Annotated in this window: 51 protein-coding genes (1 of these 51 cut by a window edge); 11 read left to right on the forward strand and 40 right to left on the reverse strand. The window is 36.7% G+C overall.

Going from position 1 to position 57,671, the window contains the following annotated elements; translation table 11 throughout:
• Positions 1 to 36 precede the first annotated feature (36 nt).
• Positions 37 to 699 (forward strand): ABC transporter ATP-binding protein, encoded by a 663-nt coding sequence (locus tag ACO052_RS15520; RefSeq protein WP_422104703.1) that lies wholly within the window; start codon positions 37 to 39, stop codon positions 697 to 699.
• A gap of 72 nt (positions 700 to 771) precedes the next feature.
• Here ACO052_RS15520 and ACO052_RS15525 read toward each other — a convergent pair whose 3' ends face one another.
• The 15 genes from ACO052_RS15525 to ACO052_RS15595 all read right to left on the reverse strand — a co-directional run bounded on the left by ACO052_RS15525 (position 772) and on the right by ACO052_RS15595 (position 16,133).
• Complete coding sequence (locus tag ACO052_RS15525; protein ID WP_422104704.1) at positions 772 to 1,455, reverse strand: HupE/UreJ family protein; 684 nt, start codon at positions 1,453 to 1,455, stop codon at positions 772 to 774.
• Positions 1,456 to 1,457: 2 nt separating this feature from the next.
• Positions 1,458 to 2,753 (reverse strand): DUF4198 domain-containing protein, encoded by a 1,296-nt coding sequence (locus tag ACO052_RS15530; RefSeq protein WP_422104705.1) that lies wholly within the window; start codon positions 2,751 to 2,753, stop codon positions 1,458 to 1,460.
• 176 nt (positions 2,754 to 2,929) lie between these two features.
• Positions 2,930 to 3,985 (reverse strand): LuxR C-terminal-related transcriptional regulator, encoded by a 1,056-nt coding sequence (locus ACO052_RS15535; protein ID WP_422104706.1) that lies wholly within the window; start codon positions 3,983 to 3,985, stop codon positions 2,930 to 2,932.
• A 175-nt stretch (positions 3,986 to 4,160) separates the two neighbouring features.
• Positions 4,161 to 4,946 carry a hypothetical protein gene (locus tag ACO052_RS15540; RefSeq protein WP_422104707.1) on the reverse strand — a complete coding sequence of 262 codons (786 nt, stop codon included), beginning with the start codon at positions 4,944 to 4,946 and terminating at the stop codon, positions 4,161 to 4,163.
• A 58-nt stretch (positions 4,947 to 5,004) separates the two neighbouring features.
• Complete coding sequence (locus ACO052_RS15545; protein WP_422104708.1) at positions 5,005 to 6,708, reverse strand: alpha/beta hydrolase-fold protein; 1,704 nt, start codon at positions 6,706 to 6,708, stop codon at positions 5,005 to 5,007.
• 290 nt (positions 6,709 to 6,998) lie between these two features.
• Complete coding sequence (locus ACO052_RS15550) at positions 6,999 to 7,526, reverse strand: DUF4303 domain-containing protein (protein ID WP_422104709.1); 528 nt, start codon at positions 7,524 to 7,526, stop codon at positions 6,999 to 7,001.
• Between the two features lie 182 nt (positions 7,527 to 7,708).
• Positions 7,709 to 8,632: an SMI1/KNR4 family protein gene (locus tag ACO052_RS15555; RefSeq protein WP_422104710.1), complete on the reverse strand. Its 924-nt coding sequence runs from the start codon at positions 8,630 to 8,632 to the stop codon at positions 7,709 to 7,711.
• A 197-nt stretch (positions 8,633 to 8,829) separates the two neighbouring features.
• Entirely contained in the window at positions 8,830 to 9,558 is a 729-nt protein-coding gene (locus ACO052_RS15560) for a hypothetical protein (protein ID WP_422104711.1), read from the reverse strand.
• Between the two features lie 139 nt (positions 9,559 to 9,697).
• A complete protein-coding gene (locus ACO052_RS15565; protein WP_422104712.1) occupies positions 9,698 to 10,606 on the reverse strand; it encodes a hypothetical protein in 909 nt (302 codons plus the stop codon).
• A 108-nt stretch (positions 10,607 to 10,714) separates the two neighbouring features.
• Positions 10,715 to 11,359, reverse strand: coding sequence for a hypothetical protein (locus tag ACO052_RS15570; RefSeq protein WP_422104713.1), 645 nt, complete (start codon positions 11,357 to 11,359; stop codon positions 10,715 to 10,717).
• Between the two features lie 143 nt (positions 11,360 to 11,502).
• Entirely contained in the window at positions 11,503 to 12,027 is a 525-nt protein-coding gene (locus ACO052_RS15575) for a hypothetical protein (RefSeq protein WP_422104714.1), read from the reverse strand.
• 291 nt (positions 12,028 to 12,318) lie between these two features.
• On the reverse strand, positions 12,319 to 13,155 hold the full coding sequence (locus tag ACO052_RS15580; protein ID WP_422104715.1) for a hypothetical protein: 837 nt from the start codon (positions 13,153 to 13,155) through the stop codon (positions 12,319 to 12,321).
• 226 nt (positions 13,156 to 13,381) lie between these two features.
• Positions 13,382 to 14,092, reverse strand: a complete 711-nt coding sequence (locus tag ACO052_RS15585; RefSeq protein WP_422104716.1) for a DUF7019 family protein — start codon at positions 14,090 to 14,092, stop codon at positions 13,382 to 13,384.
• A gap of 141 nt (positions 14,093 to 14,233) precedes the next feature.
• On the reverse strand, positions 14,234 to 14,995 hold the full coding sequence (locus ACO052_RS15590; RefSeq protein ID WP_422104717.1) for a hypothetical protein: 762 nt from the start codon (positions 14,993 to 14,995) through the stop codon (positions 14,234 to 14,236).
• Positions 14,996 to 15,173: 178 nt separating this feature from the next.
• On the reverse strand, positions 15,174 to 16,133 hold the full coding sequence (locus ACO052_RS15595; RefSeq protein WP_422104718.1) for a DUF4062 domain-containing protein: 960 nt from the start codon (positions 16,131 to 16,133) through the stop codon (positions 15,174 to 15,176).
• Positions 16,134 to 16,503: 370 nt separating this feature from the next.
• Between ACO052_RS15595 and fumC the strand changes: the two genes are divergently transcribed.
• Both fumC and hutI read left to right on the forward strand, forming a co-directional pair.
• Entirely contained in the window at positions 16,504 to 17,901 is a 1,398-nt protein-coding gene (gene fumC / locus ACO052_RS15600; protein ID WP_422104719.1) for a class II fumarate hydratase, read from the forward strand.
• 529 nt (positions 17,902 to 18,430) lie between these two features.
• On the forward strand, positions 18,431 to 19,699 hold the full coding sequence (gene hutI / locus ACO052_RS15605; protein WP_422104720.1) for an imidazolonepropionase: 1,269 nt from the start codon (positions 18,431 to 18,433) through the stop codon (positions 19,697 to 19,699).
• A 27-nt stretch (positions 19,700 to 19,726) separates the two neighbouring features.
• Here the strand turns inward: hutI and ACO052_RS15610 are convergent, their stop codons facing one another.
• A complete protein-coding gene (locus ACO052_RS15610; protein ID WP_422104721.1) occupies positions 19,727 to 20,614 on the reverse strand; it encodes a chromosome partitioning protein ParA in 888 nt (295 codons plus the stop codon).
• Positions 20,615 to 20,723: 109 nt separating this feature from the next.
• Between ACO052_RS15610 and ACO052_RS15615 the strand changes: the two genes are divergently transcribed.
• Both ACO052_RS15615 and ACO052_RS15620 read left to right on the forward strand, forming a co-directional pair.
• Positions 20,724 to 21,737, forward strand: coding sequence for a formimidoylglutamase (locus ACO052_RS15615; protein WP_422104722.1), 1,014 nt, complete (start codon positions 20,724 to 20,726; stop codon positions 21,735 to 21,737).
• Between the two features lie 72 nt (positions 21,738 to 21,809).
• Positions 21,810 to 22,760 (forward strand): bifunctional helix-turn-helix transcriptional regulator/GNAT family N-acetyltransferase, encoded by a 951-nt coding sequence (locus ACO052_RS15620; protein ID WP_422104723.1) that lies wholly within the window; start codon positions 21,810 to 21,812, stop codon positions 22,758 to 22,760.
• Between the two features lie 18 nt (positions 22,761 to 22,778).
• On the opposite strand, the gene ACO052_RS15625 is transcribed toward ACO052_RS15620, so the two are convergent.
• The 11 genes from ACO052_RS15625 to ACO052_RS15675 all read right to left on the reverse strand — a co-directional run bounded on the left by ACO052_RS15625 (position 22,779) and on the right by ACO052_RS15675 (position 36,289).
• On the reverse strand, positions 22,779 to 24,185 hold the full coding sequence (locus ACO052_RS15625; RefSeq protein ID WP_422104724.1) for a Kelch repeat-containing protein: 1,407 nt from the start codon (positions 24,183 to 24,185) through the stop codon (positions 22,779 to 22,781).
• A gap of 74 nt (positions 24,186 to 24,259) precedes the next feature.
• Positions 24,260 to 25,915, reverse strand: coding sequence for a SulP family inorganic anion transporter (locus ACO052_RS15630; RefSeq protein ID WP_422104725.1), 1,656 nt, complete (start codon positions 25,913 to 25,915; stop codon positions 24,260 to 24,262).
• Between the two features lie 60 nt (positions 25,916 to 25,975).
• On the reverse strand, positions 25,976 to 26,716 hold the full coding sequence (locus ACO052_RS15635) for a hypothetical protein (protein WP_422104726.1): 741 nt from the start codon (positions 26,714 to 26,716) through the stop codon (positions 25,976 to 25,978).
• A gap of 57 nt (positions 26,717 to 26,773) precedes the next feature.
• Positions 26,774 to 27,271: a lipocalin family protein gene (locus ACO052_RS15640; RefSeq protein WP_422104727.1), complete on the reverse strand. Its 498-nt coding sequence runs from the start codon at positions 27,269 to 27,271 to the stop codon at positions 26,774 to 26,776.
• A gap of 1 nt (position 27,272) precedes the next feature.
• Entirely contained in the window at positions 27,273 to 28,967 is a 1,695-nt protein-coding gene (locus ACO052_RS15645; RefSeq protein ID WP_422104728.1) for a hypothetical protein, read from the reverse strand.
• Between the two features lie 166 nt (positions 28,968 to 29,133).
• The gene (locus tag ACO052_RS15650; protein WP_422104729.1) at positions 29,134 to 29,682 is read right to left on the reverse strand and encodes a hypothetical protein; all 549 of its coding nucleotides are present in this window, start codon (positions 29,680 to 29,682) and stop codon (positions 29,134 to 29,136) included.
• 41 nt (positions 29,683 to 29,723) lie between these two features.
• Positions 29,724 to 30,959 (reverse strand): DUF6638 family protein, encoded by a 1,236-nt coding sequence (locus tag ACO052_RS15655; RefSeq protein WP_422104730.1) that lies wholly within the window; start codon positions 30,957 to 30,959, stop codon positions 29,724 to 29,726.
• A gap of 144 nt (positions 30,960 to 31,103) precedes the next feature.
• Entirely contained in the window at positions 31,104 to 31,685 is a 582-nt protein-coding gene (locus tag ACO052_RS15660) for an NUDIX domain-containing protein (protein ID WP_422104731.1), read from the reverse strand.
• Positions 31,686 to 31,754: 69 nt separating this feature from the next.
• The gene (locus ACO052_RS15665) at positions 31,755 to 33,716 is read right to left on the reverse strand and encodes an AAA family ATPase (RefSeq protein WP_422104732.1); all 1,962 of its coding nucleotides are present in this window, start codon (positions 33,714 to 33,716) and stop codon (positions 31,755 to 31,757) included.
• A 79-nt stretch (positions 33,717 to 33,795) separates the two neighbouring features.
• Positions 33,796 to 34,842, reverse strand: a complete 1,047-nt coding sequence (locus ACO052_RS15670; RefSeq protein ID WP_422104733.1) for a hypothetical protein — start codon at positions 34,840 to 34,842, stop codon at positions 33,796 to 33,798.
• 106 nt (positions 34,843 to 34,948) lie between these two features.
• Entirely contained in the window at positions 34,949 to 36,289 is a 1,341-nt protein-coding gene (locus ACO052_RS15675; RefSeq protein ID WP_422104734.1) for a microtubule-binding protein, read from the reverse strand.
• A 547-nt stretch (positions 36,290 to 36,836) separates the two neighbouring features.
• On the opposite strand from ACO052_RS15675, the gene ACO052_RS15680 reads away from it, so the two are divergent.
• Positions 36,837 to 37,058, forward strand: coding sequence for a hypothetical protein (locus ACO052_RS15680; RefSeq protein ID WP_422104735.1), 222 nt, complete (start codon positions 36,837 to 36,839; stop codon positions 37,056 to 37,058).
• Between the two features lie 69 nt (positions 37,059 to 37,127).
• Here the strand turns inward: ACO052_RS15680 and ettA are convergent, their stop codons facing one another.
• From ettA to ACO052_RS15715, 7 genes are all read right to left on the reverse strand, one after another.
• Entirely contained in the window at positions 37,128 to 38,819 is a 1,692-nt protein-coding gene (gene ettA, locus ACO052_RS15685) for an energy-dependent translational throttle protein EttA (protein ID WP_422104736.1), read from the reverse strand.
• 2 nt (positions 38,820 to 38,821) lie between these two features.
• A complete protein-coding gene (locus ACO052_RS15690) occupies positions 38,822 to 39,004 on the reverse strand; it encodes a CAL67264 family membrane protein (RefSeq protein ID WP_422104737.1) in 183 nt (60 codons plus the stop codon).
• Between the two features lie 115 nt (positions 39,005 to 39,119).
• A complete protein-coding gene (locus ACO052_RS15695; RefSeq protein WP_422104738.1) occupies positions 39,120 to 39,836 on the reverse strand; it encodes a pirin family protein in 717 nt (238 codons plus the stop codon).
• A 37-nt stretch (positions 39,837 to 39,873) separates the two neighbouring features.
• Positions 39,874 to 40,746 (reverse strand): pirin family protein, encoded by an 873-nt coding sequence (locus tag ACO052_RS15700; protein ID WP_422104739.1) that lies wholly within the window; start codon positions 40,744 to 40,746, stop codon positions 39,874 to 39,876.
• Between the two features lie 56 nt (positions 40,747 to 40,802).
• The gene (locus tag ACO052_RS15705; RefSeq protein WP_422108072.1) at positions 40,803 to 41,240 is read right to left on the reverse strand and encodes a MarR family winged helix-turn-helix transcriptional regulator; all 438 of its coding nucleotides are present in this window, start codon (positions 41,238 to 41,240) and stop codon (positions 40,803 to 40,805) included.
• Between the two features lies 1 nt (position 41,241).
• A complete protein-coding gene (locus ACO052_RS15710; protein WP_422104740.1) occupies positions 41,242 to 41,523 on the reverse strand; it encodes a GNAT family N-acetyltransferase in 282 nt (93 codons plus the stop codon).
• 2 nt (positions 41,524 to 41,525) lie between these two features.
• Positions 41,526 to 42,056 carry an NADPH-dependent FMN reductase gene (locus ACO052_RS15715; RefSeq protein ID WP_422104741.1) on the reverse strand — a complete coding sequence of 177 codons (531 nt, stop codon included), beginning with the start codon at positions 42,054 to 42,056 and terminating at the stop codon, positions 41,526 to 41,528.
• Between the two features lie 163 nt (positions 42,057 to 42,219).
• Between ACO052_RS15715 and ACO052_RS15720 the strand changes: the two genes are divergently transcribed.
• The 4 genes from ACO052_RS15720 to ACO052_RS15735 all read left to right on the forward strand — a co-directional run bounded on the left by ACO052_RS15720 (position 42,220) and on the right by ACO052_RS15735 (position 49,118).
• On the forward strand, positions 42,220 to 43,863 hold the full coding sequence (locus tag ACO052_RS15720; RefSeq protein WP_422104742.1) for an acyl-CoA carboxylase subunit beta: 1,644 nt from the start codon (positions 42,220 to 42,222) through the stop codon (positions 43,861 to 43,863).
• A gap of 1 nt (position 43,864) precedes the next feature.
• Entirely contained in the window at positions 43,865 to 45,139 is a 1,275-nt protein-coding gene (locus tag ACO052_RS15725; RefSeq protein WP_422104743.1) for an MFS transporter, read from the forward strand.
• Positions 45,140 to 45,261: 122 nt separating this feature from the next.
• Positions 45,262 to 47,178, forward strand: coding sequence for a DUF3857 domain-containing protein (locus ACO052_RS15730; RefSeq protein ID WP_422104744.1), 1,917 nt, complete (start codon positions 45,262 to 45,264; stop codon positions 47,176 to 47,178).
• Positions 47,175 to 49,118, forward strand: coding sequence for a DUF3857 domain-containing protein (locus tag ACO052_RS15735; RefSeq protein ID WP_422104745.1), 1,944 nt, complete (start codon positions 47,175 to 47,177; stop codon positions 49,116 to 49,118). Before ACO052_RS15730 ends, ACO052_RS15735 begins: the two co-directional genes overlap by 4 nt.
• A gap of 48 nt (positions 49,119 to 49,166) precedes the next feature.
• On the opposite strand, the gene ACO052_RS15740 is transcribed toward ACO052_RS15735, so the two are convergent.
• The 6 genes from ACO052_RS15740 to ACO052_RS15765 form a co-directional block, all read right to left on the reverse strand.
• The gene (locus ACO052_RS15740; RefSeq protein WP_422104746.1) at positions 49,167 to 49,346 is read right to left on the reverse strand and encodes a hypothetical protein; all 180 of its coding nucleotides are present in this window, start codon (positions 49,344 to 49,346) and stop codon (positions 49,167 to 49,169) included.
• 98 nt (positions 49,347 to 49,444) lie between these two features.
• Positions 49,445 to 49,807, reverse strand: a complete 363-nt coding sequence (locus ACO052_RS15745; protein ID WP_422104747.1) for a methylglyoxal synthase — start codon at positions 49,805 to 49,807, stop codon at positions 49,445 to 49,447.
• A complete protein-coding gene (locus ACO052_RS15750) occupies positions 49,808 to 50,671 on the reverse strand; it encodes an N-acetylglucosamine kinase (RefSeq protein WP_422104748.1) in 864 nt (287 codons plus the stop codon). It lies immediately after the preceding gene.
• Between the two features lie 88 nt (positions 50,672 to 50,759).
• Complete coding sequence (gap, locus tag ACO052_RS15755; RefSeq protein ID WP_422104749.1) at positions 50,760 to 51,761, reverse strand: type I glyceraldehyde-3-phosphate dehydrogenase; 1,002 nt, start codon at positions 51,759 to 51,761, stop codon at positions 50,760 to 50,762.
• 19 nt (positions 51,762 to 51,780) lie between these two features.
• A complete protein-coding gene (gene pfkA, locus ACO052_RS15760) occupies positions 51,781 to 52,767 on the reverse strand; it encodes a 6-phosphofructokinase (RefSeq protein WP_422104750.1) in 987 nt (328 codons plus the stop codon).
• Between the two features lie 135 nt (positions 52,768 to 52,902).
• Positions 52,903 to 57,297 carry a translocation/assembly module TamB domain-containing protein gene (locus ACO052_RS15765; protein ID WP_422104751.1) on the reverse strand — a complete coding sequence of 1,465 codons (4,395 nt, stop codon included), beginning with the start codon at positions 57,295 to 57,297 and terminating at the stop codon, positions 52,903 to 52,905.
• A 181-nt stretch (positions 57,298 to 57,478) separates the two neighbouring features.
• Here ACO052_RS15765 and tsaD point away from each other — a divergent pair, with 181 nt between their 5' ends.
• A protein-coding gene (gene tsaD / locus ACO052_RS15770) for a tRNA (adenosine(37)-N6)-threonylcarbamoyltransferase complex transferase subunit TsaD (protein ID WP_422104752.1) crosses the window boundary here: on the forward strand, positions 57,479 to 57,671 show its start. Its footprint extends 830 nt past the window's final position; 193 of the gene's 1,023 nt are visible here — the first part of the coding sequence; the start codon lies at positions 57,479 to 57,481; the stop codon falls past the right edge of the window.

A 57,671-nucleotide genomic window follows, 5' to 3' on the forward strand; every position in this document is an offset into this window, starting at 1 on the left:
CTTATATACAAATTAAAATAGTATTTTCGCTGTTGTATGATTAAAGCCTCCAATATCCATAAATCGTTTAAGGATCTGCACGTTTTAAAAGGTGTAGACCTTCATATTTCCGAAAGCGAAATCATCTCTATCGTTGGGGCTTCTGGTGCCGGAAAAACTACCTTGCTTCAGATTCTGGGGACTTTAGATAAACCTGATTATAAAACGGATACCGAATTGATAATTAATGGGCAGTCCATTAAAGCCCTTAACGACAAAGCCCTTGCGAGATTTAGGAACCAACATATTGGCTTTATCTTTCAGTTTCATCAGTTGTTACCTGAATTTACCGCTCTAGAAAATGTCTGTATCCCAGCATTTATCAATAACACTCCTAAAGCTGAAGCTGAAAAACGGGCGAAAGAACTTCTAGACTATTTAGGACTAAGCGAGCGTATCCATCATAAACCCAATAGTATGTCTGGTGGTGAGCAACAACGCGTCGCTGTGGCAAGGGCTTTAATTAACCAACCCAACATAATTTTTGCGGATGAGCCCTCTGGGAATTTGGATAGCGAATCAGCAGAGCAATTACACCACTTGTTCTTTAAATTGAGAGACGAATTTAAGCAGACCTTTGTTATTGTGACGCATAATCAGGACTTAGCTAATATGGCCGACCGAAAACTCAGGATGGTAGACGGTAAGATAGTGAGTTAACACGAGCTATGGCAGTTTAAAGCTCTTTAAACGTGCATGCACTATTTCTTAAGAAAACCTGCTTTCATAACCTCAATGAGGCCCATTAAAGTAGCCGTATAATTGGTAGACTAACAAACCTACGCCGGCCAATACTAAGTACCAATTGACCGCTTTATAAAATGCCGGAAACTGTTTGTGCTTTCGTGAAAGCGTAATTACAAAAACAATAGGAATTAATGCCAGCACCTGCCCAACTTCCACGCCTAGATTGAAGCACAGAATTTTTGCTAGAAATTGTTCTTGTCCCATATCAAAGGACTGCAAGCGGGTCGAAAGGCCAAAGCCGTGAATCAATCCAAAAAGCCCTACCATAAGCAGTAAATTAGGTGATTTCACCTTCAACTTTTCAAAGCCACCTAAATTCTCAAACCCTTTGTATAAGACACTTAAGGCGATAACTGCATCTACTAAGTGTTCATTAGCCGTGATTCCTGCGTAGGTTGCTCCTATTAAGGTGATACAATGTCCTATGGTAAAAACAGTGATAAACTTTAAGATGTCTATAAAGCTGTTTAAATAGAATATAACCCCAGTTAGAAACAGCAAGTGGTCATAACCTGTTAGCATGTGGGTCGCTCCTACCCGAATATAAGCCCACAAACCACCATGGCGTAAAAGCTCTTGATCGGCACTGGTGACATCATGTGCAAATCCTAAAAATGGAAGGGCTACCAATAACAGAAATAAGGCCTGTTTTAAATGTTGATGCTTCATTACTACTTTTTTCTAAAGACTAAGAATAGCAAACCTATTATGAGTAAGCTACTTACAATAAATACCCAGTTAGGAATCCCGTCCTCGTGCTCATGATCATGTGTATGTGCCTCATCATCATGCTCATGCGTGACCTCAAAAGTCAAAGTCGCCCACTTCGATTGATGGGTTAATTCATCACTGTCCGTAACACGAACCATGTGAATGGTACGAAGGTAATAGATGCCATCTTCTGGTAGATCTATGGTGACTATACCTTGATCATTAGTACGTAATTGTTGACCGCTGGTATGCGTATGCTTTTTAGCATCGTGGTCATCACCGTGTTCACCATCATCGTGTTCATGGTCATGATCGTGTTCATCATCGTCATGCTTGTGCTCATGTGCATGTTTTTTCCCATCATGGTCATGCTTATGCTTAGCATCATTGTGTTTATGCTCATCCGAATGCTTTTTGCCATCATGTTCGTGATTATGACTGTGCTTATCACCATCATGATTGTGCTTGTGGTGCTTTTTGCCGTCGTGGTCATGGTCTTGCTTACCCTCATCATGCTTATGCTCGTGCCCGTGTTTTTTCTCATCATGCTCATGATGTCCATGATCGTGGTGTCTATGCACGTGTGTCCCTTCAACATGGTTTGCAAAAACCAGTTGGTTGGATAAAGGTTGACCATCTAGCAATAACTGTACCTCTAAGGTTTCACTCGTATATGTTTCATAAGGATTTGCTAGCGGCACAAATTCTATGGGATAGCCTAATGGGGTTTGCCAATCGTCGGTCTTATCATCGCCAACCTGATACATCGCTTTGACATGTTTTTCATAACGTTCTACGGCATCTTGATTTAATAAGTCGTTATCCCTGCGGTATTCAAGCATATCCAAAACACCGTCATGTTCGAGGTAGTTGTTAAACTTATCAGCGGTAAGTTCTATGTTTCTGGCTTTAGTAGAGACCCCAGCTACATAAGTTCCTGTTTCAATAGGTGTAAATTTAAATTGTGTAATGGTGCTGTCTTTATCCGTCCATTGACTTGCATCTATATTTAAGCGCTGTCCCTGAAACAAAAGAGAGGCATCTAGCATACGGTCTCGGGTTATGGTATTTTCGCTAGTTTCAAAAGTTCCATTATACAAACTCAGCGTCGCCTCTTGGCCAGGTTCTAAGAAATAGGCGTCCAGTTTTATATACAAATCATGACTGCATAATAGGATTACAGCGAGTAACAAGTATAAGGGTCTAAAAACTCTATTTTTTAGAGTTTTTCCAATATTTTTTCGATTAAACTTCATATGTTTTAAGTTGATAATTTTCTGAATAAACTAGGTACAGACTGGCTTTATCCGTCTATTGCGAAGTTAATCTTTTCGTCTTAAGAAATCAATATATAATACTACGGAATTTACAATACTGTTACTTTAAGTTTCGTATGTCAAAACTGCAGAAAGGTACTAGGATAAATTAGGGACTAGTCCCTAGAATGATGTTTTAGTTTGTCTACAAACTCTTGTCTATTGCTCACCTCTAACTTCGCATAAAGATTTCGGATATGGGTTTTTACGGTACTCAGTGAAATAAAGAGCTCGTTGGCGATTTCTTTATTGGTTTTTTCCTGAATAATCAACTCTGCCACACGCTCTTCTTGATTGGTTAAATTGATAGTATCTTGTTGTACCCCTCCTTTTTTTGATTGCCTAAGTTTTATAAATAATAGGATAACACCTGTCAACAATATAAAACAGATAACACCCAAGACATAGGTCGATCGCCTATAAAATGCCAAATTTGTCTGGGTTTCGGCTTTTGACAAATCGATAATGAGGTCTTCAAATTGCAGGGCATAGCTGCTATTATCGTAATAAGCATTAAGACTATCCTGAAGTGCCTCATAAAATGGAGTATCGTTTTTAAAATCTTCTTCAATAATAGTCTCTCTAACACCAGAGAGTAAAACCAAAGTTACTAAGGGATGAACTTTCTGAGTGTTGGCGTAAGCTTTCAATTCCGATAGCATCTGTGAAGACGGTTGATTTTTTTGATTAAAGTCCGTTAAAGCATAGAGTTCTGTATTTAATTGAGTGACATACTTACTGAATTCTTGCCATTCGTTGTCGATAGGATTGGTATTGGTATTATTAGAAAACCAAAATTTGCTGTTTTTTTCAAAAATGATGGTATCCTGATTAGAAAACACAAAATTGTGCAAATTCTTTATATCCTCATTATTTGCCATTTGTAAGGCACCGTCCTCCTCTACTACTCTAGAATGAATGCGGTATAAGGCATGCTTATCTGAAAGTAGTTTGCCTGTGAAAGAAAAATAGCCTAAGCTATCCGTTAAAGTTGACATCAAAATTTGGTCAGTAGCAATAGTATTTTCCTCATTATATTTCAGCAAGCTTAGGTATACCCTTTTGTTTTTCTCTGGCGTATCTAAATAACCTGATATTGAATATTGCGCATAAGAGCATTGACTTAATGCTGTAAAAAAGAAAAACCCAAGTAAAAAGACGATTTGTTTCATGTTAGGTTTCCAAAATTAAAGAATTTCAATGATTGATAAAATCAAAAAAATCTTTAATCCCCTAAACAAATACATCTTTTCGCGTTCTGACTTATGGAAAATTGTGTAGGATCAAAACTTGGTATCTAGATGTGATTCATGTGTTCGTATATGTTAAGCGTGTTTTGTATGTCCTTTAAATGTTATCCGGTTTAGTGAAGAATTCGATCACTCTTTTGTCATTAGACATTACCTTTTCAAGGTATTCGTCCATTTCTTTTGAAGACATTATTGGCGAATTCATCTGTAACGAACGTAAAGTCCCATCTTTTTGTGGTGCAATTAATACTAGTCGTCCAATTCTCAAATCAAACAGCCGCATATTCACAATGGCATATGCATTTCTATCGGCTGTAATAAAAGATATGAAATCGACCTTGTTTGTTTTAGTTTTGACGAATCCTTGTCCGGCATAATGCGGATGGTTCCGAGATGTCACACTAACATCGGTATGGGTATAGCCTTTTAGATCTATACTATCCGTCAATACAGCAATGGTAAAGAATACCGCATTGGGTTTGTCATTGATGAACGTTTTGTTAACGGCATTTCTAGTAACGTATAACGAATGGTGAATTATTTTTTTGCCTTTTACCTCAAAGCCTTTCCAGTTGCCTGAATTTCCTAAACCGTCGAAAGTAGGATCTGTAAGTTCATATTTAGGTACGGGATAAACACCATCGGTTATGGGTTGTCCTCGCAATGCCACATTTTGGGTATCAGCCTTCCACGTTTTTAAACTCCATGTTGTCGAATCATTCCTGTTCTGGTTATGCGCTTTTTCTTTTTTGAGATTCCATTCAAATTCACTTGTTCTTTCTTTTGCTTTGCAACCTAAAGCAAGTATTAAAAGCATATAGATGATTGCTCTATTCATAAGATTCTTGTTTAAATTGTACCCAACGACTGTTTTAGTAGTCATAGTTTTGCTCTAGACTCCTATAAAACTTCTAAGCATATTAGGGAATAACGTTAGAGAATTATTTCAGCGCCTTAAGGTCCTCTAAGGTGAAATAGCTATTCTTATTAAAGTTGTCCTTACAATACTTCAGAGCTTTTTTGCCTTCTTTTCTATTGATGTTTTGTGCATTTGAGAGCTTAGCAATTTCAAAATTCAGAGCTAAAAGCACTGCGTTTTGACTCCTTCGCAAAAACTGGGGGTTATTGTAGAGTACGTCCTTGCTTTTAATTAAGAGTTCCATTAATTCTTTGTGCTGACCTATCTTATTAAAACTCTCCACAATTTTATCATGGTTATAATAGTACACTGCTGGTTCTACTGTAATTTCAAGTTGTTCTAAGGCGATTGCATACTGTTCTGCACTCTTCTCATAGGCTTCTATCACAAAATAATTATTTCCTTTGTTCATCGCATCGAGCCCTCCAGGTTCTTTCATATAATGGTTTTGCCAGAGTTTGTATTCCTCAACAAAATCAAAGTAATCACCGAGTTCCTTTTCTTTTTTATTATCGAAAATAGCACTTATAAAATGGTCCATGTCGCTCAGATTATAAGTCACCTCTAAACCATAGATGGCTTTCATATCGTTTAAGTAATTAGTTCTATATGCATAAAATGTGGGGTAATTCTTTTGATTTTTAAAATCTTTAAATACAAATCGTAAGCCTTCAAAGAGCGATGCTGGTACCATAGAATTATGGCCGCCTTCAAATAGTTGTTTCTGAAAAGAAATTCTATCATTTTTATTAGCATTATAAATCTTTTCATAATCATCACCCGCCTCTATTCTATCTGGTGAATCAAACTCGCTATTGGCCACGAAATAGTACATGGGTTTCCCTTCATAGTTTTTCATAAATTCACTCATTTCTTTACGAACATCCTTACTGTAAAAGTTGGTTGATATGGATATGAATCCTCGAAACGGATTGTCTGGTTCTAGTAATAAATGATGGCTATATTCAGCCCCATTAGAATGACCGATCATGACGTTAAAACCAGACGTACTATAGGTCTTATTCATATGAGGGATTAATTCTTTGAATAAAAAATTCTTGAATTTTTTGCCTGACTCGTTGTAATACACATCAAGATCCTTGTTTCTGTTGCTCACATTATCCGTCGCACCATGAACGATCCCAACGAGTATAGTTTCGGGCACAATGTCATAAGGATCTCCCGCAAGACTTTCCAAGTAGTTTTTGGCCACCTCAAAGTTTCGCCATTCTCCATCAGTAATGTAACACACCGGGTATTTTTTCAGAGGGTTGTAATTTTTTGGAAGTACCACTTTTATTTGTCGTCCATCATCCACATATTTTGAAGTGAAAAACATAGTGTTATACTCTAAGCCTAAAGCATCACCATTGGTGTCATCAGACCAGCCTTTCAACATAAAAATACCTTTTGAATCTTTGTTTTCTAATCTTAAATTGGGATTATCATGAAGTGTTTTTACGATACCTTCTGAGTTCCAATCCCCCTTTGTAAACTTAAATTCTGCTGGATAATTAAGGTCAAGGGTTACGGTTCTCTCATAGTCTGAAACTTTCTCCATTTTAATATGATTTGGATTCCAGTTTCCTAAGGACTCTTGATTGCCTGTAATAAATACCTCATCAGTCTTATTAGGCACAATGACTTTAATGGTTCTTTGGCCTTGTGGAAATAAACGTCCCAAAAAAAGAAGTGCTAGCCAAAATACAACGATTTTTCGATTCATGATTTTAAACATTTTGTTAAGGCAAATGTATTCTGAAGAACGCGTAATTTTTGTGTAACGCTGGGCTGAAATTGGGACTAGTCCCTAGGATGATTTTTAATTAGACCGGCTCATTTAAATGCATGTATGGCGTGCATACTGACTGTTGTCTAGGATACAAAGGTTTGTGTATGATTAGTCATGGAAAAAGCTGAATCACTTTTTAACCGTAAATAAAAGGAATTCATAAGATTGAATTTCAGAGAGGAAAGTCAGCACAATTAATTATGCTCGTTGTTGCCACTGGGTGATTAATATCCTAACCAGTATTTATTAAATCTCAAATACTCATTCCATTGCGATTCGGTCAGTATTTTTGATAAATCATTTTTATCGGTTTCAGAATCAAAATTGTCGGATTCTTGCACCAGACGTACAAAACTATCATCTAATTTGATGAAGTCTGAGTCATTTAGGTTCTCTAATATTTCACAATAGGTTTTAAAAAGCGTTCTCTTGTAATCATAAAATTCTAATTGACTTGAAATTTTTTGAGTGATGGCAATGATGCGATTCTGACCACTAGAATCCTCTGATTCCCAATACCATTCTGGCAACCACCACTTATTTGTCAATTGTTCATCTTGAGTATCCGCATCTGAATTGCGTTCATTCAAGTGGCTTTTGGTGTTTATATAAATAACAAAAGATGACATATCGGAATCCGTAAAAATTCCTATTCCATTGATATCATTTTCTGAAGTAAATTCATTCAGACACTGAATTAAGTAAACTTCAAATTCATTTTTTAGTTCTTGAATTAGCTTTGTTAACTTCACTTAGTTTTTGTTTTTAATTACCATCAATGTTAGGTTTTCTGTCTAAAGCAACGTGTTAAGGAAAAATCGACAAGGCCTTCCCTCATATTTGAAAGATAATGAATTGCAATGAATTGGTCTCTGGCCTCACAATAGCAATCGGAACCAAATGCAATACACTATTAAAGTTTTTGACAACAGTTTTATTCTAGTAATTCATGCGGTGCTCCTACTAGATGTTTGAAAATTTCGTGAATATGATTTTCGGTCAGAAGTATATCCGGATTTGTATCTATGTAATGTAAAATAAATTCAAGAAATGCGTCTAAATTTTCTGAGATTACAGCTAGTACCCTTTCATCTCTGCCATATATTATTATCTGTCCTTTTTTTCCGTTCTCATCAGGATCTAAGTCCATACCGATAAAATTGCCAGAGCCATCGGTAAAAATAGGTAACCACTTATAGTGAAAGTATTTTAATCGGACAGATTTATTCGGGAATGATTCAAAATCCATAATCTCATCCCAATTTGTTTCTATTCTTTTCATATCGAATTGACCTGAAGGATATATAACAAATTCCAATTTATCCCAATTTATAATATCCTTTTCCAATTGATGAAGTTCCTTACAAAGTTCAAAAGCTATATCACTATCCTCTAAAAATTTTAATATGATTCGTTCTTCATTTTTCTCTAAGTATAAATATGGTCCACCCAATGAAATGGGCGAGCACTCTAATTCTAACCGCTTCCAATTTTTATCTTTAGGTACTACAAATAAAAAGTAGTTAACGATCTTTGAAATGATGTTTCTTGTTGTTTCACTTTCTTCCAGTTTTTTACCCTTGGGTTTTATCATTCTTCTTGAAAACTCCAAGTCAGAAATGACGCTTTTTAAATCCATAAACTGCAATCCAAGAAGACTTCCTGTACCATCTCCTTCTTCTTCACCATTAAATTGTGAATACAACTCGATAAACTCTTTCGGAATGTCTTCTTCAAGAAGATTCCCAATTGTGCCAAAAAGATCTGTCTCGACATTCTTGCTTACTTTTTCGCTATCAAGTATGTAGTTGTTAAAAGTCCAGTCACTGATTTTCTCTAATTTTTCTGGAATAGTCATTTATGATATGGATTATATGGTTTATAAATATATTACTACCAAAGGTATATGTATGGTTAATTGCAGAAAGATAGTAAATTGCCATGATATGTTTGAAGCAAACAGATGTAAGTAATTTCAATCAACGACTTCACCCCTACTCGAATGTAAACAGGCACCATGAGCGAAACGTATTGTTAAGAACTGTGAGGTTATATTTATGTCGCAGAAAGTCTCCACATCCCAAAGGGGTTTTCGAATAATTCATAGCCTTTATTGGGTTGATTATTCTCCTCTGATATCCTGTAAATTGTGGCATTCTTACTTAAACTAAAGGTCTGGTTTGCGATTATTTCAGGTTTTTCCAACAATTGATATAAGTTAAAAGCTCTTATCAATTCTTGTCCTTTTTCCGAATCCATATCATCAACGATAGTGTCTTTAAGACCTAAATTGTGCATGCCGCAAGAGTATAATCCCGATAGTATTGAACTTATTGAATCACAGACAAACATGCTGTACAGATCATTTAAGGTTCTGTTTTTCTGCAAAGAAAGCCATTGATTCGTTGAAAATGCCATTCCAGCAGATTCAATTTTAACGCCACAACCATCAGATTGAAGAATCATGCTCGCAATATCAGCCAGTTCTTCTAAATGACCAATAGACCTGATTTTCTTAGATAGGTAAATGACCTTATTGTGCTCTTTTATGTCATCAATATCACTTTTTTGAATGCCATTCACTTTTCCTGCAAAAGCAAACGACATTGGCATTCTATCATCCTTTTCACATATTTCTAATTCAAAGTCTTCTTGAGTCGAGATGTTCATAAGGATTTGTCCAGCAAAAACATATTTATGATGGCTTAGCCTTGGTATCATTTGAACAATTGCTGTTCTCGATTCCCATTTCCCAGGAATACATATTACGGAGGTTGCATCCATTATTAAATGTTATATATGATGTGTAAAGTGTTTATGAGCATGTAGCTAATGGGCTTGTGTATAGCTCTTTGCCGAAAGATAGTGAATTGAGATGAACTCTTAGTGGGAATTTAGTCCTGTCTAGTGACATACACTTTATTTATGTATCATATTTAATTCTTTCTATAAGTTCTTTTTCAAAATCGGAGCTTAATTCATCTAGTAATCCAGAATAATGGCAGTAGTACATTGTTCCAGTTTGCTCACCTTCTTTAATTGCCATAATTCCATCGTCAAATTCTGCCAAATGGTAGTAGTTACCATCATCAAGTCCAGTCGCATAGATTTCTGAAACCCCTAAGATTCTGTATTGCTCAAAGTCTAGTCCTTCTGTCTGCTCGATTAATTCCAAATATCCGTCTGGAAGTTTTGAGTCAATGCGTTTTGTATATTTTCCGAGAAACTTTGGACCGATTGGATACCAGGATGCCTTGATGTTATCCATCTTAGTCAGTTTAGTCAGCCAACCTGTAAAGGCTGGAGCCGATTTTAGTTTTTCCTTTTTAAAATTAGGGTGAGCGAATGAGCTTGGGTCGGTATGTATCTTCTTGCTCGCGATTTGAACAGCATCTACTTTCATTATCGATTTAGGGTTAGGTCTTATTTTCCAACCCCAAAGTCGACCATCATAGTTGTCAAATTCGATAGCATACTTTTCGTCATTCACCTTAAATCTAATTATGGCGAGCTTACTCTCGTCTCTTCTGTTATATCGTAATTCTTCTGATAGAGGATTGTCATTGTCACCGTAAAGTTCTACCGACATACTCTTTTCCCAGTACTGTCGCCATTTTCGTTTAGGTTCGAAATATTCAAGTTGTTTTTTAAGCTTGTTAGACAAATCTGGTTCAAAGAGGTCGAAAAGTTCCATTAAGAGTTTTTTTTCGAGTAGCGTAAATCCTTTGTTATTAAATTTTGGTCGTCTTCTATTGGCGGCAATAATGAGACCTAGAAAAATCAGTCCTATGATTCCTGCAATTACTGCAAATATGACTAGAAGAGTTTTCATTTTATTTATGTACTATGACGGTATGGGCTAAGAGTAGTTGCGTGTCCCGATAGCTATCGGAATTAGTTTAAAATTGTTTGTTTTTTAACTTGGTTCTGTTGTGCATCGTTAATTCTTGGATTTATATAATGCTCCATAATATACAACTCCATTTGGGCTTGTAGATCTATATACATAGCCATTGTCACCGATAAGTTTAATAATCTCTACTTTGATTTTCTCCCCAATTAAATATTTTAATTTATCATTTGTCAATCTATGGTATATTAAATCGTATGTTGAATCGGAAGTCCAAACAATCTTGTAGATTTGATTTCCCCTATAGCTTTTTTCCTTCTGAATCCTTCTTCCTCTTTTAACTTTTGTGGACTTGTGGTTTATATGATGATATTCATATTTACCTTTTCTGAATTTTAAACATTGCTTTTTTTCGCTATCCGTTAATTCAATATTTTCAAATTCTGGATTAATGAGTGAGAACGTTAAAACTCCACATCTACCAACCAAGGGTCCGTCTTTAGGGTAATCAAAATTTTTCAAAAAATCAATCATTAGATCAATGTTCGCTTGAATCTTATGATTAGTTTTTTCTTTAACTAGCTCGACTTGATTAATCCCAGAAATACTATCGGCGCATAATTCAAAGGTGATGTAATCAACTATTTCAACTCCCTTAATAAAATGTCTTGTAGAAATTTGTGAATAGGAATAGTTGGAAATTATTAGTATTGTAAAAAATAGAACTTTCTTCATCGTCAAGTAGTTTTAGTTATGCACAAGAGTTTAGTATGAACCTTGTAAAGGGTTTTACGCAAAAAGTTTCAGTTTACAAATTATTTCTTAAAGAATAAAATTACCTTTAGTTTAACCTATAGCCATTATTGCGTTATGCTTTGTTACCAATCAAGTTGCAAAGCTTCCTCAGAACCTGGCTCTACTTTCAATTCCTCTTTACAGTATTGAATGGTTTTGGCTATTATTTTTTTTATTTCTTCAAAACTTTCAATTTGTTTTCTGTCAAATGTCGGTGTCACATCGAGGTTTGATTTTATCGAATTGAATGTGTTTTCAAAAAGTTTAGCCGTTTTTTGTTCATTCCTTAACACCACATAAGAAAGCCGAATGGCATCAAAAGGTCCGTTGTCATGATAAACTTCTTCTCCTTTTATAATAGGAAATAGCCAAAGTTTAACGTCATCTCCAATATCCGTATCATTTTTGATTCCGAAATAGTCATCGGTCTGTTCAAATCCCAATCCAGCAAGTTTTTCAAATTCTCTGCTGTTAGGAAGAAAATCAGGGTTTTCAAAACCAACTATTAAAAACAAATCTCCAAATGTTGGATTATCCGAATTGAAATGAAAATCTATGTTTATACCTTCAAAAGCTAGAGTTTCTAAATCTGCCATTTGTAATTTCATTTTTTCCTTTTTTTGATCTTCGCTTTTACAACTTAACAGTCCAAAAATCAATATTATTATGGTTATTCGTTTCATTTTCTCTGCTTGCTCATAATGGTCTGAGTTATGAGTAGTTGCGTGTCCCGACCGCTATCGGGATAGCACTTAACTTTGCAAGTGAACACCAAGTTGAAAATCCGAGAGGGTTTTCAGAAGCGATGGCCTGAGCATCTCGACAAGCTCGATACAGGCCCTGTCGAAGGTTAGGCGAGAATAAGTAATTACTTATAGCCATTGATAGGTGCAGTTTTCTTAATTTTTGTTTTTACTATATATTATTTTAGATATTCTTTCAATTGGGATTTCCTCAATGTCATTATTCGTTGGATTTTTTAAGGTTAAAGTATTGTTTGTCTTAATTAATAAGTATCCGTCTAATTCGTCTGCGGTGTTGTCTGCCTTCCTATACTCTATTGAAATTGGTAATTCACCTCCGTATTTTATTGTTCTCAAAAATGTTTGGTAAACTTTTTGGTTAAATAATGAAATAGTTAAAATTCCAATACCTAACAAAACAACAGATAGGGTGAAAATTTTCCTGCCAGATTCATTTTTTGCCAACAAATAGCCAATAAGAATTATAATAAGTACAATTCCTAAAACTAGGACGAAGTTTGAAGGAATATTTATTTCCGATGTCCTTATTTTAAAAAAGTCAAGAATATTTACAAACATTTCTGAAACCCCGGCAAATGAAGCGACGATTCCAATGATTGTTTGCAAGATTATAGCTCTTTCCTTAAATGTCTTTCCTTTCTCAGATTTAGTCGATTTTACAAAAATTTTGGTAAATATAGTGGCCATAAAATTGAGTAAACCATAAATCAAGATTGTTCCTAATATTGATGTTATTATAAAAGCAAAAGATAACAGAGAAATGGCAAGATTTATATATTCAACTCCTTCAATTGGTAGCCTGAAACCTTGTTTCAGAGCGTGATAATAAAGAGCATATTTATTAAAAAATCCTATAACAGAAGAGCCCCCAATTGCACCAATTAGGGAACTTAAAATCGCACGTTTCCAAATTGGTAATGCCCAAAACCAATTCTTGATAAATTCATATGCTTTTTTAATTTTTGTTATCATTGTTCAAGTTTCACCTAACGGTTTCGGCTATGAGTAGTTGCGTGGTTTAGCGGTTAACTTTACAAGCCTGCCTTCTGGTAGGCAGGTATACACCAAACTGAAAATCCGCGAGACACGAGCACCTAGTGTAAACTGTGCGTAAGCAAATTTTCAGAAGCGATGGCCTGAGCCTGTCTAAGGCTAGGTCAGAACAAGCAATTACTTATGGCCATTATTGTTGGCAGTTCTAAATTAGTTTTACATATAAAGGTGTGAAAAACGAACTTTTATCAGGATTTTCTATTCCTAAATTTTTATAAGTTTCATCACTCCAATCTTGAAAATATTCAGTTGCTAAATGCTTACCTAAAAATTCTACTTCGAATTCTGGAAACCTAACAGTTCTGTAAAATTCTCTAACTGTATTTGCTAGTTCAGAACCATTTACTCCAGATGCAATGCTTGAATGCTTTAATTTATATCTTTTGTCATCCATCAAGTGATTACTGTTTTTCTCCATATTTTCATAGCTTTCCACAATAGCATCTACTAAGTAAGGCCAATAGGAATTAGATGTAGTGTATTCTCCACTATCTATATTTCCTATTACGTTTCTTCTTGAACCTCCAATCAAGAAGTAATGCTCCATTTCAGGAACTTTTCCTACTAATCCAAATAGGCCAGGATTTAAGGATGATTTTATTGGTCTTACTTTTATTTTATCTCTTACCCATTCTCCTGGGTATTCTATAGTCCCAATTTGAGTTTTCTTTTCAAGTTTTTTAATCACTTTTTCTAGCATAGAGATAGTAGTATGTTCAATATTACCTGTTTTAATTGAAGTTTCTAATACCAAAAGCTTGGTTTTAATTTCAGCATCTATTCCCGCTAACTTATCAGAAAGTTGCTGAAAAAGATATTTAAGTTTTGATTCTGAAATGTAAATGTAACTATCCATATTTCTCTAATTGCATTCAACGGTCTCGTGTATGAGTAGTAGCGGATTTCTACTCACAAACCTTTCGATTTTTTACTGACCTTTGTTTTATATTCATAATTCTGTTTTATCACTTAAATCGTTATCGCTTATACACATTAGTTAGCGCAAGTAATTTGGTATTTCATTTTCCAATATTCCAATTCCATCTGTATTATCTTCATAATGAATATGTCTAAATCTTCTAAAATCAAAAGGTATATCGTCAATATTTTGGGTAATCAGTACAACCTTTTTTCCTAAAGCATGTGCAATTCCAATTTCATAAAATACATTTGGGTTTTTTGACGTTGTATCTGCGATTATTATTTCTGATTCTCTAATTGCCTTCCAAATATCTTTAAGAACATCTGCTCCATATAGATTATCCGCACGATTACAAGAAAATCCATTTTCTTTCATTATCCTTTGCAAATGCTTCCAAATTCGATCTGACCATTTTAACGTAAATGGCATTAGAACAAAACACGAATTTGTTTTAAAGTCAAAACTCTCAACTCTAAAAATTGAACTTGCCAGAATCCCTGAATCTGTGAACTCGAAAGGTTCTTCAATTACAAAACCTTCATCTCTAATTCTTCTTCTGAATTCAACCCAATTTAGTTCTTTATCTAAATATTTAGATAAAATATCCAAGATTTGAATCCTAGAATTGTAATCTATTTTAGATGAGTCTTTAAGGAAATATTGATATCGTCTTAAAGTTTTATAATTAATGTTGCCATGTGGAACATGTTGAAAAATATGCTCCGATAGATTTTTTAATTCCCGAGTATCTAAATCTCGGAAAGAACCCAAACTTGGACTATATTTTTTAGTTACTCTGTTTAGTAGTTCCTTTAAGTAGGGTTTTTCGATTTTCACTATTCTTTTTTATTTGTGCAAACGGTCTCGGCTATGAGTAGTTACGTTCCTTAGCACTTAACTTTGCATGTACATACCAAGCTGAAAATCTATAAGGATTTTCAGAATCGATGGCCTGAGCCTGTCGAAGGCTAGGCGATAACAAGCAATTACTTATAGCCATTGTTGTGCAAAGTAATTATTTCTTAAATCGGTTAAGTCCTAAAATTTCTCTTGAATCATTAAAGTCAATTATAGCTTTAGGTTCTGTAGATAATGTATGGTCAACATATTGCCTTCTGTCAGAATTTTTTATTTGCTTAATAAAATCTTCATATTTTTTTGATTTTAATTGCATTTCAATAAAGGAATCAATGTCAATTCCAGCTTCTGAATTCACAAAATTGAACCAAGTGTTATTTTCGAGTTCTTTTCTTATTGAAACATCTTCTAACCTTTTCTTTTCCTGTTCAATGAGTTTTTCTGAATTATCTGGTGTTACTCCTGTTAAGACAGCTTCCAAATAGGTTTTGAGTGTTTTATTGATTTCTTGTAATTCACTTATCTCAGTTGTTAAAGATTTAATTTGGTTTTGCTGAACTTTTCTATTCAGTAATTCTCTAAAACTTCCAGCCCATTGTTCTTTAAGCCAACTTTCAATTTGCTCAAACTTTTCAAATGAATAAATGGGGTTATTTCTTGGTTTGGAAAGTATTTCTTCAATAAAGTGAAATATGTTGACGGAATCAACATGAGCGTAATTGATATTAGTAGCTGCTTTATTTCTTAAATAAGTTCGATATTCATTATAAACATTAGATTCGATTAGAACATAGATTGGAATATCTTTTTTAGCGGCCGCTTCATATTCCTTTTTAGTAATACTTTCGTATCTATCAAAAAATTTCTTATTCGGTTTTTTTACTTCTTTACTTGCTTGAGAACCATATCTTCCTCCAATAATTAGTACAAATATGTCAACATTTTCAATTTCTCTATAACAAGACTCGTCTAAAGGTAAATCAAAAGAATAGGCAATATCTCCTTTTTCAGAAAGAATTGATTCATACCCAAGTGTTTCTATGAAATTATCTAAAGATGATCTTATATGTTTTAAATCATAAAATGTTGAACTAACAAATATTCTAGGTTTTGCCATTTTCTTTTATTTTATACAACACATAAATAAGTCTGTATTTTTATGTCTTAAACCCAAGACAACCATTAATCCTAAACCCTTAGTATTTAAATCATTAACTCATGCTCAGAAGCATTCATTTTGCATGTTACTTGATTTTAAAACAATGTAACTGATACATACACAAATGCTTACATCTCATATATGAAATATCATAGGGTCATACAGCGATATAATATGTTAAGGCTAAATGTAGACGCTTTTAACACCAAAGTCAATACGTAGAACTACGTATTTTTCAGAGTTACAAACACTTAAAATATATGACATTCTTCAGCTTTTAAACCTTCAAAATCTGTAATTTTGTAATTCCTAAATAACATTCAAGATCATGTCATATAGAATAGAAAAAGATACCATGGGCGAGGTGAAAGTACCTACCGATAAACTCTGGGGCGCACAAACTGAGCGTTCACGTAATAACTTTAAAATTGGGGCACCTGCCTCTATGCCTTTGGAAGTCGTGTATGGCTTTGCCTACCTTAAAAAAGCAGCGGCCTATGCCAATTGCGAATTAGGGGTATTAGATAAAGATAAGCGTGACTTAATTGCTCAAGTTTGTGATGAAATTTTAGAGGGTCAGCATGATGATCAGTTTCCATTGGTCATCTGGCAAACCGGTTCGGGGACTCAAAGCAATATGAACGTCAATGAGGTGATTGCTAATAGAGCCCATCAAATCGCAGGTAAAGTGATTGGTGAAGGTGAAAAAACTATTCAACCTAATGACGATGTCAATAAATCCCAATCCTCTAATGATACTTTCCCTACAGGTATGCATATTGCCGCCTATAAAAAAGTGGTGGAAACCACTATTCCTGGCTTGATTCAGTTACGAAATACATTGCATAATAAGTCTTTAGAATTTAAGGATTGCGTCAAAATAGGCCGTACACATTTGATGGATGCCACACCGTTGACCTTAGGTCAGGAATTTTCGGGTTATGTATCGCAATTGGATCATGGTCTTAAAGCATTGGAAAGCACCTTAGCGCATTTAAGCGAACTCGCTTTAGGCGGTACCGCTGTAGGTACTGGACTCAATACCCCTGAAGGTTATGATGTTTTAGTAGCGAAATACATCGCTGAATTTACAGGTTTACCATTCATCACAGCAGAAAATAAATTCGAGGCCTTGGCCGCCCATGATGCCATTGTGGAGACGCATGGCGCCTTAAAACAATTGGCCGTATCCTTAAACAAGATCGCCAATGATATCAGAATGATGGCCTCAGGTCCACGTTCGGGTATTGGAGAGATTATTATTCCGGCGAATGAGCCCGGAAGTTCTATTATGCCTGGAAAAGTGAATCCTACCCAATGTGAAGCCTTAACCATGGTCTGTGCCCAAGTGATGGGGAACGACGTCGCAATAAGTGTTGGAGGTACCCAAGGCCACTACGAACTCAATGTCTTTAAGCCGATGATGGCAGCTAATATTTTACAATCCGCACAGCTTATTGGTGATGCCTGTGTGAGTTTTGAGGAAAACTGTGCTATTGGTATAGAGCCTAATCATTCGGTTATTAAGCAATTACTCAATAACTCGTTAATGTTAGTGACCGCTTTAAATACGAAAATCGGCTATTATAAAGCGGCTGAAATTGCTAATACGGCGCATAAAAATGGGACGACCTTAAAAGAAGAGGCCATTAATTTGGGCTATGTCACAGCTGAGGAATACGACGAATGGGTGAAACCCGAAGATATGGTCGGTAGCCTAAAATAAAACGAATAAAATTCTTTTCAGAAGTTGATTTGTTATTCCGAATGAGGCACAAGGAGACATCGTAAATTCAGCGAAGCTAAATCTCATTATTGTTGAGTTTATTATGTGATTTAGCTACGCTGAACCTGCGGTTTAGCTGCGCTGAATCTAAAGATTTCTCTCTTTAGCCTGTCTTGAGTATTTCGTCTACGCTCAATATAAACTTAGTCGAAAGATTCGAAATGACTCAACTTGTCATGTCGAACCTTGCGTGAGACATCGCACTAGCTTTATTCATTGAAACTAAACTATAACAACGTATAATGAGATTTAGCTGCACTGAACCTTCGGTTTCTCGTCGCTGATTCTCGGCTCTGTCGAAATGACAATCTATACGAAAAGTTTATAGAAACCAAAAGTATCTGCAATGAAATTGCAACGTTACAACCCGTAACTAGATAATGAAACCTCTTATTTCAAACGCCAATATTAATCATATGGCGTTTTTTTTATTCGAAAAAAATAGGGAACTTTACAAAAAGCCTTCCTTATGTCTGTTCTCATCACAAATATCAAGCAACTCTTACAAGTCCATGACCACAATGTCTTGATTCTTAAGGGAGAAGCTATGAAAACATTGTCAGTACTAGAAAATGCCTACCTCTATATCGAACACGATACCATCATTGAATATGGTGAAATGCAATACTGTGAAGGTATTGAAGCTGAAACCATTGTCGACGCCACAGGCAGGATTGTATTACCCTCATGGTGCGATTCCCATACCCATATCGTTTATGCGGGTAACCGTACTTCTGAATTTGTAGATCGTATCAATGGCTTGACCTATACCGAAATCGCAGAACGCGGCGGCGGTATTTTAAATTCAGCCAAACTACTTCAAGAGACCTCCGAAGAAGACTTATACGACCAATCCATACAGCGTCTGGAAGAACTCATACGTATGGGTACATGTGCTTTTGAAATTAAAACCGGCTATGGCCTTACGGTAGACGCCGAACTTAAAATGCTTCGTGTGATCAAACGCATAAAACAAGAAAGTTTAGCAAAAATCACACCTACCCTATTGGCCGCGCATGCCATTCCGGAGGATTATCGTGATCGTAAAGACGCCTACATTAAGTTAATTACGGAGGAACTGATTCCAAAAGCAGCCAAGCTGCATATATCGCGTTATATCGACGTCTTTTGTGAAGAGGGCTATTTTGATATCGAAGATACCGAAGCCATCCTTAAAGCTGCCGCGAAATACAAGATGCGACCAAAAATTCATGTCAATCAGTTCAATATCCTTGGTGGCGTTGCCTTAGGTGCTAAGTATAACGCCCTATCCGTAGATCACTTGGAAGAATTGAGCGATGACGACGTAAAGGCTTTAAAAAACACGGATACCATACCTGTAGCCTTACCAGGTTGCTCTTACTTTCTAAGTATTCCGTATACGCCAGCAAGACAATTAATCGACGCGGGCCTACCTTTGGCCATTGCGACGGACTATAATCCTGGTTCTGCACCAAGTGGTAATATGAATTTTATTGTCGGAGCGGCTTGCGTCAAATTAAAACTAACGCCGGAAGAGGCGATTAATGCGGCGACTATCAATGGGGCTTATGCTATGGGTATAAGCAATATGTATGGGAGCATTACCCGAGGAAAAAAGGCCAATGTCATCATTACAAAACCTATGAACCATTACAGTGAAATCCCTTATGCTTTTGCACATAATCCTGTAGAGCAAGTGGTGATTAATGGTCAACTTAAGGACATAAAAAATCCGGAAGAAGACTTCCGGATTTAGCTATCAATCAATCAAATAAATTCTTTCTTATTTCAGTTCAAATTCTGAAGAAGAAATCATTTCTTTATCATTAAATACGCTAATCTGGTAGCGTCCTTTTTCAAATTTGGAGTTATCTGTTTGAGAAATGTACTCGCAGATATTTAGGTTTCTATTCTCATAGTTAAATCGGCTGATTAAGCTGTAATTTAACACCTGATCATCAAATTGAATTTGGTTATTCGCCCCTAAAACGTTGTTCTTAGGATCGATGACCTGTACGTATAACTCTTTGTCACCTGCTTCTGTTAAGGTATTCTTAGCTACGGTAAAGCAGACTTTAATCTTATCACTTCGACGTGCACGTTCTGTTGGTATTTGCTTACCGCTACTTCTCTCAATCACACCCATACCAACTAATCCAACAGTTTGTAAGGCCGCAGCATCTTCAACAACATTAGCCAATTCTGTATTTTGTACCAATAAAGAATCCGTGAATACGGTACGCTCTGCCAACTGCACTTGTGTACTATCTAAGGAGGTCGCCAAATATTCGTTCTCTACTTTTAAACGATCATTCTCAGCTAGTAATTCGTCCATTTCCTCTTGTAAGGCCAAGAATTTTTTCTTGTATCTAAACAGACTGTTCACGCTATTCTGTGAAACTTTTAGAGAATCCATTAAGCCTTGAATACGGTCTCTTGCGGCTACTAAATCCTGATCCTTAACTTCACTTTCGGCAATAGCTTGGTCGTATTGCTTCGCCATATTGTTGAGATCATTCATGACTTGTTGCTTCTCAGAAATGAGCTCTTTTTCTTGTGCTTTACCATCAGAATATAGTTTTGATGCGTAAAATGCAGTTCCTAAAAATAGTATTAAAAGTATCCCTAATCCTACTTTAAGGCCTATGTTCGATTTTTGTGAATCTTCCATAATTTTTAGTATTTAAGTTGTTGTCAATTTGTGTTCTTAAATTAAATCAAAAAATCAGTCTTATTTAAATAAAGCTGTATTTTTATTAAACATTTTATTAAACGTCCAAATGCAAAATCTCGTCATATTCACTTCAAAAGATCGCGATACACTTTTAAAGCTTCGTAAAGGAGAATCAAAATTTGGAGAACATGTTCAGCTTATATCTAAGCTCACTAACATATACGACGATATTAACAATTTAGATGTTGACTATGTGATTTTTGGTATTTCAGAAGACATCGGAGTGTATGCAAACCATGGAAATACGGGGGCTTATAAAGCATGGCAAGCTGTAATAAAAGTTTTGTTAAATATCCAGAGTAATGGGTTTACAAAGGCGAAACGTGTTTTAATTCTCGGGCATTTAGACTACAACCAAGAGCGAGATATCGTCACCCAAACACCTACAAAAAAATCCATATTAAAAGCGAGACAGCATGTGGAACACATTGATAAAGATGTGACTTATCTGGTCTCGTCTATAGTAAGCGCTGGCAAAATTCCAATTGTCATTGGTGGTGGACATAATAACGCCTATGGAAACATCAAGGGCCTCGCCTTGGCTAAAAATGACAAGGTCAATGTAGTAAATCTCGATGCCCACACCGACTTTAGACCTGAAGAAGGACGTCATAGTGGTAACGGGTTTAGCTATGCCTATGCCGAAGGGTTCTTAAAGAACTATTTTATCTTCGGGTTACACGAAAACTATACCTCTGATAAATTATTTAAGACCCTAAAGAAGCTAAAGGCTATTAAATACAATACTTATGAAGCGCTCGACATTAGAGGTGAATTAGACTTTACATCCGAACTGGAAAGGGCAAGCCATCATATCTCTGGCAAGCATTTTGGGGTCGAAGTCGATTGCGATGCCATAGAAAACATACCCAGTAGTGCCGAGACGCCAAGTGGATTTAGTGCTAAACGGGCCAGACAATTTGTACATTATTTTGGGCAACATCACAAGGCCAGTTATTTACATATTTGCGAAGCCTCACCAAGAAAAAAAACAGCACATAAGGTAGGTAAGCTCATTAGCTATCTCATCACGGATTTTATAAGAGCCCATACAAATTAGAGGACATATCCCCTTTTGTTTTAAAAAAATTATGTATTTTTACATAAGTACTTATATAAATCATTATTTAATATGGATGCATTAAGAGGTTATGGTGCCCTAAGTTTAGGCTCACGATTAAAAAGAGTCAGCGAATATATGATGCGCGAAACACAACTCGTATACGATAGGTATCACATCGACTTCGACCCTTACCTGTTCCCCGTTTTTAAAACCGTCAGCCACCATAAGGGCATCACCAATACCGAACTCGTTACACAATTAAAATTTACACAACCTGCCATTACCCAATTTGTCAACAAGCTCAGCAAAAAAGGCTATGTAGAACAACGGTATCACGATATCGATAAGCGTAAGAAGCTTATTGTTTTAACCAAAAAGGGCCATAACCTATTGAACGCTGTAAAACCGATATGGACGGCCATTGACAAGACCATGGGTGAACTCACCAACCGGCAATCTGTATCTTTATTGGATCAAATCGGTCAACTCGAAGATCGATTTAAGGAGACTGATTTTAATGAACTCATACTAGAACATATCAACACCAACATCCAAGGACCAATTGTTATAAGCGACTATAAGCCGGAATACAAACAACACTTTTATGATTTAAATATCGAATGGTTAAAGACGTTTTTCTATGTAGAGCCCTTTGATGAAGAGGTGCTGGGCAAACCTGAAACCTACATTATCGATAAAGGCGGCTTTATTTTCTTTGCTATTAAAAATGAAAACGTGGTAGGTACCGTAGCCTTAATGCCAACCAATGAACCCGGTGTTTTGGAACTCACCAAAATGGGTGTTTTACCCGAAGAACGCGGTCAAAAAATAGGACAACAATTATTACAACATTGCATCGACTTTGCAAAAACCAAAGATTTAAAAGCATTACTACTCTACTCCAACACCAAATTGGAAAACGCCATTTATCTCTATCGAAAATATGGCTTTAAGGAACTAGAGCTAAAAACGGACAGTCCGTACAAACGTTCTGATATAAAAATGTTATTGACCTTGTGATTTTGGATTGCCAAGGGGCTAAGATCTAGTCGCCAACCATTTGATTTTTTTGGAATTATTGATTTTGGTCTTATAAAATTCCTCGATATTAATCTTATACACCGCTTTTGAAGGTTCACTGGAATACTGATTTTCCGAATACCCGCCAAGGATATACAACATATCGTCCTTATAGAAGAGCTCTGCAAACTTCAAATTTAGCTTTATCCGGTACTCGTTTAGTATTCCGGTTTGTGTATTATAGGTCGATAACCTGCCATTATCATAAATATAGATCGTATCTTTATGGTAGGCCAAACCCGGACGTTCTGCCCCTGTAAAGAGGTCGCCTTCATGCTTCCACTCCCCAGTCATTAAATCAAAACTCTCTATGCTCGTCAATGGTCTACTATTAAATCCCCCAATTAAATAAATCTTATCATTAATTAACAGCCCTTTCGTTTCCTTAGGGTTTGGCATTTCGCCTAGCTTGTACCAATAGCCTGTTTTCAAATTACAGAAGTAAACATCTTTAGCATATGTTCTGCTACCATTTTTGTTGATCTTCTTAATACCCCCTAGAGTAATGAGATAATCATTATACAAAAAGGAGGCAAAGTTTACGGCTTGGTTGGGATTGGTTTCGTCCAAACTTATGGTGTTGGAATCTGAATTATAAATCTCAATGATATCATCTAGATATTTTTTTCCCGTGGGTACAGGTCGTTTTCCTCCAAATACATAAACCTCATCGTTATAGATATGTAAATTATGTCCACTGCGCTTTCTAAATTCCAAATCCGATGTTTCCCAGGTATCACTAGGGATGTCGTAGACCATCAGATGGCTAGAAAAATTCTCCTGATCGTCTGGTGTCATGCGCCATGCTTGTAAAAAATTCCTAAAATTTATACCCATAAGTCCAGGAATAGCCCGATTGGTTACATATCGAGCATTGCTAAAATCCCTAACAAACATCTGACGATTAAATCTATAGGTATTTTCACCACCCACTACGTATATTTTATCTCCTTCTAAACCAGCTGCAAACGAAAACAAGGGTTTGTCCAAAGATGCTAGCTCTGTATAGTTGATATTCTTTTTAAGGTTTCTATCAAAATTGACAACCGTTTCAAAAAGCTGATGATTTTTAGGTTCTAAGTATACTTTTAGATGCTTCTTTTTCGCCTCTGATAGGTGAATGGCTTTGGTCACAAAACCAATATGGGATACGTAAATAGAATCGTTAGTATTGTACTTAGCTTTATACCTAAACCTAAATTTGCCCTCTAGATCCGAAACCGCCCCATTCTTTTTGCTATAGTAGATATGTGCATTTTCGACGGGACCTTCTGTGTTTTCATTTAAAACAATACCTTTTATGGTTTGGGATGAAAGATGGCCGATAGAACACAAAAAGAATAAGGTGATGATCAGAGATTTCATAGCAGTATTAATTTATAACTGTTTAACTTTCAGCATAATTTACCGCTTTTTCACCAATTAGGCCGTTAAAAAAACTATAATTTCAGTGTCGTTTTTAAATAATCAAAGGCCTCATTAATGTTATTAAAAATATGCTCTTCGGAAATCAAATCCGGTACAATATCAATGGATACCAGTTTATCTTTGGGTTGTTCCTGCAAAGCCGTCAATAGGACCTGTACCCCTTTTTTTTCTAAATCCATAACCGCATTTTCCAAAGCATATAAACCCGACTGATCAATATAGGGCACCCGATCCATCCTAATGATTAAGGCTTTAACTTGCTCTGGGATATTTTTTATTTCGTTCTGAAAGTGCGAGGTAAAACCAAAGAATAAGGGCCCGTATAAGTGCTTAATGTAGACCTTATCCTTGTAATTATTATAGAATTCTACCTCATCTTGCCATGGTTTTTCACCGTCAAAACCAGCCAAAGTCCCTACTTCCATGCCCTTTTCTCCGATATCACTAGCTTGCTTCATAAATAACAAACAGGCCAATAATAAGCCCATGCCAACTGCTTGTATTAAACTACCGAAGGTCGTTACTAATAAGACTAAAACAAGGACAAAGGCGTCAGCCCTAGGAACTGCTAATAAGTGCTTTAAGCCTTTGGTATCTACGATCTTAAATCCTATAGGAATTAACAAACCCGCTAGTACTGATAAGGGAATGTAACCTGCCAATTTCCCTAAGCCAAGAAGTACCGCCAACAATACTAAACCATGAATGGTGCCCGAAACACGGGTTCTACCACCAGAATTGATATTTACAACGGTTCCTTTGGTTGCTCCAGCCCCTGGAATACCACCAAAAATGGCGGCTATAGAATTTCCAATACCTTGACCAATCAACTCTCGATTACTGTTGTGCTTTGTTTTGGTCATATTATCTGCAATCACTGAGGTCAATAAAGAGTCAATTGAGCCCAAAATTGCTAGCACCGTAGCATATTCCCCAATGAGCATATAAGCACTGGCGTCTATTGAAAAAATCCCATCGACTTGTAAAGACGGTAATCCGGAAGGAATATCACCAATAATTGGCACATCCCATTGAAGAAAATAACCTACAATAGAAGCGACGATTAAAGCCACTAAAGCACTAGGAATGACTTTGGTGATGTATGGAAATACATAATAAATTAAGACGGTTAAGGCGCCTAATGCCAGTGCCTGCCAGTTAAAATCCGAGAATAAACGCGGGAAATCCTGAATCACCAACCAAGTGGATTTTGCGGAATCCAAACCTACAAAAGGAAATAACTGAAGAATGACGATAATTAAACCCACACCACTCATAAAACCAGAGACCACGGGATAAGGAAAATATTTTACGTAGCTGGCTATATTGAGAAACCCAAATACAATCTGAAAAATTCCTCCAAGTAAAAAGGTTAGAATAATTATAGGCATTGCCGCTTCCAAGCTCCCTGTTAGCTCAATGGCCGCTGCAACTAAAGCCGCAGAGACCACGGTCATTGGACCTGTAGGCCCACTAGCCTGTGTGGCTGTACCTCCAAAAATAGCGGCAAAAATACCTACAGCAATAGCGCCATAAAGACCTGCAATCGCACCCAATCCGGATTGTACACCAAAAGCTAAAGCCAACGGCAAGGCGACAACACCTGCGACTAACCCACCGGTTAAGTCCCCTTTAAAATATTTAGTATCGTAATATTTTGAAATCATAGTTTAGTTTGGTTTAAGTGCTTATAAAGATAAAACAATCAGTAAAGTTTATACAGCGATTTACAATCGAATCTCAATTCTATAATATCTATTCCTATTTTTTCTCTTATTGATTGTATTTGATATTTCAGTTTCTAGACTATTGGTAAAATTCAAATAATTCATATTACTGTGATAAAGTGCGTTGTCTAAATCCACCAAAGCTTTATGTTGCATGCTAATTCTTGGGATGTAAATTTCCTCTACCTTGATTTCATAATCATCCAATAGGTCTAAAAATTTTTTCTTTTTGATTAATTCTATCCAATCGAATTCTTTAGCGTATTTCCTTATGATCTGAAGTACAAAAGCTCTATATGGATTTCTGTAATTATTATGGGTGTAGATGACTTTGTCAAATATGGACTTTATATAATTATATAAGCTCGGTGTTTTAGAACGATTTACTTCATTAATGGTATCGTGTACCAATACCGAAAACCAATCTTTATCTAATTGCAAATCAACGACTTTAAAATAATAGTCTGTAGTCGACCTCGAAATTAAATTAAAAGCATATTTATGACGCTTCTGAACTTGATAAACATCAATAATACCGCGATTTATGAGATTTAAAAGTGTAAGCCTTATGGTCGCTACGGTATGTAACCTCCAATCAAAACCCTCATAATTAATAAAATCACCGTACTTCAACCTTGGATATTTTCCAATGACATAAAGACCTATGTCGTCGCATTGAAAAGATTCGAAGTTAAGTTCAATTTTAGTTTCAGAAACTTTTATGACTTGATATAATGACAAATCCAAAAACGTTTTTAATTCTTTATGTCTTGCTGCAAATTTGAATTAAAGTCATCATCAATTATGATAGCGTCTGCCTTCTACAACCATGGCCTCAGGGACCAAATGGTCTTCGATGGTACGTTCTTTATTTCCAAACTGTTTATGCTTAAAACTAACAATTAAAAGGGTATCCGACAGCTCCTTAATCTTGAAAAACTTATAGTCTTTTTCTTGGTTGAGCAGTGTTTTGACTTTATCTCCTTTTAGCTTAATATAAGATCCGTCGTCATTCGTGTAAAAACTCCAATTGGCTTCCATGGAGTCTCCACAATCTTTATGTTGAGCATTGTTGTCTGTCGTTATACCGTTGGCATTATAGGTTACTCTATACGAAAGGAAACAATCCCCCATATTCATGCGATAGCCGTCATTATAGCGTTTCGCGAGTTTCCAAGTTTTGGATGAATTATTGGTTAATAACGCATTGGCATTTTCTGGTAGATCGAATTTATCTGAGGAACAGGACGAGACAACCATCAAAACCATAAATCCCAAACACCAAAATCTTCCCATATTAACTCCCAATGGCCTTTAACGAGTCTATTTGACGTTGCAAAGCTTCTATTTGCTTAGAGTTATCCTCTACTTTGGGAATGGCTTTTAGGGAGTCTATAGCTTGCTCAATGATATCTTCGTCTTTGGGTGTTTCTTGATAGTAATAGCCAATACCTTCACTAGCTCTCCAAGCTTCATTGAGTTGACTATAAACGGTTTCGTCCCAGGTACTTGGATGCTTTACATCTATCCAAATCACATCCCTGTATTCGCTATCAATCAATACCAAATCTGGTGTCGCGGAACCATCGAATTGCTGGGCATTTCGGTCACTTATTGAAGAGATGGTCCCTAAGAAAAACATCCGCTTTCTGCCCGCGATGTCTTTTATATAGGGTCTGAATTCTACGGGTGTACTCGCGTTCCAATCGTATTCCTTGCGCGATTCTTTAACCTTTAATGGCATGGCAGACACACCGGCATAGCCCTGCTTCTTCGTCGCGTGGTCGTAATAATACAACTTATCGGTACCATCGGCAGGAACAAAAACGCTATAGCTCAAGCTCGTACGCTCATCCCCTACCGGTTCTAGACCAAACCAATGGTAGAGTCCGCTGTAGGCATCCGAGTTATTTCCGGCAAAATCAAAATCCGTCACATAAGGTTGTTGGTTTTGATCTTTGGGCATCAGAGGAATCTTAACCGCAGTTTCCATATTCCAGGGCAAGGGATCACTAAATCCACCCAAAAACTTTAAGGACTCGGCCTGCAGTTGCGACACTTTTTCGGATAAGGTGTTTTGCTTGGTCAAAAATTTATAATTTTTAACTTCTTCTGGACTCACAAAGGTTCCCTTTCCTATGGTGATACGCTCTAAATAATCATTAAAATCGTGCGCTCCATTATCAACGATCATAACACCCCCAAAGGTTGGATAGGGAAAGAAAAAGCCTTTCCATTTGATGAGGCTTACTACTTGTACCCAATTGCCTTCATCGTTTTTCATATAAAAGGTGTCACTAGGTTCATAATTAAACAGCATCCAAGGATTAAACCGTTGTACCACGGCATTATAGGTGTTTCTACTAAACTTTAAGGATTCGCCTATTGAAAAGGTAACATTGATACGGTTTTCGTTTGAAAATCTCGGAAATGGTGTTGTGCTGCTTACTGAAAAGACCTCCTCCGTATTATCACTAATACGTTGCATGATATACTTTTCGCTAGGTTGAATGGCCATGGTCCATTTATTCTCTGTACCTATCCGTACCAAATGTGGTAAAGACACGTCTTTGGTTTCGCCAACGCTCTCATTGGCCATTGAGAAAATATTACGCAATGGTTGTATACGTTCGTTTTGAGTTAAAGGCAGTTCGTCTATTTCTACTCTATTAAGATGATTAAACACATTGTAAGTCTTCATATAGTCATAAAGCCCTTGATTCCATCCCAAGAAATACAACAAACCAAAAAATACAATAAGCAGGCCTAAAATACCCAAACGTCCTCCTGTACTTGCCGTTTTTCTAAATTTTCTCAATCCGAGAATTAAGACCAAAAGACTGACCAAAATTATGAATATATACTTTCGCAGAAATAGTAATGCTGGCTGGTAATCGTCTCTAAAAAAGAAGAGCGCAAGTAAGAGCAAAATTCCGATGATAATAACAATTCGTTTTTGTTTTGCTCCTTTGTTCCAATAGGTTTTAATCATGATTATTTTTTGTCATTCTGTCCCGATAGCTATCGGGATGTTTCAGAATCTATTTTAGTTCCTCGTATTATATGAGATCCTGAAACAACACTTCGACTGCCTGTCCACCGCACAAGACTTTGGAAGGCGCAGCGCTCAGTGTATCAGTTCAGGATGACACCTTGTGTCACATAAGCCCCTTATCCTTTAACCGATCACGCGCAGATTTCTTTTCAACTTCTGGCTCAGGTTCTGGTTGAATGTCTTCCTTGACCTCTTCAATTTCCTCAGTTGTGGCTGGTTTTAAGTCTTCAATTAAATCCTTACCCTTTTCAACAGCATCGCCCAACAAATCACCAATAGAATCACTTTTTTCTTCTACCACTTTTGTGGTTTTAATTACAAAATTTGCCAGATACGTTCCGATTATGGTTCCTGTAGCGAAGGTTGCTAAACCAGATAAACCATAAAAATTGGTAAACACTTTAATCGGCGTTAAAAACTGAAGAATTAATCCGATAACCAAAAGGGAAATTACTACAAACAATAGCCTTGGTATGAATGACTGCTTATAGACAAAACCCTTTGGATTGTCAGCGCTCATCTGAAGTTCTTTACTATTCATCATTTTGTTGATAAATCGATAAGCGCCATTTCCATTAGATTCCCGCCAGTAGATAAAAATCCCAACTAGAATAGCTGAAACAAAAATTATGATGTCAATTCCTAATCCCATATTGTCGAATTTAAGGTTCTTATAAAATTAGTCTAAAAATCTTAAATATTGTTACTAATCGTTTCAATCACCCAATCCCTGAACGAATCATCCCAGGTCTCATAGCTCTTGTAAAACTGCTCTTTATCATACCAATACAAAAACAATACATCCTTTGGAGAAATATTGATTAAGAGCCTATGTATTAAATCGCGATGTTTAGTCGATAAGGAAGAATGCGGTTGGTGCAGGGCAAAATATATGGCCTGATCGACCATATCCTCTAATTTGTAGGCATTACTGCGTTCTAACCTTTCGAGATACAGTTCTACACCCATAATTTGTTTTCTGGACTTGATATCAATTTTATTGAGATAACTTTTGAACAGGGATTTACTGTCCAAGATGTCTTTGATCGGATGCTCGGCATCCTTGAGCAATTGGTACAACTCAAATTTTTTGATGCGCTCATAATTTGGTGTTCCCACCATATATTCCAAATCACACTCAATAATGATATGGCTCTTTAATTTATCTACCAATTCGGGTTGGCCGATGTGATAAATCAGAACATCGTGAACGGTATCCTTAATAGCCTCTTTATAAATGGCTTCACTTTCAAAAACCAAAATGGGTTTAATAAAGTCCCGTAACAGGTAAACCCCATCAAAGGCCCTGGTATAAAAAGAATCTGTAGAAAATTGTAAGGGATGAAGCTTTAAATCCCTGTTGCGCAAGTCGCCATAGGTTTTTGCAGAATCCAATAACTCGTTATGTATACGCTCGTCTATAAAATTGTTTCCTGTTCTAAATTTTTCAACGAGCTGAAGCTGTTCCTTTTGCTTTTCTTCGAGATTATCAATGAGCCTAAAATTAATAGTGACATCTTCGTACCTTAAAACATCCAAAGGCTCATAAAACACATCAATGTCCTGATCAAAATCAATACAAATGGCCGAATCTCTTGTAATGTCATTTATTTTTTTGCCATGGGTTTTAAAGATATGGCGCATCATATCCCTATCAAAGGAATGAAATGGCAAATAGACCGGCTTTCCTTTCTGCAATGGCGAAATAATGATACCATGTGGATTAGCATCCCCGTGATTTAAATAATGTATATTGTTCTTTTCTTCTGCAATCTCCGGGCTCCAACCTACACCATCAATAGAGAACGATTCAAGTTTAGTGGTTTTAAACCCTAAGGTCTTTAAGCACTTATTGTAGCGCTCAACTAGTTTTCCACTTACTGGAATCAGTTCACTTCTATATAGGTTGGCTTCTTTTAGTTTGTTCATATTCATCTTCCACGAAAGTGGAACGCTTTTATTTTTTGGATTCCTGTCTGCACTTCGATGCTTCGACTGCCAATCCGCCGTACAAGACTTTGGAATGCGTGGCGCTCAGCACAAGCGAGCTCAATATGACATACAGGAATGACATTATAAAACTAATTCATGTATTTGGGCATATTGCAACAACATTATTGTCTTTGCATCAATAATCTCTTCATTTGCCATCATTTCTAAGACTTTCTGAAAAGGTAATTCTAAAATCTCTATTTCCTCATGCTCACTTTCTAAACCACCACCATCATTTATTTTCATACTGTCACGATATTCGGCAACGAACAAATACATCTTTTCAGTGAGTGCACCGGGTGATGTATATGCGATGAGCACTTGCGTGGCATCAGTAATCTTATACCCAACTTCTTCTTCGGTTTCTCTTATAATCGTTTCCAAAGGGCTGTCATTATTATCTATAGCACCGGCACAAACTTCAATAGACATGCTATCTCTTGTATCATTCTCATAAATGGGCATTCTGAATTGCCGCGTCAGAATCACGGTGCCTTTGGCTTTATTGTACAATAAAACAGCAGCCCCATTACCTCGGTTATAGGTTTCACGCGATAAACGTTTCCATTCCCCTGTTTTGAATTTAAAGTCATAATCGATACGATCTAACTTTGCCCAGGCCGTTGAGAGGTTGATGTGCTCTATGTTTTTCAAGTATTCCATATACTATTGGATTTAGCTCAGCTAAAAGCTTCTCTCTCCATCGGAACGACAAATCGCTTATAGTTACTTTTAACTTTCTTTTCCAAAACGCTCTCGAGCTTCTGTTTCAATATTTAACTGATTAATTCTGGCATCGACCTTACGTTTGAAATCGGTATCTGCAATGGTAGCTACATTGTCTAAATAGCGTACCACCTCTTGTCGTCTAATATCACTAAAATCAAGTCCTTTCATATTGGCGCGCATAAGCTCTTGTAGCATCCCGAATTTGGTGTCGTAGTCCTTTTTAAAGTAAATCTCTGGATTTTCGAACCAATCGGTTTCCAAATCAAAATCCGTCAATCGCAGTGACACCGCTTTTTGAATATTCCTCACATCGCGTGATGAAAAGAAGGGGAATATCTTCTGAATCTCGGTATACAAATGTGCATAAAACATATGATCATCATCCTCATATTTTTTAGACACCTTTTCAAAGGTATCCAGAACACGTTCTTCGGTGGGCTTATCTATTTTTTCTAAAATCTCTCCTAAGTTTTTAGCTACCTTTTGTGCATCCAAATATTTATAATCTTCAGGATTATCCATATTGATGAAGTCTGGCATGGTATCTTCTAACTTTCGCCACCACAAGTAGTCCTGATCCACAAAGTCTTTTTCATTTCGTGCTCCATCAATTTTGAAACGGCCCTGAACACGAGAAATTACAGCTTTATCCAACATTTCGGGTAAGTTGGTAAACAAGCCTACGGAGCTATTACCGTAGTTGACCGCATAAGCGCCTTCAGTATATCTTAAAAAGACGCCGATAACCTCTTTAACACCTGCAGAGACGCCTTGTGTGGTTCGTTCTTGAAGGTTGTTCTCGGCATCATCAATCGGAGCAAAAATTAACCGTGTCGGATCTTGTAAAGGCTTCATCCATTCTACCATTTTCTCAGCCGATCCTCCTTGAAACGTACTTACAATTGTATCGGGCATGGGGTGAAATAAAAATGGTATTTCCAAATTCTCACTGTGTTCCTTCAATCGCGTCGCTATGGCAGCAATCAGCATACTCTTTCCAGTACCAGGGATACCATAGCCCATAAATACAGGCATAAAACCTCCTAATTCTTGGAAAGGGTTTTTCTTAGCTTCAAAGTCGTAACTCAACAGTCGCTCCGTTAAACGTCTTGCAAAGTGCTTGGCATCTTTGTTTCCAACGATTTGTTCAAACTGTACCTTATTGAATTCTACACTCACTGCAGTCCCTTGAAAGACATTGTTCCAACCGTCAACCGCAAAATCGGAATGCTCTAATTTATAGGCTCTATCAACAATCGTTTCGGTATACTCTAAACTGCTCTTACGTAATTGAATTTCATCAATCAAGGCTTCAAAATACACCACAGTAAAATCGATGACATCCTTATCGGTTTTTATGATGTCTGGATGCCCTAAATACTTATCATAATAAAACAACTGGCACGAAATTCCCTTGAGTGGAGATAACAATGACACTTCTGGAATACCAGCAAATTTCTGTTTCATCACCGATAAATCATCGGAAGCATGCGGTTTTAAATCGTGTAGAATTTTATAGGCTGTAGCAAACAACATAAATGCCGTAGCCGTTTGCATTTTACTTTCATATTCGCGCTTACCTGCATTATCTAATGCGGATCTGTTTTCGTGCAATGTGGATAATCCTGAAGCATCGTAATAGCTATCTTTTATCCATAAACCAAGTGTGGTGCCTTCTTGTACACCAAATAAGGAATGGTTTAAATGAATCGGGATAGCCACAGATTCGGGCAATAAACGCTTCTTTAAGGCCAAAATCGTTTTAGACACCGAAGTCACGGCAACGCTACTGCCATTATTGGCTCTAGACAGATACAAAAGAATAGACTCGTCCTTACCGTCGTTATCTCTGTTTTTAGCGCGCTGGCTTTGCTCCCATTGAATAGATTTTAAATAGGATGACGCTTCATCACGAAGCATATCGAGTTCATTTTGTTTTATAGGAAAAGTCGAGTTGTGTTCCATTGTTAAGTTATAAGTACAAAAGTTATAAGTTATAAGTTTTACACCTGATGCTTCAAGCTTCAAACTTCAGACTTCTAGCTTATTTTTCAATTTTTAAATCAGAAACCTGAACTGGTGGAATTTCCAACTTGTTCATGAGCTCTGGTGTTTTGTTATACAATAATTGTATGATTCTATGTGGTGCAAATACATAGCGTTGTCTAAATGTATTTCCCCATTTCTGAAAGATGCGCTTATTAAAAAAGCTGCCTTCCTTAAATTCGCTTTGCGAACTTAGTTCATCAACTTTAAATGATATCACATAAGATTCAAGCGGTATGGTCTTTTTTGAAATACCATCTAAAATCGCATGTGTCAATTCATTCTCATCTTTAGCAAATACATTGTGAATAGGGCCCAAATCCACACGCCTAATTAACTTCGGCAATACTTTTGGCAATCGTTTATCAATCGCATAAGCCATCGTGTCTAAAGCCATTTCACGATCTGATGTGTTTTTTAAAACACTGTATATGTCTTCTTTATACCCTTGTACATCCCGCCCATCATAATCGAAATACATGTAGCAAATAAAAGGTCTGTTATGCGTAACGTCATAAAAGCTCCAACTGACCAAATACTCCGCAGACGATCCTTTTGGGGCGTCAATAATCTTACCTTGAACAAAACGATTAAAAATATATTCTTTTCTCGCAGAGGTATAGTAAACGATAGAGGCCGCCTGGAATAGCTTACGCTTAGAGATGGGCTGCTTTTTTCGCATTAAGGTATCTAAAAATTCATCCTTAAGGACATCAATATCCGTAAGTCTACTCAGGAATTCTTCTCTTAGTTCTAAATCATTGAATAAGTAGCGGAACTCCAGATAATTTGGAAAACTGGAATCTGTTAAATCCACTTTCATATTCTCATCATCATCGTACATGTATTTGACGCGCATTGCCTCAATTGAATACAGCAGCAAATCCGTATATTGCTTGAATAGCAAAATTTCTTGCTGATTGAGTATTTGTTTGGCTTGAACAGCGGTTATGAGTTCTTTGAGCGAAAAATCTATCATCTTATGATAGAACACATACTGCTCCTTAGAATCTAGAGTTGCTGAATCTAAAGGTGTTACAATCATGGCCTAGCTAGCAGTTTGCAGTCACAATATTCTATAGTGTTATAATTAGGGCCCAATACTGATTACTGATTACTGAATACTGTTTACTGATTACTGATTACTTATATTACGACAATAAGTCGTCATCATTTGCTTCTGGTATAGGTTCGCCTTCAGACTCACCGCCATCGCTAGGAGCATTAGGATCGGCATTATAGTATTCGTTAAAAATCTCTTTCATATCGATACCGTAACGATCTGCAAAGTTTTTCTGAATTTCTGCATCTTTAGACCTGATATCCTTAAGTGCTTCCGCATAGCTGCCATAAATGCCTTGCATCACTTTTTCGTGTACTGGAATATTATCCATCATTTCCTGACGTGCTTTAGCACTCGCTGTATGCATCGCAGCTAAAGTTTCTCCAATATGCTCATCGGTTTTTACACCTAAATGTTCTAAAATTGCGGCAAACTCTTGGTCTGTGCGCGCTTTTAAGGCCACAACATAACCGTCATAATATTTTAAACGCTCATCGGTATCCGATTTAAGCTTAGCACGATGGGTCTGTAAATTACTTCGTAATGACGTTAGTACTTTAATTGTTAAGTTATGCTTATGGACAAAACTATCTTTAGAAGCGGCTAATGTGGTGTAAGCATTTTTAAGACCTTCTAATTCCTCTACCTTTTGTTCAAGTTGTGTAACCTTCTCTAAAGCTTCGGAATACTCGGGAGATTGTTTATCGGCAACTTCCTCTAAGGCTTGTCGTGCCTGTTTTAACAAGGCATATTGCTCTTCGAGTCTGGCTTCTACCTCTTCTTTCTTCTGAAGGGCCTTAGTGTGGTTATTACTGGCTTCAACGATCGCTACTTTTAAGCTCTCCTCAACTTCTTTGATTTCGAGTTCTCTGTCTTTAAGACGCTTAATGGCAGCTTGACTTTTAAATGATAATTCATTTAACAAGGTTTGTACATCTGCTGTTTCGATACGTTGCTGAAACATCGCCTTAGCTTTATTGTCTGCTCCATCACGTTGCTTTTGGGCAGCCGCCAACTCATCTTCAGCTTTTTTGATTTTGCTTTTACGTCCCCAGAGGTTATTCCACCAAGTGTCTGGCTTTGCTTTGGCATCTTCCAGTTCAACTCTGGCGCGTTCTAATCGCTTAACGGCATCATCAATGATTTTTTGTTCTGCAGCATTAAGAGCAGAAAACCCTTCGAACATAATGCCAACCTCATCCTGATAGTCGGTTAAGTCCTTAATGGCATCCAAAAGGGTGGTTCTATCCTTCTCTGCCATATCCACAACATTATCCAATGTCGCATTTAAAATTTTCTGACGACTCTCGGGATCATCTTCTTGAGCTAATTTGGACTTCATTTGGTCTATGGCTTTTCCCCAGTTGACCTCTACTTTTTCAGCTTTTTCTTGCGAGTTAGTCTCTAATAAATCAAAATCATCAGACATGTTGTATTGTGTTATTTAGTTGAACAATTTTTAGGATAAGCAATTTCGGTATTTTTTTTAAGACTATAAAACCTTTACCACCAAATTATAGGTAGCACTTGTCATAAAATTGTTACACTATTTTAAATGTTCTCGATTGTTGAATAGTTTTAGATACCAATGAAAAAATAAAACTTCTAAAATCGACCATAATGCCTGTTATATTACAACCAGATCTTATTGTAAAATACCAAAAAAGAATACGGATTTATCGACAGATCAATCTTTTAAAGTCATTTCTGTAGTCTATTGTTAACAAATTCTATGATTCTGTCGAAATACGCAATTTATTGTGGGAATCGCCTTTTCTAAATGTTAAATTTTTAAGTTGTTAACAACTTGAGAAAAGCTGTCTTTTGGCCGAAAACACTGCGTTTTGTCGGATATTTGATTCATTTTAACGATAAAATTGTTCACAATAAAACGGTAAATTATTTAAAATTAAGTATTTGGCTAAAGTTTTTTTTCTATATTAGCACCATAGAACCCAAATCTTACAGTATTAATCATGCTTAATAGACTGATCCCCAAGGCTTTGATTGTCACTACCACGCAGTTAACTATGATTCTAATAGCCGTAGCATCCATATTCCTCGTTTTTATCATCATTGCTATTATTAAGATGTATAAATTAAAAGCGGAAAACAAGAAATTAATGGAGACGAATGCTTTTAAAGATTACGAAGCAACAGACAAAGAGTTTACGGGTCATTTGTACGGAGATAATTAAAAAAGAATAAAGAAATATATAATAAAAAAGCCTGCAGTTGCAGGCTTTTTTATTGTTTTAGAATTGATTTTATCTCACTAACTTTTTGTATTTAATACGTTTAGGCATAAGATCACCACCTAATCTTTTCTTCTTATTTTCTTCATAGTCGCTATAGCCCCCTTCAAAGAAATAGACTTGGGAATTACCTTCAAAAGCAAGGATATGTGTACAGATTCTATCTAAGAACCATCTGTCGTGACTAATCACCACAGCACAACCCGCAAAATTCTCTAAACCTTCCTCTAAGGCTCTTAATGTATTGACATCTAAGTCGTTGGTAGGCTCATCTAAAAGTAACACATTACCTTCTTCTTTGAGTGTCATGGCTAAGTGCAAGCGATTTCTTTCACCACCAGATAATAGTTTGACTTTCTTGTTTTGCTCACTTCCAGAAAAATTAAATCGACTCAAATAAGCCCTAGAATTTACCTGTCTTCCTCCCATCATCACCAACTCTTGCTCGTCGCTGAAGTTTTGCCAAATCGTCTTCTCGGCATCTATATTAGCATGCTTTTGGTCGACGTAAGCAATCTTTGCTGTATCTCCAACCTTAAATTCACCTTTATCTGGTGTTTCTTCACCCATGATCATTCTAAATATAGTGGTCTTACCTGCGCCATTTGGCCCAATAACACCGACAATACCTGCTTGTGGCAAATTAAAATTTAAATCATCATACAGTAACTTATCATCATAAGCTTTTGCGACTCCAATAGCTTCAATAACATTAGTCCCTAAACGTGGCCCATTAGGAATATAGATTTCTAATTTTTCATCGAGCTGTTTTTGGTCTTGGTTCATCAGTTTGTCATAATTCTTCAAACGTGCTTTTTGCTTTGTTTGACGACCTTTGGCGCCTTGTCTTACCCATTCCAACTCGCGTTCTAATGTTTTTTGACGCTTTGATGCTGATTTGCTTTCTTGAGCCAGTCTTTTGGCCTTTTGGTCTAGCCAAGATGAATAATTCCCTTTCCAGGGAATACCTTCTCCTCTATCGAGCTCTAAAATCCAACCCGCCACATTGTCCAAGAAATACCTATCGTGCGTTACTGCGATAACGGTTCCTTTATATTGAGCCAAGTGATGCTCGAGCCAATGTACGGACTCCGCATCTAAATGGTTAGTCGGCTCATCTAAAAGTAGTACATCAGGTTCTTGAAGCAACAAACGACACAAAGCTACGCGACGTCGTTCACCACCAGAAAGTACACTAATTTTTTTATCACCATCAGGAGTGCGTAAGGCATCCATAGCGATTTCAAGTTTTGTATCGAGCTCCCAAGCATTTGTGGCGTCAATTTGATCTTGAAGTTCTGCTTGGCGATTCATCAACTTTTCCATTTTATCTGGATCGCTATAGACTTCCTCTAGACCAAATTGTTCGTTGATGCTATTATACTCGTCAAGAATAGCGACCGTTTCTGCAGCTCCTTCCTTTACAACATCCATGACTGTTTTATCGTCATCCAATTTTGGCTCTTGTTCCAAATAGCCCACAGAATAGTCTTGAGAAAACACCACATCGCCTTGGTAATTTTTATCGACTCCGGCAATAATTTTGAGCAAGGTCGATTTTCCTGAACCATTGAGGCCAAGGATGCCTATTTTGGCACCATAGAAAAAGCTTAAATAAATATTTTTGAGAACTGGTGTATTCGCTGATTGGAATGTCTTGGTAACTCCAGACATTGAAAAAATAACTTTTTTATCGTCGCTCATAATTATACACGTCCTTTTAAAGCATTAAACACCCAAGCAATGCAGAAAAAACCAAAACCTACTGCCGCAAAGCCCCATCCAGCGATTTCATCGTAACGAAAAGCCCCTAAAGCTATTAAACCTAGCCCTACAATGATCATAATGATGGTAGCCCAAGCTAACACCGTATTTTTATTCATTGCCATAAATATTGTCTTAAAATTAGTATAGTTAGTTGTGACAAATATCGTGAAATTAACCAAAAAAGCATTCTCATTTAAGAATGCTTTTAATTTAAAGGTATCCGTTTAAGTAATTTCACTAGTTCATAGGAACCTCGATAATGATCAAATCGGAGTCTTTATTCGCAGAGATTTCTACAACTTCAGCTTCAGAGATCCCAATTGCATCACGTCTGTTGAGTGTGGTTTCTCCCGCACTTATTTCTCCATCAGCAACAAATATATATAGCCCATTATTTTCAGATCTTAAATCGACATTTAGGCTGTGATTTGCTTCGAGTTGACTCCTGTAAATATAGGCTTGCTGACTAATCGGTAATGCCTCATCTTCTAGCTTATCTTTTGGAGCTACGACCGTTTGCAATTGATTCTTTTTACCTGAATCTGAGAATTTACGCTGTTCATAATTAGGTTTTACACTCATTTCTTCGGGAATAATCCAAAGTTGAAGAAAATTAACCGCATCGGTTGTACTATCATTAAATTCAGAATGTGTTAAACCAGTTCCGGCACTCATTACTTGCACTTCACCAACTTCAATGGCGCGCTTGTTGCCCATACTATCTTTATGGGAAAGTGCGCCTTTTAATGGAATAGAAATGATTTCCATATTTTGGTGCGGATGGGTTCCAAATCCCATTTCTGGTTGCACTATATCATCATTTAAGACACGTAACATGCCAAAATTTATACGTTCTGGATCTTGATATCCTGCAAAACTAAAGGTATGGTAAGATTTTAGCCATCCGTGGTCGGCGTAGCCTCGTGTATTTGCTTTGTGAATTATAGTTTTCATAGTCATTCTATTTTGAGTTATTCTTTGTTTTATAGTTTTAGCTTACAGGTAAAAATCCCATTTTACCCATTTGGTAATCGCGCATGGCTTCGAGCAATTCCGTTTGCGTATTCATGACATAAGGCCCATAAGTCGCTACTTCCTCATGAAATGGTTCGCCTGACAGAAACAATAGCAAACTATCAGCTTCCGCTTCGAGTGTAAAACCATCGCCATCTTGATTAAAATAAATCAATTGGTTTTCGTTCAATTGTAGAGTGGTTTCACCATTCACTTTTACTTTGCCTTTCAGCAGGTATAACATACCTTGATGAGCGCTTGAAAATCTAACGGTTTCCGTTCCACCTTCCTCAGCTTCAATCATAAACGCATTGACCGAGGTTTGAGTTATAATCTTGCCATTTTTCTCATGTAATGAGCCCGCTACAATTTTTGTTCTCACTTTATGGTCAATAGAATTAACCACTTCAAAGTCTTCACTTTTGGCGTGCTGATAATTGGGTTGTATCATTTTCTTCTCTGCAGGCAAATTCAACCATAATTGAATACCTTCTATAGTTCCGCCTTTGTTCACGAAGGCCTTGGTTGGTCCTTCGGAATGAATAATACCTCTGCCAGCAGTCGTCCATTGCACATCACCTGCTTTGACCACACTTTCATGACCAAGCGAATCGCGATGCAACTGCTCGCCTTGTACCAAAAACGTCACAGGTTCAAAGCCTCTATGAGGGTGCGGTCCTAAGTCAAAAGGATTACTTTCTGGGCTTATAGTATAAGGTCCATAGTGGTGTAACAATATAAAAGGATCAATCATCTCTATTTGTTGTGTTGGCAAGGGTTGACGTAGCCGTATGGGACCCATATTAACAAAGTCGCTACGCCCTACTCTTTTTATTGTGTTTGTTTTCATCTGTTTATTTTTATTTACAATATTTTCCATGGAAAATATCTAGTTAAAAAAATGCACTATCGCATTTTGTCCAAGAGATTGCTTAATTGTTCAGCTTCTTCTTCACTGATGTTTTTGAGCAACTCTTTATTTAAATTATTTGGTATGGATTTTAATAAATCTTTTCCTTCTTCGGTAATTACAATTTTAACGACACGCCTATCGTGTTCTGATGGCAGACGCTCAATATAATTTTTAGCACAAAGTTTATCCATTAGTCGCGTTGCGTTTGGTGAGCGCTCTAACATTCTATCTTTTATTGTTTGCACTTTTAACGGCTCACCCGCACCTCTTAATATTCTTAAGATGTTGTATTGCTGCGGTGAAATACCATAGTCCTTAAAAAATTCATTTTGGCAACTGTTAATCCAATTGGCTGTATAAATAATATTGAGTAAGGCCTTTACCCTATTATTTTCGAACTTTGAATTGATATCCTTTGCTAAATCTCCCATACTAAAACCGAACATCGTTATAGGCACTTCGCTTTCTAAAAACGGCATTGGCAAAAGGACAAAGTGGCATAATCTTTAGATGCTTTTCTCTCGCAAAGTTAACCGAAGCCTCGACCAACTTATAACCTACGCCTTGTCCCTTTAAAGACTCATCGACCTCTGTGTGATCGATAATAATCTTATCTGGACCTGCATAGCTATAGGTCATTAATCCTAATTTCTGACCGTCTACTTCATAGTAGAACTCGCCTTTCTTTTCATTTTCTGTCTGTTGAATAGTCATGACTACAAGCTTTCTTCAAATTGTTTAACTTCCTCTAAAAGTGTCGCACTCAATTCTGGATTTGTAATCTTTCCGTCTTGGAAATTAGATCCGAAGGTAGGCAAAGAAAATATACCAACGATATTGCCCCCCATATAAGGAAAACGTCCTTGAGCTATTTCTAATACCGTTGCTCCACCTCTGCCACCAGGAGATGCCGCCATTAATAACATAGGTTTATCACTCCAAAGCTTTTGATCGATACGAGACATCCAATCGAACATATTTTTAAATACCGTCGTATACGCTCCATTATGTTCTGCCAACGACATGACAATGCCGTCTGAATCCTTTATATAATTCAAAAACTGGTGGGCGCTATCTGGAATACCATGCTTTTTTTCGTGATCAATACCGTACAAAGGAAGATCAAAATCATTCAAATCTAAAACGGTGACCTCTGTATTATTAACTAGAGATGCGGCATAGGATGCCAATTGCTTATTCATTGAAGCTTTACTATTACTTCCTGCGAATGCTATTATTTTTTTCATTTTCAACTTATTCTTAATTAATAACTGCACAAATTTAGGAAAAATATATTTATTTTCCAAGGAATATAATTCCATGTAACTTATATTTAACGTTTCATTTAGAAAATAGCTTTAATATCTAATGGTATTGTTTCGTAAATTCGTACCAACTAAACCCGCATTAATGGATATTAAATTCAACAAAAACGAAGACCACAATAAACTATTACTTTCAGATTTAAAAAAACGACTAGCCAAAGTTAAACTTGGCGGTGGTGAAAAAAGTATTGAAAAACACCACAGCAAAGGAAAAATGACGGCAAGAGAGCGCATCGATTATCTTCTAGACCCTAAATCGAAGTCTATAGAGATTGGTGCTTTCGCCGGAGAAGACATGTATAAGGACTACGGCGGTTGTCCTTCTGGAGGTGTCGTTGTGAAAATAGGTTATATTAAAGGGAAACAGTGTATGGTCGTCGCCAATGATGCTACCGTTAAAGCTGGAGCCTGGTTTCCGATTACAGGGAAAAAGAATTTACGCGCCCAGGAAATTGCTATCGAAAACCGCCTGCCTATTATCTACCTTGTTGATAGCGCAGGTGTATTTTTACCCATGCAAGATGAAATTTTTCCAGATAAAGAACACTTTGGTCGTATTTTCAGAAACAATGCCGTGATGAGCAGTATGGGTATTACACAAATTGCTGCTGTAATGGGTAGTTGTGTTGCCGGTGGTGCTTATTTGCCCATTATGAGCGATGAGGCGCTTATTGTTGATAAAACAGGAAGTATCTTTTTAGCTGGAAGTTATTTAGTGAAGGCTGCCATTGGTGAAACCATAGATAATGAAACTCTTGGTGGTGCAACCACCCATTGTGAAATTTCGGGTGTTACGGATTACAAGGCAAAAGACGACAAAGATGCTTTGGATACGATTAAAAATATAGTAGATAAAATTGGTGATTTTGAAAAGGCGGGTTATAACCGCATCAAGGCTCAAAAGCCCAAGGAAAGTCCTGAAGATATCTACGGTATATTGCCCCATAGTAGAGCCGACCAATATGATATGAATGAGATCATTAAGCGATTGGTCGATAATTCCGAATTTGAAGAATATAAGGCAGGTTATGGACAAACCATCATCACCGGTTATGCGCGCATTGATGGTTGGGCCGTCGGTATAGTAGCCAATCAAAGACAAATTGTAAAGACCAAAGGTGCCAAAACCAAACCCAGCGAAATGCAGTTTGGTGGAGTCATTTATAATGATTCAGCGGATAAAGCCACACGTTTTATTGCGAATTGCAACCAGAAAAAGGTTCCACTAGTTTTCCTTCAAGATGTGACTGGTTTTATGGTCGGCAGTAAATCCGAACATGGCGGTATCATTAAAGATGGCGCCAAAATGGTAAATGCCGTCAGTAATTCAGTAGTACCCAAATTCACCATCGTTATTGGCAATAGTTATGGGGCTGGTAATTATGCCATGTGCGGTAAGGCTTATGACCCTCGGTTGATTGTGGCTTGGCCAAGTGCAGAGTTGGCTGTTATGAGTGGTAAATCGGCTGCCAAGGTATTACTTCAAATCGAAACGGCTTCTCTTAAAAAGAAGGGGGAAACCATTACCAAAGAAAAGGAAGAGGCCTTATTCAATAAAATAAAGTCGCGATACGATAATCAAGTATCACCGTATTATGCAGCGGCACGACTTTGGACCGATGCTATCATCGATCCTTTAGATACCAGAACTTGGATTAGCATGGGCATTGAAGCTGCCAACCATGCCCCTATTGAAAAACCTTTTAACTTAGGGGTTTTACAAGTTTAAAATGAAAGACCAAAACGTTCAAAAGCAGCCGCTCTATGCTATCATTTTATTGATCTTAGCAGCAGAGGCTGTTTTTATTTTACCCTTTGTTCTACAACGCATATTTAGAACCACATTTCTAGAATCTTTCTCTATTAATGACACTGAAATAGGCAGTTGTTTTGCAGCTTATGGTACTGTCGCCCTGGTCTCTTATCTCTTTGGTGGGCCATTAGCGGATAGATTTAAACCCAACCTATTAATGTCGGTTGCACTTATTCTAACAGCTTTAGGAGGATTCTATTTGGCGACCTACCCCGATCTTTACCGTCTGCATGTCCTCTACGGATTTTGGGGGTTTACAACGATATTCCTGTTTTGGGCTGCGATGATAAAAGCGACTCGCATTTGGGGAGGATCGGATAAACAAGGCATTGCTTTTGGTTTTTTGGATGGTGGACGCGGTTTGGTCGCTGCGCTTTTTGGGTCGGCAGGCGTCGTTATTTTTTCCTTATTTATTACAAAAGATATAGAACTCACTTCAATTGAGGAGCGACGCATCGCTTTTAAACAAGTGATTACCTACACCTCTATTGCCGTAATGGCTATTGGCTTAATCGTCTATTTCTTTTTAAATTTCTCAAAAACCGAAACTGTTGTTTCCGAAAAAACATCAAGACTTCTGACCTTAGAGAATTTTAAATTGGTTATAAAGTTTAGAGCTGTATGGTTGCTTATGATTATTATTCTATGCGCTTACTACGGCTATAAGATGACCGATCTTTTTAGCAAATATGCAGAACAGGTTATGAATTATAATAAAATTGAAGCTGCCAAGGTTGGTACTTATTTATTATACATGAGACCACTAATTGGTGTGGTTATTGGCTTACTTGCGGACAGAACCAGAGCTTCACTGTGGATTGTTATAGGGTTCTTGTTGATGACCATAACGAGTCTTATCTTTTACTCAGGGATCATAAATAATTCTGAAACGCTACTGTTTGTCTTATCCATAGGAACCATGGCGCTAGGAGTATACTCAGCCAGAGTCTTGTATTTTGCAACTCTTGAAGAAGCCAAAATACCTTTGGCTGTTACTGGAACCGCTATTGGTTTTATTTCCTTAGTGGGCTACACACCCGATATTTTTGCTGGTTTATTAATGGGTTATTTTTTAGATGCTAATGAAGGGGCTTTAGGTTTGCAACATGCCTTTGGTGTTATGGGGCTTTTTACCTTTGTCGGATTATTGGCCTCAGTCGCCTTTTACAAACATCAAAAAAACGCATCTTAATTTGCTAGAATTACCATCAAGGCCTCAATCGTCATCATGATTTGTATTGAAATTTTGATATTAAATACCATACAACTGTTAGATTTTCTTACATTTACCTTGATTTAAAAACCCTAACCTTATTGAAATCTATTTTTACCTACTTCGCTTTATTAATAGTACAAGCTAGCTTTGCACAAGATTTAGATGCTTTAAAATCGGAATACCCAAAGGATGATGTAGTGACCTTATCATTAACAAGGCATTTAGAGATCTCTGAATCTCGAGGAAATTTTAAGATTACCGAAAAACTGACCAAAAAAGATGTTTACCTCACAAGTGATCGGTTATCCCATGCCAATGAGAGCATTAGGTACAACTCTTTTGAATCTATTGAAGATATCAATGCCTATACCACTTCCGTTGTAAACGGGAAAAACACCACGCGATTTGTAAAAGATTTTGAAGATAAGGATGTTTTGATCAGAGGTGTTTTTTATGACGACCAAAAAAAGAAGAGTTTTTCGTTTCCTAATGTTACGGAAGGGAGCACTACATTTTTAAGTTATGAAAGAAAACTAAAAGACCCTCATTTTCTGCCTTCATTTATTATTGGCAAATCCATTCCCATAAAATCTGTAGAGCTTAGTGTTAGTTTTCCAAATACCGTAAAAGTGGCCTATTCTACATTCAATTTGGACAGTGTTGATGTAGATTTTAAGACCTCTAAAACCGAAAAAAACACGACCTATAAGTGGACTTTAAAATCCATTCCAAAGGTCAACCGAAACTATGACTTTAATCCAATATACTATTTGCCTCAGATTTTTGTACGCATAGAATCGGTTATACAAAAGGGTAAAGAAAAGGCTATATTATCTAGCCCAAAGGATCTTTATTCATGGTACAATTCATTAATTAAGAATATTAATCAAACCGATCAAACCGAGCTAAAAACATTGACCCAAAACTTAATTGAAGGCTTAAATTCTGATGAAGAAAAAGTTAAGGCTATATATTACTTTATTCAAAACGAAATCAATTATATCGCTTTTGAAGATGGTCTTAATGGCTTCATCCCTAGGGATGCCAAAAATATTTATGTCAACAAATATGGGGATTGTAAGGATATGGCAAATATCCTGAACGAAATGCTCAACTATGCCGGTATTAGGTCTCATTTAACCTGGATAGGGACAAGGGACAGGCCTTTTACCTATGGTGAATTACCTACTCCAATGGTAGATAATCATATGATTACTGCCGTAGCACTTAATGATGACTATTTATTTTTAGACGCCACAGCCAAATATCTAGGTTTTGGTTATCCTTCACCATTTATTCAAGGTAAAGAGGCTTTAATTGGAATCTCTGATACTGAATACAAAATTATTAAGGTCCCAGAAGTAGCACCCGAACGAAATGTTACCGTGATAGAATCTCATTTAGAACTAAAGGATAAAACGCTTTTAGGTCAGCATAATGCTGAGTTTACAGGGTTTGAAAAACTACGTATGTTACACAGACTCGAACGAAAAGATGACGAGGACATCGGATTCTTGCAATCCGTCTTAAAATTTGGAAAGAAGCGGACCAAAACCTTCAATATTGTATATAGAGATTTAAAACTGCAAAACGATACACTCTCTATTGAATTTCATTCTGAGACACATGACTATATCAAATCGATCGATCATTTAATTTATTTAAAACCGCATTTGGATTTTAATCTGAAATCGGAAATCGTTAAAGCTGAGAAAAAGAAGTTTGACAAAAAAATTGATCACAAATTTCAGAAAAAATTCCTGACGACTATAAAAATCCCTGACGACCTTAAGGTTCAAAGCTTACCAAAGGATGTAGCATTTAAAAATCCGGACTTCAATTTTAGCATTAGCTATGCAATGTCAGAGGATAATGAACATATTCTTGTAAACAAGCTCATTACGGTAAATACTTTAAAAGTCGAGGTTAACAAAATGGACGATTGGAACACATTTATTAAAGCCTTAAATAAAGCAAATAAACACTCCATAATACTTGAAAACGCTAAGCAATGAAATATTTTTTTAAAACCCTCTTAATCCTGTTAGTAAGTTATTCAGCATCTGCTCAACTTTACAAAAAACACGACTGGAAAGAATCCCAAGAGTTTTACGAACTTACAGAGACAGAAAGTCAATTACCTTCTATTGCGATTAAGGAAAAATATTTGATTCAATATTATCAGCCTGCCATAGCCATATCAGCAGCTTTTAGACTTTTTGAGACCAAGCACAGTATTATAAGAGTTAATACGGATAAGGGTATAAAAACGCACAACAGGGTTTATATTCCAATGTACAACGTAAAAAAAGTCATTGATATCAAAGCTAGGGTTACCCAAAGAGATGGTAAAGTCAAAGTCCTTAACAAGAGAAACATTAAAGAATTAGAAAATGTAGAAAACTATGGTAATTTTAAAATATTTGCCATTGAAGGCGTTACTAAAGACTCACAGCTCGAGTTTATCTATACGCTTGAAAAATATATTAGAAGTATAGGGTCTGTCGTGGTCCAGAAAGATTATGAGGTTAAAGAGGCAGAAGTCATTTTGAGAAAACCCCGCGTTTTAAGTTATCGCGTAAAAGAGTACAATGGTTTCCCAAAAATGGTGACCAAAACTGTGGAAGGCAACAAAGAAGCCTTAACCTCTACAGCTACCAATATCGATGCCATGACCGATGAAATGTCGGCTAGTCCCACAGCCAACCGAATGAAAATGTTTTATCAAGTAGCAGCGGGTGGTTTTGGTTCTACGTCCGAGATGTGGGATGGATTAGAAACCAATCTCATCGATAATTACATCAAAATAAAACCAAAAAAGTACAATAGCTTAATTAAGGATTACACAGCATTTGTCAAGGAAAAGCCTGCAGACACTCAGGCCCAAATAATTAATAATATTTGTGAATATGTCACTTCAAATTTTAATATCATTCGCAAAAGAGATGAGCAATTATCGGAATTGAAATATATCGTCAGGACGAAACAGGCGTCAGAATCCGGAATTATAAAAGTATACAGTTGTCTGTTCAACCATGAAGCTATCGATTTCGAATTCGTATTAACTTCTGATAGATTTAAGCATAAATTTGATAGACTTTTTTATTCGTCGAGTAACTTGCAAATTTCACTATTCTATTTCATCGAGGAAAAGAAATATATTGAACCGGATAATGTCAATACGCGACTGAATTTTGCGCCACCAGAAGCCATAGGTAATGACGCCATATTCGTCAACGAGGGTGGCCGACGATTTAGGATCATTGAAAGTCCCGAGGCCAGTAATAATACTATAGAAAGAGATTATACCATTTCTATAGACCTTGACGAGGTCATTACCAAAGTCGCTTGCGAACAAAAAAATACGGGCTACAGAGCTAAAAATGCTCGTGGTGCCTACAAATATTTAAAAAATAGGGATTTTGATAATTTTAAACAGTTTACTGGTGCTAACGGTATAGAGGATGCCGAATTTGAAACCTTTGAGGTTAACGATGAGGCCTTATCGTTAGGTACTGATAATATTCCTGTTCGGATGAATTATTCCTACACTACTGAAAGCCTCATTGAAGAAATTAATGAAGATATCATGTTAAACTTCGGAAAAGTCATCGGTACACAAAATGAACTTTACCAAGAAGCCAAACGTGTAAACCCAGTTGAACTGAACAGCTTAATTAGATATACCTATAAAATCGAAATTATAATTCCGGATGGCTACGAAGCCAAAGGCCTAGACGCTATCAAAATTAGTAAAGTAGTGGATATCAATGGCCAACCAGCCTGTCAATTCATTTCAGATTACACCTTGGACAATAACATATTAACCATTAACGTCATAGAATCCTATGATAGCTTAGAAATGCCATTGCAATATTACGAAGGCTATAAGGATGTTGTCAACTCGGCTTACGACTTTAGCAAATTAAGTATCCTATTAAAACAAAAGGTATAAAAAAAAGAGTGCTAAATAGCACTCTTTTTTTTATCATATATTTTGAAACTAGCTGTTTGCTTCACGCTCAGCTTTCTTTTCTTCTCTTATTTCTTTTAAACGCTCCATGGCCGAACCAAAAACCCAGTAAGGGATTACAAAAGTTAAAAGGAAAATCATTAACCAAAAACCAATTGTTAAAATGGTTAAAAAAGCTAAAAATCCTAAATACTGATCAAATTCAAACATAATGGTGCTTCATTTTTATTGTATGGCAAAGATATGACCAAATAATAAGTTTTACAATAGCAAAAATGAGATTTATTAACAGCTTATTAAACAAGTGATCAAACCGCCCTGATGAGTAATTCTGCAGTTGCGGGATTAGTAGCCAATGGTACATTATGAACGTCACACAATCGCATTAGCATTAAAATATCGGGCTCATGAGGATGTTTATCCAATGGGTCCCTAAAGAATAACACCATATGGCATTTGCCTTCAGCAACTCGTGCTGCAATCTGAGCATCGCCACCTAAGGGACCTGATAATAAGGCATTGACTTTAAATCCGGCCTTTGTGACTTTTTCTCCGGTAGTACCAGTTGCTATTAGGGTAATACTTTTTTTGTGTAAAATGTCACTATGCGCATTTAAAAACTGGACCATGTCCGCTTTTTTACCATCATGAGCAATAATGGCTATTTCCATTTACAAGTTTTTAATATGATAATCCACTAAACCATCGATTGGTCGTCTTACAAAATTACCCACTTTAAAATTGTACTCTTCAGCAACTTCTTTTATTTCATCTTGAGAGAAAAATGCTATGGAACCGGCAAAATGTACTGGAATACCCGTATCTAATTCTTCTCGAAATTGCAAAATCATATTCTCGGCGAATACCCTTATCCCTGATTTTATAAGTTCCTTAATATAGTCTGAGTCCTTATTTAAAAACATAAATTCTGCAAAATCAGCTAAATAAGCATTGGGATTAGCTTTTTTGTACAAATTGAATTTAATGTAGTCTGGATCCAAGTTGTACTTGTGTTCAAAAGCCAACTCAATGGTTTCTGGCATTTTTTTAAAATAGTAATCGCGTATGAGTCGTTTACCAAAATAATTACCACTCGCATCGTCCATCAAGGTATAGCCTAAGCTCTTTACGCGTTGATGTAAAATACTACCGTCAAAATAACTACAATTAGAGCCCGTGCCCATAATACAAACTACAGCGGCTTCTGTATTGTGATTAAGGGATGATCTTACGGCCGCCATCGTATCTTCTTGTACGTCGACATTAGCTGATGGAAATAAGAACTGAAGCACATGCGTTAGCATTGTCCTTGGCTTTTCTGTACCGCAACCGGCACCATAGAAAAAAATGTGTGAAACATCAGATGAAAACTGCATTAATTCTTCACTACCACTGATAATCTGCTTTAATTCAGTTTCTGTTAAAATTGCTGGATTAAGCCCTTTTGTCCTTATTTTTTGCGCCAGTCTTTCACCAGAACTATCTATGGCTATCCAATCACACTTTGTGGAACCCCCATCGGTAATTAAAATCATAATTCGTATTTAAAAAAAAATTCCGCAATGCCTAAACTATTATAACACTGCGGAATTTCATAATTAATATCTAAGCGTGTTATAGTTTCTAAAGGCTGTTAATTTTTTGTGCTAAATCGACTAGCTTATTAGAATACGCAAATTCATTATCGTACCAAGATACGACTTTGAAGAATTTTGAATTGAGCTCTATACCAGCGCCAGCATCAAAAATACTGGTACGTGTATCACTGACAAAATCTTGGGATACTACAGCTTCCTCAGTATATCCTAAGACTCCATTCATGGCGCCCTCAGAAGCTGCTTTAAATACTTTCTTTATCTCTTCGTAAGAGGTTTCCTTTTGAAGTCTTACCGTTAAATCTACCACTGAAACATCAGCAGTTGGTACTCTAAACGCCATACCTGTAAGCTTTCCATTTAATTTAGGAATCACTTTACCTACAGCTTTCGCCGCACCTGTTGTTGAAGGAATAATGTTATTTAAAGCTGAACGCCCTAACCTGTAGTTTTTACGAGATGGTCCATCTACAGTAAGCTGTGTGGCCGTAGAGGCATGAATCGTCGTCATTAAGGCTTCTTCGATACCAAAATTATCGTCTAATACTTTGGCAATCGGAGCTAAACAATTGGTCGTACACGATGCGTTAGACACTATTTTGTGATCTGATGTCAGCTCATCATCATTAACACCCATAACGAACATAGGGGCATCTTTACTCGGTGCAGAAATAACGACTTCCTTGGCACCTGCGTCAATATGATACTGAGCGGTTTCTAAAGTGGTAAAAATCCCTGTACATTCGGCAACAACATCTGTACCCACTTCATCCCATTTTAAGTTTTTTGGATCTCTTTCGGCAGTCACGCGAATTGTTTTTCCGTCTACAACTAAGTGTCCGTCTTTAACTTCAACAGTTCCGTCAAAACGACCGTGTACAGAATCGTACTTTAATAAGTATGCAAGATGCTCTACATCCAATAAATCGTTAATCGCAACAACATCTACATCTGGACGTTTTACAGTTGCTCTGAATACTATTCTTCCTATTCTTCCGAATCCGTTGATTCCTAATTTTAAATTTGACATGTTTTCTTTATTTAATCTTTTATATAGTCATGATGTCTGAAACTCTTAAGAGTTCCATATTAATTTTTGATTGTCCTTTTACGGCTTGGTCGAATGGTGTTAAATCCATGATATCATTCTTAAGACCAACCATATAATTACTTTTACCGGTAATAAGACTTTCCACCGCCTTAACTCCCATGCGACTGGCTAAAACCCGATCAAAACACGATGGATTTCCGCCCCTTTGCATATGTCCTAATACGGAAACACGAACTTCATATTCGGTCATATTTTGTTCGACATAATCTGCCAATTCAAAAACGTTTTTACCGATTTTATCACCTTCTGCTACTACCACAATACTTGAAGATTTACCAGAGGTTTTACTTCGTCGTAAAGATTCTAGTAACCTGTCAAGACCAAGATCCTCCTCAGGAATTAGTATTTCTTCAGCACCAGCACCAACGCCAACGTTAAGGGCAATATGGCCCACGTCTCGGCCCATAACCTCAATAAAAAATAAACGATTGTGGGAACTTGCTGTATCTCTAATTTTGTCGATGGCATCTACAGCTGTATTCAGCGCTGTGTCATAGCCTAATGTATGGGTCGTACCAAAAATATCATTGTCTATAGTGCCCGGTATACCCATAACAGGGAAACCAAACTCCTGATTAAAAATCATAGCACCAGTAAAACTACCGTCCCCACCGATAACCACAAAGGCATCTATTCCAGCATTTTTAAGGGAATCATGTGCTTTTTGTCGGCCTTCTTTAGTCCTAAATTCTTTTGACCTCGCCGACTTTAGCATAGTGCCCCCTTTATTGATGATCCCTTTTACACTACGTGCGTCCATCTGTTCGAAATCACCCTCAATCATACCTTGGTAACCTCTGTAACACCCGTAGCATTCGATATCGTGAAAGACACAGGCTCTAACTACAGAACGAATGGCAGCATTCATTCCAGGGGAATCTCCACCAGATGTTAAAACAGCTATTTTTTTTATTGTGTGAACCATTATCGATTTTAATTTTAGTAAAATTACTAAACAAAACACACAATTTTGTGACTTAAATCATAAAAAAGATACGCCTAAATAAATTCAAACGTTTTCGTTAATAACTATTTATTTAAATATGAAAAAATGACGATTTTAAGACTTGGATTTAGTGGTTTTTTTCTTCTTCATGGTAATATATTCTGGCATAAAATTATCATCGTCCTCTTCCTTCTTTTCAACCTTATTTTTATCTTGCTTGTCTTTTTTATTTTTTCCAGAAAATATAATGTCAATAAATTCCTTAAACGTATCAAATTCTACACTGTAAGATAATCCAACCCCTTGCGTATATCCTATTTCCTCACCAAAGTTTCTAATAGTATTTTCCCTATTGAATACTTTAGCTCGTAACGTCCCGTCTTCATTGAGCAACCAATCAATTTGAACATCTCCTGTTATGGTGGTCTGCTGTGCCGAACCAAACGGTACGCCAACAGTTCCATTTACCAAAACCCTATCGGAAATTTTTGTTTGCAATGTTAACCCAACCCTACTATTGGTTTGCAACTCGGGCGAATCCTGACCGAGTTCGAAATCCAGTCCTACCGCAAAATCTCCATTATTGCCCCCAAGAAGATTATTGACAATACCACTTAGTCGCTCGGCAATGGTACCCGAAAAATCAAGACCACTTACGCCATTGGCAAAACTACCTGTCGCTAAGAAAATTAGGGCTTGGTTATCGCGTTCGTCTTTAGATGACAATCTGTAATCGAGCTCAGATTTAACCGTCGATGTTACCGTTGGAAATCTAAAATCGAACTCCGGATCTGGTTGCTCCAATTGACCAGTAAGATGAATAATTACCTCAACAGGAATGGTTTGGCTAATGGGGTTGTCGAGTAACACCGAAGGGTTGGCAGAACCTTGATAGACCGCTCTTATATCTATTTGGGCTTTTAAAGGGTCGCCTTCCCAAACGATACTTCCACCCTGCTCTACATCAAACCTCTTTTCAACCAATCCTCGGTATTTAAAATTATATAAACCTTCAAACACAGAGAAATCTCCCCACATATTGAAGGTCCCATTGGTGTTTATTAAAAATACGAGGTTCCCTTCGCCCTTACCTTTTATGGTACTACCAGAATCTTTATCTATAACAATTTCGATGGTGGCATTTTGGTTAACGTCCAAATCAAAATTTAGCTCTAAACCCTTAACTTCAATAGCTTCAACAATCTCGCCACTGATCCTAGCCTCTTTCTCTTCTGGACTTAAAAAGTGTATAAATGAATTGTCACCGAAGCTTTCGGAGTCATTTAAAGGAATATTAAATTCGGTGCCTGGAGCCGTGCTCCCTTCTACATCGATAATTAATTGGTCGGTGGGGCCTTTTATGGTTGCATTTCCTGAAATAAATGCTGTCCCATAATACAATTCATCTTCAGATTCTTCAGTATTCAAAACCAATAACCGGTCCGTCTTTAAGTCCAGACCCAATTCCCAATCCGAAAAATTATTATGCTCGATAAAACCATTGAGATAACCTTTGGAGAAGTATTTTGAGTCGGTCATTGCTACATTATTGAAAATGAATTGTTGCTTACGAAGTGATACTTTTGAGTCAAAATCGAAACCAAAATCCACGTTGAGATAGGGAATGGACAGTCCTGCCCTATCGAGCAATAACTCCCCATCAATGCTGGGTTTCTTAAGGCTACCTGTAACCTTCGCATTCCCGGAAACAAGCCCCCTGATATTACTAATCACCCCTTCGCCTAAAGGATTCAAAGGATCTAATAAAAACTCTTCGAAGGTCACATCCAAGTCTATCGTAGGTCTGTTCTTTGCGACATCAATCGCACCTTTGGCTGCGAAAGCGGTTAAATTATCATTTACCAAAGACACGTCAACACTATAATCCGTTAGTGAGTTATTGCCTTCCACCTTAGCGGTTAAATTTCCTAGGTCATAATCATTAACAAAAAGATTACTTATTTCCATATTGGATTTTGGTAGGTAGACCCCATTATTTTGGGTGATATCTAATTTTCCGTTAACGACACCTGCTAAAGTTAAGCTATCTATACGAGGCGTAATTTTAACCAGTTCTACGTCCTTAAAATCGACCCTAATATTTTTGTTGATACTATCGCTAATTATTCCAGAAAGTTCAATTTCTTCATTGCCTTGGTTTATGGTTATAGGGAAAATGTCGAAAGCTTTGAGTGTTCTGTCGAAACGCACTTTGTTGAAGCTGTTTTTTTCTGAATTCACAAACCACTCATAACCCTTAAATAGAACATCCGACTTTCTGAAACCGACGATGGATTTATTAGCGTCATCTATAGTATAAAAGAGATTGAGATTGAATTCATCTGTATTGTTCTTTCCTCCCTTAAATTGAGTTTTAACCAGCAAGGTATCTCTCTTAGTGACATTGATGAGTGAAAAATCTGAAGCACCATAGACGCCAGCATTTAAACTATCTATTTCTATAAATGTATTGTATAGCGGATTACTATTATCTACAGATAAGCTGATATTATTAGCAAAATAGTCTTGAAACCTAATTTCAGGTGAATTAAACGTCAGTTCAAATCCTCGTTCGTCCGTCTCTACTCGACCTTCTACAAAGGTGTTTTCACCGATATAGAGATCTTTAAAAAATACAGCCGCAATCTTAGAATAGACATTGAATCTAAAATCCATATACTGACCTTCCTTAATTTCGAACGGCACATAATTCGTATATATGCTTCCCAGTGAATTCTCCATCAGTTTTTGAATGTCCCTAATTCTGAATTTGCCTTTTACTTTGCCGCTTATAATGTCGGGGGAATTAATAGATAAGGTTCGTTCTTCTCCTTCAAATGAGGATACGATATCAAAATCCTCGAATCTATATCTTCCATCTTGATTTTTATAGGTCGTATTTTTTATGTTTACGGTACCGCTAGCGTTATCATAAGTCGATCCCTTGGCTGTCATGTTTACTAAGCCCCTAAACTCCGAAATACTATCTCTATCAACAAAGTTGAGCACTTTGAGGTCGGCATAACCAACATTAGCTCTAAAATCAAATAGTTTTTGTTCTTCTGAAAAATCTACCAATCCATTAAAATCCAATTGCAAATTGGGATCTTCGGTTATTAATCTTCCATTAAAAACTTTATTCCCCAAATCGCCAGAAATGACAATGCTCTCATAGGTATAATCATTATAGTCTAGACTAAAGACATCGCCTTTTATATCTGTTCGCAGGTTATCTAGGGTGAAACCCTTACCATCTACATCGACATTTGCAGATACATATTTGGCTTTAGGATCATCTATGAGCTGCCCTATATCGAATTGGTCAAAAACAACATTACCGATATAATTGGCTTCATCTATATCATCAATTTCCGTAAGCTCCAAATTAGATTTCAAATCCCCTAAATCTGTATTTATAGCGATGTCGGCATTAATTTGCTTAGCTGTAATTCGCGACGTTCCATTAATTCTAAAATTCCCCACTTTAGACAAAACCGTTGGTATAGCATTCCCCAATATTCTAGGAAGTAATGCGGTTAAGTCGTTATAATTTGAGGACAAGTTTTTAAATTTCCCCTCTAAGGCGAAGCTATCGTCTTCTTTACGAAACACATTTTCGAACGTAATATCACCAATAATCCTTGTGTTTCGAGATGTACTTACATTAAGGTTGCTTGCCGCAAGTTTATTTAATGTCCCTGATAAATCGGCGTTAAAACTAGCTTTCTGGTTAACCCCAAATTCGTTGAAAAACACATTGAGTTCCGTAAGTGAAATTTGTGAATCTTTAAAGCTGGCCGTTACATTTACTTTATCCGTAAAGTCCTTTAAGTCCTCACGTAGGTAATCGAATCTTAAATCACCTTTTAGCTCAGAATTTTTGGTTTTAATATCTAAGTTCCCAAAATTCATATGATCTAGTGTGTATTCAAAATTGGCCATTAAATTATCGACGACAATGCCTCGGCTATCCTTAAAACCAAGTTTATTAATTCGACAACTTACATCTGGTCCACTAATCAAAAAATTGGTAGTATTGACATTGAGTTGTGTAAATTCTAAAATTTTCGGTGTCTCAATATTGTCATCTGTTAATCTAAAGACACCGTCTTCTATGGAGATATCACTGGATGAAAATAAAAACTTACTTGGCCCTTCTCTTGGGTTGTCGTCTTCAAACTTTTCTACAAAAACATCCAAGTTGGTATCTTCTTCTCCTTCGTATGTTTTGAGGTTGAATACTAAATCTTGAATGTCGATATCTCCAAAATTCAGCTTCCCATCATATAGATTTTTAAAACTAACGATTGAGCTATTCAGTTCACCAATACTGATAAGTGTGTCTTTTTTATGATCCTTTATAAAGATGTTCTTTAGCTCTATATCTCCGTTGAGCTGAAGACCAACTTTGGCGATATTAATATCCGTCTTAAATTCTTCATTAACCTTTTTGGTCGCATATTTGCCAAGTTTAGTTTGTACGGCAGGAATACCCAAGATCAAAAACACAATAAAAAACAGGAGTAAAATAATCCCCGCTATTTTTCCTAATATTTTGAGTATTCTTTTGATACGACTTGTGCTTACAAATTGATGGAATCTTCACTAACTTTGCACTTACGATACGTTGTAAAGTACTACCTTAGACTACATCTGGTAAAATTAACAATTATTGTGCCTAATATCGCCTATGAAAAAAGAAAATATATACATCCTCGGTATTGAATCTTCTTGTGATGATACATCAGCTGCTGTATTATGTAACGACAAAATTTTGAGCAATGTTGTTGCTGACCAAAAAATCCATACCGAATATGGTGGTGTTGTCCCAGAATTAGCTTCCAGGGCACATCAGCAAAATATCGTTCCAGTCGTGCATCAGG

This window comes from Winogradskyella sp. (assembly GCF_965228925.1).
Lineage (GTDB): Bacteria > Bacteroidota > Bacteroidia > Flavobacteriales > Flavobacteriaceae > Winogradskyella.

What these genes read in the sequence shown, in the direction of transcription:
- ACO052_RS15740 (WP_422104746.1), bottom strand. Translation starts at nt 49,346, where the DNA reads ATGTTTGAATTTGATCAGTATTTAGGATTTTTAGCTTTTTTAACCATT.
- ACO052_RS15570 (WP_422104713.1), bottom strand. Translation starts at nt 11,359, where the DNA reads ATGAAGAAAGTTCTATTTTTTACAATACTAATAATTTCCAACTATTCC.
- ACO052_RS15565 (WP_422104712.1), bottom strand. Translation starts at nt 10,606, where the DNA reads ATGAAAACTCTTCTAGTCATATTTGCAGTAATTGCAGGAATCATAGGA.
- ACO052_RS15640 (WP_422104727.1), bottom strand. Translation starts at nt 27,271, where the DNA reads ATGGGAAGATTTTGGTGTTTGGGATTTATGGTTTTGATGGTTGTCTCG.
- ACO052_RS15575 (WP_422104714.1), bottom strand. Translation starts at nt 12,027, where the DNA reads ATGAAATTACAAATGGCAGATTTAGAAACTCTAGCTTTTGAAGGTATA.
- ACO052_RS15535 (WP_422104706.1), bottom strand. Translation starts at nt 3,985, where the DNA reads ATGAAACAAATCGTCTTTTTACTTGGGTTTTTCTTTTTTACAGCATTA.
- ACO052_RS15725 (WP_422104743.1), top strand. Translation starts at nt 43,865, where the DNA reads ATGAAAGACCAAAACGTTCAAAAGCAGCCGCTCTATGCTATCATTTTA.
- ACO052_RS15560 (WP_422104711.1), bottom strand. Translation starts at nt 9,558, where the DNA reads ATGGATGCAACCTCCGTAATATGTATTCCTGGGAAATGGGAATCGAGA.
- ACO052_RS15615 (WP_422104722.1), top strand. Translation starts at nt 20,724, where the DNA reads ATGCAAAATCTCGTCATATTCACTTCAAAAGATCGCGATACACTTTTA.
- ACO052_RS15625 (WP_422104724.1), bottom strand. Translation starts at nt 24,185, where the DNA reads ATGAAATCTCTGATCATCACCTTATTCTTTTTGTGTTCTATCGGCCAT.
- ACO052_RS15695 (WP_422104738.1), bottom strand. Translation starts at nt 39,836, where the DNA reads ATGAAAACTATAATTCACAAAGCAAATACACGAGGCTACGCCGACCAC.
- ACO052_RS15675 (WP_422104734.1), bottom strand. Translation starts at nt 36,289, where the DNA reads ATGTCTGATGATTTTGATTTATTAGAGACTAACTCGCAAGAAAAAGCT.
- ACO052_RS15665 (WP_422104732.1), bottom strand. Translation starts at nt 33,716, where the DNA reads ATGGAACACAACTCGACTTTTCCTATAAAACAAAATGAACTCGATATG.
- ACO052_RS15680 (WP_422104735.1), top strand. Translation starts at nt 36,837, where the DNA reads ATGCTTAATAGACTGATCCCCAAGGCTTTGATTGTCACTACCACGCAG.
- ACO052_RS15630 (WP_422104725.1), bottom strand. Translation starts at nt 25,915, where the DNA reads ATGATTTCAAAATATTACGATACTAAATATTTTAAAGGGGACTTAACC.
- ACO052_RS15735 (WP_422104745.1), top strand. Translation starts at nt 47,175, where the DNA reads ATGAAATATTTTTTTAAAACCCTCTTAATCCTGTTAGTAAGTTATTCA.
- ACO052_RS15585 (WP_422104716.1), bottom strand. Translation starts at nt 14,092, where the DNA reads ATGGATAGTTACATTTACATTTCAGAATCAAAACTTAAATATCTTTTT.
- ACO052_RS15750 (WP_422104748.1), bottom strand. Translation starts at nt 50,671, where the DNA reads ATGATTTTAATTACCGATGGGGGTTCCACAAAGTGTGATTGGATAGCC.
- pfkA (WP_422104750.1), bottom strand. Translation starts at nt 52,767, where the DNA reads ATGGTTCACACAATAAAAAAAATAGCTGTTTTAACATCTGGTGGAGAT.
- hutI (WP_422104720.1), top strand. Translation starts at nt 18,431, where the DNA reads ATGTCTGTTCTCATCACAAATATCAAGCAACTCTTACAAGTCCATGAC.
- ACO052_RS15700 (WP_422104739.1), bottom strand. Translation starts at nt 40,746, where the DNA reads ATGAAAACAAACACAATAAAAAGAGTAGGGCGTAGCGACTTTGTTAAT.
- ACO052_RS15595 (WP_422104718.1), bottom strand. Translation starts at nt 16,133, where the DNA reads ATGGCAAAACCTAGAATATTTGTTAGTTCAACATTTTATGATTTAAAA.
- ACO052_RS15670 (WP_422104733.1), bottom strand. Translation starts at nt 34,842, where the DNA reads ATGATTGTAACACCTTTAGATTCAGCAACTCTAGATTCTAAGGAGCAG.
- ACO052_RS15650 (WP_422104729.1), bottom strand. Translation starts at nt 29,682, where the DNA reads ATGGGATTAGGAATTGACATCATAATTTTTGTTTCAGCTATTCTAGTT.
- ACO052_RS15715 (WP_422104741.1), bottom strand. Translation starts at nt 42,056, where the DNA reads ATGAAAAAAATAATAGCATTCGCAGGAAGTAATAGTAAAGCTTCAATG.
- ettA (WP_422104736.1), bottom strand. Translation starts at nt 38,819, where the DNA reads ATGAGCGACGATAAAAAAGTTATTTTTTCAATGTCTGGAGTTACCAAG.
- ACO052_RS15645 (WP_422104728.1), bottom strand. Translation starts at nt 28,967, where the DNA reads ATGATTAAAACCTATTGGAACAAAGGAGCAAAACAAAAACGAATTGTT.
- ACO052_RS15705 (WP_422108072.1), bottom strand. Translation starts at nt 41,240, where the DNA reads ATGGGAGATTTAGCAAAGGATATCAATTCAAAGTTCGAAAATAATAGG.
- ACO052_RS15610 (WP_422104721.1), bottom strand. Translation starts at nt 20,614, where the DNA reads ATGGAAGATTCACAAAAATCGAACATAGGCCTTAAAGTAGGATTAGGG.
- ACO052_RS15540 (WP_422104707.1), bottom strand. Translation starts at nt 4,946, where the DNA reads ATGACTACTAAAACAGTCGTTGGGTACAATTTAAACAAGAATCTTATG.
- ACO052_RS15745 (WP_422104747.1), bottom strand. Translation starts at nt 49,807, where the DNA reads ATGGAAATAGCCATTATTGCTCATGATGGTAAAAAAGCGGACATGGTC.
- ACO052_RS15545 (WP_422104708.1), bottom strand. Translation starts at nt 6,708, where the DNA reads ATGAATCGAAAAATCGTTGTATTTTGGCTAGCACTTCTTTTTTTGGGA.
- gap (WP_422104749.1), bottom strand. Translation starts at nt 51,761, where the DNA reads ATGTCAAATTTAAAATTAGGAATCAACGGATTCGGAAGAATAGGAAGA.
- ACO052_RS15530 (WP_422104705.1), bottom strand. Translation starts at nt 2,753, where the DNA reads ATGAAGTTTAATCGAAAAAATATTGGAAAAACTCTAAAAAATAGAGTT.
- ACO052_RS15555 (WP_422104710.1), bottom strand. Translation starts at nt 8,632, where the DNA reads ATGACTATTCCAGAAAAATTAGAGAAAATCAGTGACTGGACTTTTAAC.
- ACO052_RS15525 (WP_422104704.1), bottom strand. Translation starts at nt 1,455, where the DNA reads ATGAAGCATCAACATTTAAAACAGGCCTTATTTCTGTTATTGGTAGCC.
- ACO052_RS15620 (WP_422104723.1), top strand. Translation starts at nt 21,810, where the DNA reads ATGGATGCATTAAGAGGTTATGGTGCCCTAAGTTTAGGCTCACGATTA.
- ACO052_RS15580 (WP_422104715.1), bottom strand. Translation starts at nt 13,155, where the DNA reads ATGATAACAAAAATTAAAAAAGCATATGAATTTATCAAGAATTGGTTT.
- ACO052_RS15520 (WP_422104703.1), top strand. Translation starts at nt 37, where the DNA reads ATGATTAAAGCCTCCAATATCCATAAATCGTTTAAGGATCTGCACGTT.
- ACO052_RS15655 (WP_422104730.1), bottom strand. Translation starts at nt 30,959, where the DNA reads ATGAACAAACTAAAAGAAGCCAACCTATATAGAAGTGAACTGATTCCA.
- ACO052_RS15710 (WP_422104740.1), bottom strand. Translation starts at nt 41,523, where the DNA reads ATGACTATTCAACAGACAGAAAATGAAAAGAAAGGCGAGTTCTACTAT.
- fumC (WP_422104719.1), top strand. Translation starts at nt 16,504, where the DNA reads ATGTCATATAGAATAGAAAAAGATACCATGGGCGAGGTGAAAGTACCT.
- ACO052_RS15720 (WP_422104742.1), top strand. Translation starts at nt 42,220, where the DNA reads ATGGATATTAAATTCAACAAAAACGAAGACCACAATAAACTATTACTT.
- ACO052_RS15660 (WP_422104731.1), bottom strand. Translation starts at nt 31,685, where the DNA reads ATGGAATACTTGAAAAACATAGAGCACATCAACCTCTCAACGGCCTGG.
- ACO052_RS15690 (WP_422104737.1), bottom strand. Translation starts at nt 39,004, where the DNA reads ATGGCAATGAATAAAAATACGGTGTTAGCTTGGGCTACCATCATTATG.